This window comes from Dactylosporangium sp. NPDC006015, from assembly GCF_040614215.1.
GTDB classification, from domain to species: domain Bacteria; phylum Actinomycetota; class Actinomycetes; order Mycobacteriales; family Micromonosporaceae; genus Dactylosporangium; species Dactylosporangium maewongense.
In genome coordinates this window covers 1-54,931 of record NZ_JBEXUD010000034.1, presented here as the reverse complement: position 1 = coordinate 54,931, position 54,931 = coordinate 1, and the positions used below count along the sequence as shown (strand labels likewise).

Annotated in this window: 59 protein-coding genes and 2 pseudogenes; 36 read left to right on the top strand and 25 right to left on the bottom strand. The window is 71.8% G+C overall.

Going from position 1 to position 54,931, the window contains the following annotated elements; translation table 11 throughout:
- Positions 1-1,361: 1,361 nt before the first annotated feature.
- On the bottom strand, positions 1,362-3,347 hold the full coding sequence (locus tag ABZ321_RS41050) for an ATP-dependent DNA helicase (protein ID WP_344511624.1): 1,986 nt from the start codon (positions 3,345-3,347) through the stop codon (positions 1,362-1,364).
- Positions 3,348-3,478: 131 nt separating this feature from the next.
- Here ABZ321_RS41050 and ABZ321_RS41045 point away from each other — a divergent pair, with 131 nt between their 5' ends.
- Entirely contained in the window at positions 3,479-3,973 is a 495-nt protein-coding gene (locus ABZ321_RS41045) for a DUF402 domain-containing protein (protein WP_344511474.1), read from the top strand.
- Here the strand turns inward: ABZ321_RS41045 and sigJ are convergent.
- Positions 3,956-4,819: an RNA polymerase sigma factor SigJ gene (sigJ, locus tag ABZ321_RS41040; protein ID WP_354901083.1), complete on the bottom strand. Its 864-nt coding sequence runs from the start codon at positions 4,817-4,819 to the stop codon at positions 3,956-3,958. The two genes, ABZ321_RS41045 and sigJ, sit on opposite strands and share 18 nt — an antisense overlap.
- 65 nt (positions 4,820-4,884) lie before the next feature.
- On the opposite strand from sigJ, the gene ABZ321_RS41035 reads away from it, so the two are divergent.
- The 3 genes from ABZ321_RS41035 (at position 4,885) to ABZ321_RS41025 (ending at position 7,637) form a co-directional block, all read left to right on the top strand.
- Complete coding sequence (locus ABZ321_RS41035) at positions 4,885-5,880, top strand: hypothetical protein (RefSeq protein ID WP_354901082.1); 996 nt, start codon at positions 4,885-4,887, stop codon at positions 5,878-5,880.
- Between the two features lie 112 nt (positions 5,881-5,992).
- Entirely contained in the window at positions 5,993-6,619 is a 627-nt protein-coding gene (locus ABZ321_RS41030) for a DUF47 family protein (RefSeq protein WP_344511481.1), read from the top strand.
- A gap of 1 nt (position 6,620) precedes the next feature.
- The gene (locus ABZ321_RS41025) at positions 6,621-7,637 is read left to right on the top strand and encodes an inorganic phosphate transporter (protein WP_344511626.1); all 1,017 of its coding nucleotides are present in this window, start codon (positions 6,621-6,623) and stop codon (positions 7,635-7,637) included.
- A 13-nt stretch (positions 7,638-7,650) separates the two neighbouring features.
- Here ABZ321_RS41025 and ABZ321_RS41020 read toward each other — a convergent pair whose 3' ends face one another.
- From ABZ321_RS41020 to ABZ321_RS41010, 3 genes are read right to left on the bottom strand one after another with little or no spacing between them, the layout of a single operon-like run.
- Positions 7,651-9,648: a M91 family zinc metallopeptidase gene (locus ABZ321_RS41020; RefSeq protein ID WP_354901080.1), complete on the bottom strand. Its 1,998-nt coding sequence runs from the start codon at positions 9,646-9,648 to the stop codon at positions 7,651-7,653.
- Positions 9,645-9,971: a hypothetical protein gene (locus tag ABZ321_RS41015; protein WP_344511485.1), complete on the bottom strand. Its 327-nt coding sequence runs from the start codon at positions 9,969-9,971 to the stop codon at positions 9,645-9,647. Before ABZ321_RS41015 ends, ABZ321_RS41020 begins: the two co-directional genes overlap by 4 nt.
- 42 nt (positions 9,972-10,013) lie before the next feature.
- A complete protein-coding gene (locus ABZ321_RS41010; protein ID WP_354901078.1) occupies positions 10,014-10,991 on the bottom strand; it encodes a Gfo/Idh/MocA family oxidoreductase in 978 nt (325 codons plus the stop codon).
- A 38-nt stretch (positions 10,992-11,029) separates the two neighbouring features.
- Here ABZ321_RS41010 and ABZ321_RS41005 point away from each other — a divergent pair, with 38 nt between their 5' ends.
- Together ABZ321_RS41005 and ABZ321_RS41000 are read left to right on the top strand one after the other, a co-directional pair.
- Positions 11,030-11,461, top strand: coding sequence for a hypothetical protein (locus ABZ321_RS41005; RefSeq protein WP_344511489.1), 432 nt, complete (start codon positions 11,030-11,032; stop codon positions 11,459-11,461).
- The gene (locus tag ABZ321_RS41000) at positions 11,461-12,222 is read left to right on the top strand and encodes an NUDIX hydrolase (protein WP_354901076.1); all 762 of its coding nucleotides are present in this window, start codon (positions 11,461-11,463) and stop codon (positions 12,220-12,222) included. Before ABZ321_RS41005 ends, ABZ321_RS41000 begins: the two co-directional genes overlap by 1 nt.
- Before the next feature lie 9 nt (positions 12,223-12,231).
- On the opposite strand, the gene pstB is transcribed toward ABZ321_RS41000, so the two are convergent.
- The 6 genes from pstB to ABZ321_RS40970 form a co-directional block, all read right to left on the bottom strand.
- Complete coding sequence (gene pstB / locus ABZ321_RS40995) at positions 12,232-13,008, bottom strand: phosphate ABC transporter ATP-binding protein PstB (protein WP_354901074.1); 777 nt, start codon at positions 13,006-13,008, stop codon at positions 12,232-12,234.
- Between the two features lie 20 nt (positions 13,009-13,028).
- On the bottom strand, positions 13,029-14,114 hold the full coding sequence (gene pstA / locus ABZ321_RS40990) for a phosphate ABC transporter permease PstA (protein WP_344511495.1): 1,086 nt from the start codon (positions 14,112-14,114) through the stop codon (positions 13,029-13,031).
- Positions 14,114-15,016 (bottom strand): phosphate ABC transporter permease subunit PstC, encoded by a 903-nt coding sequence (pstC, locus tag ABZ321_RS40985; RefSeq protein WP_354901072.1) that lies wholly within the window; start codon positions 15,014-15,016, stop codon positions 14,114-14,116. Before pstC ends, pstA begins: the two co-directional genes overlap by 1 nt.
- 98 nt (positions 15,017-15,114) lie before the next feature.
- A complete protein-coding gene (pstS, locus tag ABZ321_RS40980; protein WP_344511499.1) occupies positions 15,115-16,233 on the bottom strand; it encodes a phosphate ABC transporter substrate-binding protein PstS in 1,119 nt (372 codons plus the stop codon).
- A gap of 193 nt (positions 16,234-16,426) precedes the next feature.
- Positions 16,427-17,380, bottom strand: coding sequence for a mycothiol synthase (gene mshD, locus ABZ321_RS40975; protein WP_354901070.1), 954 nt, complete (start codon positions 17,378-17,380; stop codon positions 16,427-16,429).
- Positions 17,381-17,462: 82 nt separating this feature from the next.
- Positions 17,463-18,164, bottom strand: coding sequence for a response regulator transcription factor (locus ABZ321_RS40970; protein WP_344511503.1), 702 nt, complete (start codon positions 18,162-18,164; stop codon positions 17,463-17,465).
- A 219-nt stretch (positions 18,165-18,383) separates the two neighbouring features.
- On the opposite strand from ABZ321_RS40970, the gene ABZ321_RS40965 reads away from it, so the two are divergent.
- The 6 genes from ABZ321_RS40965 to ABZ321_RS40940 all read left to right on the top strand — a co-directional run bounded on the left by ABZ321_RS40965 (position 18,384) and on the right by ABZ321_RS40940 (position 22,656).
- The gene (locus ABZ321_RS40965; RefSeq protein ID WP_344511505.1) at positions 18,384-19,334 is read left to right on the top strand and encodes a hypothetical protein; all 951 of its coding nucleotides are present in this window, start codon (positions 18,384-18,386) and stop codon (positions 19,332-19,334) included.
- 93 nt (positions 19,335-19,427) lie between these two features.
- Positions 19,428-20,195 carry a DUF2993 domain-containing protein gene (locus tag ABZ321_RS40960; RefSeq protein WP_354901068.1) on the top strand — a complete coding sequence of 256 codons (768 nt, stop codon included), beginning with the start codon at positions 19,428-19,430 and terminating at the stop codon, positions 20,193-20,195.
- A gap of 86 nt (positions 20,196-20,281) precedes the next feature.
- The gene (locus ABZ321_RS40955) at positions 20,282-20,389 is read left to right on the top strand and encodes an Ms5788A family Cys-rich leader peptide (protein WP_354901066.1); all 108 of its coding nucleotides are present in this window, start codon (positions 20,282-20,284) and stop codon (positions 20,387-20,389) included.
- 212 nt (positions 20,390-20,601) lie between these two features.
- Entirely contained in the window at positions 20,602-21,453 is an 852-nt protein-coding gene (locus ABZ321_RS40950; RefSeq protein ID WP_344511509.1) for a sulfurtransferase, read from the top strand.
- A gap of 13 nt (positions 21,454-21,466) precedes the next feature.
- Positions 21,467-21,778 carry a DUF1416 domain-containing protein gene (locus ABZ321_RS40945; RefSeq protein WP_344511511.1) on the top strand — a complete coding sequence of 104 codons (312 nt, stop codon included), beginning with the start codon at positions 21,467-21,469 and terminating at the stop codon, positions 21,776-21,778.
- Positions 21,779-21,870: 92 nt separating this feature from the next.
- The gene (locus ABZ321_RS40940) at positions 21,871-22,656 is read left to right on the top strand and encodes a hypothetical protein (protein ID WP_344511513.1); all 786 of its coding nucleotides are present in this window, start codon (positions 21,871-21,873) and stop codon (positions 22,654-22,656) included.
- Positions 22,657-22,659: 3 nt separating this feature from the next.
- On the opposite strand, the gene ABZ321_RS40935 is transcribed toward ABZ321_RS40940, so the two are convergent.
- A complete protein-coding gene (locus ABZ321_RS40935; protein ID WP_344511515.1) occupies positions 22,660-23,034 on the bottom strand; it encodes a DsrE family protein in 375 nt (124 codons plus the stop codon).
- Between the two features lie 12 nt (positions 23,035-23,046).
- Here ABZ321_RS40935 and mtfM point away from each other — a divergent pair, with 12 nt between their 5' ends.
- From mtfM to ABZ321_RS40880, 11 genes and pseudogenes are all read left to right on the top strand, one after another.
- A complete protein-coding gene (mtfM, locus tag ABZ321_RS40930; RefSeq protein ID WP_033363477.1) occupies positions 23,047-23,151 on the top strand; it encodes a small membrane protein MtfM in 105 nt (34 codons plus the stop codon).
- Entirely contained in the window at positions 23,148-23,732 is a 585-nt protein-coding gene (locus ABZ321_RS40925) for an FABP family protein (RefSeq protein ID WP_344511517.1), read from the top strand. Before mtfM ends, ABZ321_RS40925 begins: the two co-directional genes overlap by 4 nt.
- A gap of 22 nt (positions 23,733-23,754) precedes the next feature.
- Entirely contained in the window at positions 23,755-24,180 is a 426-nt protein-coding gene (locus tag ABZ321_RS40920) for a transcriptional repressor (protein ID WP_344511519.1), read from the top strand.
- Between the two features lie 4 nt (positions 24,181-24,184).
- Positions 24,185-25,246, top strand: coding sequence for a glycine cleavage T C-terminal barrel domain-containing protein (locus ABZ321_RS40915; protein ID WP_354901063.1), 1,062 nt, complete (start codon positions 24,185-24,187; stop codon positions 25,244-25,246).
- 8 nt (positions 25,247-25,254) lie between these two features.
- A complete protein-coding gene (locus ABZ321_RS40910) occupies positions 25,255-26,088 on the top strand; it encodes a 3-keto-5-aminohexanoate cleavage protein (RefSeq protein WP_344511523.1) in 834 nt (277 codons plus the stop codon).
- Positions 26,085-27,032, top strand: a complete 948-nt coding sequence (locus ABZ321_RS40905; RefSeq protein ID WP_354901061.1) for an asparaginase — start codon at positions 26,085-26,087, stop codon at positions 27,030-27,032. The genes ABZ321_RS40910 and ABZ321_RS40905 overlap by 4 nt, the downstream gene beginning before the upstream one ends.
- A gap of 69 nt (positions 27,033-27,101) precedes the next feature.
- Positions 27,102-27,455: pseudogene (locus ABZ321_RS40900) on the top strand (helix-turn-helix transcriptional regulator); the annotation flags it as partial.
- A gap of 56 nt (positions 27,456-27,511) precedes the next feature.
- Positions 27,512-28,000: a hypothetical protein gene (locus ABZ321_RS40895; protein WP_344511527.1), complete on the top strand. Its 489-nt coding sequence runs from the start codon at positions 27,512-27,514 to the stop codon at positions 27,998-28,000.
- Between the two features lie 68 nt (positions 28,001-28,068).
- Entirely contained in the window at positions 28,069-28,395 is a 327-nt protein-coding gene (locus tag ABZ321_RS40890; RefSeq protein WP_344511528.1) for a DUF2516 family protein, read from the top strand.
- Between the two features lie 277 nt (positions 28,396-28,672).
- A complete protein-coding gene (locus ABZ321_RS40885; protein ID WP_344511629.1) occupies positions 28,673-29,590 on the top strand; it encodes an alpha/beta hydrolase in 918 nt (305 codons plus the stop codon).
- 132 nt (positions 29,591-29,722) lie between these two features.
- Positions 29,723-30,460 carry an alanyl-tRNA editing protein gene (locus tag ABZ321_RS40880; protein ID WP_354901059.1) on the top strand — a complete coding sequence of 246 codons (738 nt, stop codon included), beginning with the start codon at positions 29,723-29,725 and terminating at the stop codon, positions 30,458-30,460.
- Positions 30,461-31,049: 589 nt separating this feature from the next.
- Here ABZ321_RS40880 and ABZ321_RS40875 read toward each other — a convergent pair.
- Complete coding sequence (locus tag ABZ321_RS40875) at positions 31,050-31,457, bottom strand: GntR family transcriptional regulator (RefSeq protein WP_344511532.1); 408 nt, start codon at positions 31,455-31,457, stop codon at positions 31,050-31,052.
- A 158-nt stretch (positions 31,458-31,615) separates the two neighbouring features.
- Between ABZ321_RS40875 and ABZ321_RS40870 the strand changes: the two genes are divergently transcribed.
- Positions 31,616-32,476: an EI24 domain-containing protein gene (locus ABZ321_RS40870; protein ID WP_354901057.1), complete on the top strand. Its 861-nt coding sequence runs from the start codon at positions 31,616-31,618 to the stop codon at positions 32,474-32,476.
- Between the two features lie 1,183 nt (positions 32,477-33,659).
- Here the strand turns inward: ABZ321_RS40870 and ABZ321_RS40865 are convergent.
- The gene (locus ABZ321_RS40865) at positions 33,660-34,418 is read right to left on the bottom strand and encodes a maleylpyruvate isomerase family mycothiol-dependent enzyme (protein ID WP_344511536.1); all 759 of its coding nucleotides are present in this window, start codon (positions 34,416-34,418) and stop codon (positions 33,660-33,662) included.
- A gap of 65 nt (positions 34,419-34,483) precedes the next feature.
- Here ABZ321_RS40865 and ABZ321_RS40860 point away from each other — a divergent pair, with 65 nt between their 5' ends.
- A complete protein-coding gene (locus ABZ321_RS40860; protein ID WP_354901055.1) occupies positions 34,484-35,524 on the top strand; it encodes a UDP-N-acetylmuramate dehydrogenase in 1,041 nt (346 codons plus the stop codon).
- Here the strand turns inward: ABZ321_RS40860 and ABZ321_RS40855 are convergent.
- Positions 35,508-36,284 carry a class I SAM-dependent methyltransferase gene (locus ABZ321_RS40855; protein WP_344511631.1) on the bottom strand — a complete coding sequence of 259 codons (777 nt, stop codon included), beginning with the start codon at positions 36,282-36,284 and terminating at the stop codon, positions 35,508-35,510. The genes ABZ321_RS40860 and ABZ321_RS40855 overlap by 17 nt on opposite strands.
- A complete protein-coding gene (locus ABZ321_RS40850; protein WP_354901053.1) occupies positions 36,284-37,039 on the bottom strand; it encodes an SDR family oxidoreductase in 756 nt (251 codons plus the stop codon). The genes ABZ321_RS40855 and ABZ321_RS40850 overlap by 1 nt, the downstream gene beginning before the upstream one ends.
- A 129-nt stretch (positions 37,040-37,168) precedes the next feature.
- Here ABZ321_RS40850 and mshA point away from each other — a divergent pair, with 129 nt between their 5' ends.
- The 4 genes from mshA (at position 37,169) to ABZ321_RS40830 (ending at position 41,837) form a co-directional block, all read left to right on the top strand.
- A complete protein-coding gene (gene mshA / locus ABZ321_RS40845) occupies positions 37,169-38,485 on the top strand; it encodes a D-inositol-3-phosphate glycosyltransferase (protein ID WP_354901052.1) in 1,317 nt (438 codons plus the stop codon).
- Positions 38,482-38,973, top strand: a complete 492-nt coding sequence (locus tag ABZ321_RS40840) for a YbjN domain-containing protein (RefSeq protein WP_354901050.1) — start codon at positions 38,482-38,484, stop codon at positions 38,971-38,973. The genes mshA and ABZ321_RS40840 overlap by 4 nt, the downstream gene beginning before the upstream one ends.
- 14 nt (positions 38,974-38,987) lie before the next feature.
- Positions 38,988-40,451 (top strand): glycosyltransferase family 39 protein, encoded by a 1,464-nt coding sequence (locus ABZ321_RS40835; RefSeq protein WP_354901048.1) that lies wholly within the window; start codon positions 38,988-38,990, stop codon positions 40,449-40,451.
- A 435-nt stretch (positions 40,452-40,886) separates the two neighbouring features.
- Complete coding sequence (locus ABZ321_RS40830) at positions 40,887-41,837, top strand: chlorophyllase (RefSeq protein ID WP_354901046.1); 951 nt, start codon at positions 40,887-40,889, stop codon at positions 41,835-41,837.
- Here the strand turns inward: ABZ321_RS40830 and ABZ321_RS40825 are convergent.
- The 3 genes from ABZ321_RS40825 to ABZ321_RS40815 form a co-directional block, all read right to left on the bottom strand.
- On the bottom strand, positions 41,834-42,142 hold the full coding sequence (locus ABZ321_RS40825; RefSeq protein WP_344511548.1) for an STAS domain-containing protein: 309 nt from the start codon (positions 42,140-42,142) through the stop codon (positions 41,834-41,836). The two genes, ABZ321_RS40830 and ABZ321_RS40825, sit on opposite strands and share 4 nt — an antisense overlap.
- A 39-nt stretch (positions 42,143-42,181) precedes the next feature.
- Positions 42,182-43,366 carry an MFS transporter gene (locus ABZ321_RS40820; RefSeq protein WP_354901146.1) on the bottom strand — a complete coding sequence of 395 codons (1,185 nt, stop codon included), beginning with the start codon at positions 43,364-43,366 and terminating at the stop codon, positions 42,182-42,184.
- Between the two features lie 74 nt (positions 43,367-43,440).
- A complete protein-coding gene (locus ABZ321_RS40815; protein WP_354901044.1) occupies positions 43,441-44,664 on the bottom strand; it encodes an MFS transporter in 1,224 nt (407 codons plus the stop codon).
- Positions 44,665-44,727: 63 nt separating this feature from the next.
- Between ABZ321_RS40815 and ABZ321_RS40810 the strand changes: the two genes are divergently transcribed.
- Positions 44,728-45,480, top strand: a complete 753-nt coding sequence (locus ABZ321_RS40810; RefSeq protein ID WP_344511552.1) for a phosphoglyceromutase — start codon at positions 44,728-44,730, stop codon at positions 45,478-45,480.
- 55 nt (positions 45,481-45,535) lie between these two features.
- Here ABZ321_RS40810 and phoU read toward each other — a convergent pair whose 3' ends face one another.
- Positions 45,536-46,192: a phosphate signaling complex protein PhoU gene (phoU, locus tag ABZ321_RS40805; protein ID WP_344511554.1), complete on the bottom strand. Its 657-nt coding sequence runs from the start codon at positions 46,190-46,192 to the stop codon at positions 45,536-45,538.
- Between the two features lie 217 nt (positions 46,193-46,409).
- Here phoU and ABZ321_RS40800 point away from each other — a divergent pair.
- Together ABZ321_RS40800 and ABZ321_RS40795 are read left to right on the top strand one after the other, a co-directional pair.
- Positions 46,410-47,456, top strand: a pseudogene (locus ABZ321_RS40800) (ATP-binding protein); the annotation flags it as partial.
- 77 nt (positions 47,457-47,533) lie between these two features.
- Positions 47,534-48,217: a response regulator transcription factor gene (locus ABZ321_RS40795; RefSeq protein WP_344511556.1), complete on the top strand. Its 684-nt coding sequence runs from the start codon at positions 47,534-47,536 to the stop codon at positions 48,215-48,217.
- A gap of 19 nt (positions 48,218-48,236) precedes the next feature.
- Here ABZ321_RS40795 and ABZ321_RS40790 read toward each other — a convergent pair whose 3' ends face one another.
- On the bottom strand, positions 48,237-48,866 hold the full coding sequence (locus ABZ321_RS40790) for a PilZ domain-containing protein (protein WP_344511558.1): 630 nt from the start codon (positions 48,864-48,866) through the stop codon (positions 48,237-48,239).
- Positions 48,867-48,911: 45 nt separating this feature from the next.
- Positions 48,912-49,559, bottom strand: coding sequence for an acyltransferase (locus tag ABZ321_RS40785; protein ID WP_344511560.1), 648 nt, complete (start codon positions 49,557-49,559; stop codon positions 48,912-48,914).
- A gap of 92 nt (positions 49,560-49,651) precedes the next feature.
- On the opposite strand from ABZ321_RS40785, the gene ABZ321_RS40780 reads away from it, so the two are divergent.
- On the top strand, positions 49,652-49,864 hold the full coding sequence (locus ABZ321_RS40780; protein ID WP_344511561.1) for a hypothetical protein: 213 nt from the start codon (positions 49,652-49,654) through the stop codon (positions 49,862-49,864).
- A gap of 28 nt (positions 49,865-49,892) precedes the next feature.
- On the opposite strand, the gene ABZ321_RS40775 is transcribed toward ABZ321_RS40780, so the two are convergent.
- Complete coding sequence (locus tag ABZ321_RS40775; protein ID WP_344511563.1) at positions 49,893-50,726, bottom strand: hypothetical protein; 834 nt, start codon at positions 50,724-50,726, stop codon at positions 49,893-49,895.
- A 43-nt stretch (positions 50,727-50,769) separates the two neighbouring features.
- Between ABZ321_RS40775 and ABZ321_RS40770 the strand changes: the two genes are divergently transcribed.
- Both ABZ321_RS40770 and ABZ321_RS40765 read left to right on the top strand, forming a co-directional pair.
- Positions 50,770-51,699, top strand: coding sequence for a Ppx/GppA phosphatase family protein (locus tag ABZ321_RS40770; protein WP_344511565.1), 930 nt, complete (start codon positions 50,770-50,772; stop codon positions 51,697-51,699).
- A gap of 40 nt (positions 51,700-51,739) precedes the next feature.
- Entirely contained in the window at positions 51,740-52,555 is an 816-nt protein-coding gene (locus tag ABZ321_RS40765; RefSeq protein WP_344511567.1) for a sugar phosphate isomerase/epimerase family protein, read from the top strand.
- Between the two features lie 184 nt (positions 52,556-52,739).
- Here ABZ321_RS40765 and ABZ321_RS40760 read toward each other — a convergent pair whose 3' ends face one another.
- Both ABZ321_RS40760 and ABZ321_RS40755 read right to left on the bottom strand, forming a co-directional pair.
- Positions 52,740-52,940, bottom strand: coding sequence for a cold-shock protein (locus ABZ321_RS40760; protein WP_344511569.1), 201 nt, complete (start codon positions 52,938-52,940; stop codon positions 52,740-52,742).
- Positions 52,941-53,143: 203 nt separating this feature from the next.
- Positions 53,144-53,731 carry a CGNR zinc finger domain-containing protein gene (locus ABZ321_RS40755; protein WP_344511571.1) on the bottom strand — a complete coding sequence of 196 codons (588 nt, stop codon included), beginning with the start codon at positions 53,729-53,731 and terminating at the stop codon, positions 53,144-53,146.
- Positions 53,732-53,809: 78 nt separating this feature from the next.
- Between ABZ321_RS40755 and ABZ321_RS40750 the strand changes: the two genes are divergently transcribed.
- A complete protein-coding gene (locus ABZ321_RS40750) occupies positions 53,810-54,730 on the top strand; it encodes a proline dehydrogenase family protein (protein ID WP_354901039.1) in 921 nt (306 codons plus the stop codon).
- Positions 54,731-54,931 lie beyond the last annotated feature (201 nt).

The window sequence follows — 54,931 nt, the reverse complement described above, 5'->3', positions numbered from 1 at the left end:
GTGGGGAGGGCGCCGTGCCGTCGGCTGGGGTTGCTGGGCATGGCTGGCTGTGGGCTGGCGGTGAGTGAAGTCGGTGCGGTCCGCGAGGAGGTCGGGGGCGGAGCAGACGGTCAGAAGGCGGACGGAGTTGTGGGGACTGGCGACCCACGAAGTCGGCGCGGTCCGAGTGGGGGTCAGGGCCGAAGCGGGCCGTCAGGCGGCGGATGGCGACCGTTCCGATCGGCGCTGTGTCGGTCGGCACGGCGCGGCGCCGGCCGGTGGCGGGCTGAGGTGCGGTGGGCGGTGTCGCTGGACCAGGCCAGCACGTCGACCGGGGCAGTGGTGTTGGCCAGTGGTGGGTGTCGTGCGGTGGGCTGGGTCTGTTGGGCGCGGCTGGTGTGTCGAGCGGCGTGGCGGCAGCGGCGATGGTGGGACGGCAGCCGGCGGCCACGTGGGCCGATCCAGGATGCGAGGCAGGTCCGGTGCGGCGTCGGTCGTGACTGTTGTCGGGAGTCTGGCGGTGGGACTGGTTGTGGGGCTGGCGGCCTACGACGGCGGTCCAGTCCCAGTGTTGGCCAGGCCCGGCGCGGTGGTCAGGCGGCGGAGGGCGGCCGTTTCGATCGGCGCTGTATCGGGTCGGCACGGCGGTGGTGGGTGTCGTGCGGTGGGCTCGGCTGGTGTGTCGAGCGGTGCGGCGGCAGCGGCGATGGTTGGACGGTAGCCGGCGGGGACGTGGGCCGATCCGGGATGCGAGGCAGGTCCGGCGGGTGGCGGACGTGACTGTTGTCGGGAGTCTGGCGGTGGGACTGGTTGTGGGGCTGGCGGTCTACGACGGCGGTCCAGTCCCAGTGTTGGTCAGGCCCGGCGCGGTGGTCAGGCGGCGGAGGGCGGCCGTTTCGATCGGCGCTGTATCGGGTCGGCACGGCGGTGGTGGGTGTCGTGCGGTGGGCTCGGCTGGTGTGTCGAGCGGTGCGGCGGCAGCGGCCACGGTTGGACGGTAGCCGGCGGGGACGCAGGCCGATCCGGGATGCGAGGCAGGTCCGGCGCGATGGCGGACGTGACTGCCGTCGGTGCGGCGTGGGCTGATCGTGGGCTGGCGACCGGCGAAGGCGGTGCGGTCCGCGTGGGGGGCAGGGGCGGAGTGGGCGGTCAGGTGGCGGTCGGGCGGCAGGGCAGGTCAGGTCCGGTGGTGGCCGATGTGACCGCCGTCGGGGTGGTGGGACTGGCGAAGGGCGCGGTCCGCGAGAGGGCGGGGGCGGAGTGGGCGGTCAGATGGTGGACGGGGCGGCAGGGCAGGTTCGGTGCGGTGGCGGACGTGACCGCTGTCAGCGCTGGGTGGGACTGGCGAGGGGGGCGCGGTCCACGAGGGGGGAGCGGGCGCGTCAGGTGGTGGACAGGCGGCGGAGGGCGGCGCGGACGACGTCGGGCTTTGTGGTGTACCAGAACGGGGGGAGGGAGGCGCGCAGGTAAGGGCCGTAGCCGCGGGCCGTCTCCAGGCGGGAGTCGAGGACGGCCACGACGCCCTTGTCGGTGCGGGCTCGGATCAGGCGGCCGACGCCCTGTGCCAGGCGGACCGCGGCGATCGGGACGCTGACGGCGGCGAAGCCCGAGCCGCCGGCGGAGTCGACGGCGGCGGAGCGGGCGGCGGCGAGGGGCTCGTCGGGGCGGGGGAAGGGGAGGCGGTCGATGATGACGAGCTGGCAGGCGTCGCCCGGCACGTCGACGCCCTGCCAGAGGGACATGACGCCGAGCAGGCAGCTGTTGCGGTCGGTGCGGAACTTGCGGACGAGGATCGGCAGTGCCTCCTCGCCCTGCAGGAGGATCGTGATGCCGGGGGCGCGGGCGCGGAGGACCTCGGCGGCGCGCTCGGCGGCCTTGCGGGAGGAGAAGAGGCCGAGGGCGCGGCCGCCCAGGGACTGGACGAGCTCGACCATCTCGTCGGCCGCCGGCTCGGACAGGCCGGAGGTCTGCGGGCGGGGCAGGTGGGCGGCGACATAGAGGATGCCCTGCTTGGCATAGTCGAACGGGGAGCCCACGTCGAGCGAGCTCCACGCCAGGTCGGCCTCGTCGCGGGCGGCGGAGGCGCGCATGACCGCGTCGCGAGCGGCGGCCCCCGGCGACGAAGGCTGAGCCGGGACCGGCGCCGGGGCCGTGACAGGCAGGCCGAGCGAGCGGGCCACGGTGTCGAACTGCCCGCCGAGCGCCAGGGTGGCCGAGGTCGCGACGACGGTGCGCTCGTGGAACAGGTGCGTGTTGAGCGTGCCGGCGACCGAGAGGGGGGCGACGACCACCGCACGGCGGCCGCGGTCGTCGCGCTCGATCCAGGTCACGTCGTGCTCGGCGTCGGAGAGGATGCGCTGGGCGATCTTGGTGAGGTCGGCGACCATGGTCTTGGCCTGCTGCTTGCGGACGGGGTCGGCGTCGTCGGCCTTGACCTCGCCGATCGCGTCGATCGCCTTGCGGCCGCCGCCGTCGAGGAGCGTGAGCGCCTCGCCGAGGGTGGTGGGCAGGCCGTCGGTGATGCGGCCCGCGGGGGCGTCGGCGAGCGCGACGGTGAGCGTGTCGCCGGCCTCCATGAGCCGGTCGGCGACGTCGTCGTCGACATAGGGGCGGCAGCGGCGGGCGGCGCGCTCCAGCAGCTCGGGGGTCAGCTCGGCCTGCGAGGCGGAGCTGACCCGGTCGGCGAGCTCGTGCGCCTCGTCGACGACGAGGAGCTTGTGCGGCGGGATGATCATGCGGCCGCTGAGCATGTCGACGGCGAGGAGGCTGTGGTTGGTGACGACGATGTCGGCCTCGCGGGCACGGGCGCGGGAGGCCTCGGCGAAGCACTCCGACCCATAGGGGCAGCGGGCCGCCCCGACGCACTCGCGGGCGGGCATCGAGACCAGCTTCCATGCGGAGTCGTCGACGCCCGGGTCGAGCTCGTCGCGGTCGCCGGTCTCGGTCTCCATCGCCCAGTCGCGGAGGCGCTCGATGTGCTTGCCGATCCGCCCCGCCTCGCCGAGCCAGCGGGTCGGCCGGGCCTCGCCGACGTCGAAGAGCGCGTCGTCGGGCTCGTCGGCGGAGGTGCCCTCCAGCCGCGCCAGGCAGACATAGTGGTGCCGGCCCTTGAGCACGGCGAAGGTCGGGCGCCTGCGCAGCAGCGGCTCCACCGCGTCGGCGAGCCGGGGCAGGTCGTGGTCGACGAGCTGCGACTGCAGCGCGAGGGTGGCGGTGGACACCACGACGGGGCCGTCGACCAGCAGGGACGGCACGAGATAGGCCAGGGACTTGCCGGTGCCGGTGCCGGCCTGGACGAGCAGGTGCTCCTCACTCGAGGCGGCCGCGGCGATCGCCTCGGCCATCTGCTGCTGCCCGGGCCGCTCCATGCCGCCGGGCACGGCACCGACGGCAGCGGAAAGCAGATCAGCGGTCGCAAGCGTGGCAGTCACGACCAAGAAGCTACCGCCTCGGTACGACAGAAACCCGCGGGCACCAACACGATCAGTACTGTGGGCGCATGCCAAAGGTGGTCTACCGCAAATTCGACGGTTCACTGCACTGGAACTACGAGACCAGGATCCTCGGCGAGGACGACCACGGCATCTGGGTCGGCGCCGACACCGGCACGATCGTGCACCGCGGACCGACGAGGACCGGCCCAGTCGAGGCGCCGCACGTGCTGCTCTTCCCGCGCCAGGCCTGGTGGACCGCGTGCTTCAACGCGGCACCGCACCGCACCGAGATCTACTGCGACATCACCACCGTCCCCCATTGGGTGGAGGAGACGGAGGTCACAATGATCGACCTGGACCTCGACGTCCGGCGCCGGCGCACGGGCGCGGTCGAGCTGCTCGACGAGGACGAGTTCGCCGCGCACCAGGTCAGGTACGCCTACCCGGCCGACGTGATCGCCGAGGCACAGGCCAGCGCCGATTGGCTCTTCGGCGCCGTCTCGCAGCGCATCGAGCCGTTCGGCGACAAGTACCGCGAATGGCTAGATCTCGTCCAGTGACAGCTTCGCGGGGTTGAGCTGGTTGTAGAGCCCGGTGATGAGCCCCGACTGGCTGATCCCGAAGCCGGCGACCGCGGCGGCCCCGCCGAAGTGCACCACCAACCCCAGGTCGCCGTTGACCAGCGCGACCTCGATCGACACATCGGCGGTGCGGCGGTACAGGCCCAGCACGAAGCGGGCCACATCGGACGCCCCGAGAATCGGCCGCCGGGCCGCGGACACGACGCCGCCGCCGTCGCCGAGGGCGACCACGTCCGGGGCGAGCAGCTTGAGCAGCGCCTCGATGTCCCCGCCGGCCGCCGCCGCGGTGAAGGCGGTCAGCACCGAAGCCTGCAGCGCCCGGTCCGTCGTGTGGCGGCGTTCGCCGTCGGTGACCGCACGGCGGGCGCGGGAGGCCAGCTGCCTTGCGTTCTCGGGTGTTGTACCGAGAGTCGCCGCCACCTCCGCGAACGGCACCGCGAACACGTCGTGCAGCACGAACGCCACCCGCTGCTCGGGGGTCAGGGCGTCGAGCACCAGCAGCAGCGCCATGCTCACGCTGTCCCGGAACGACACCCGCTCGCCCGGGTCCACCTGCGACGGGTCGGGGAGACGCTCCACCAGCGGTTCAGGCAGCCACGGCCCCACGTACGCCTCCCGGCGCACCTTCGCGGCCCGCAGCTGGTCGAGGCACAGCCGTCCGGTGACGGTGGTCAGCCAGGCCCGCAGGTCGGTGACCCCGGAGGTGTCCGCCCCGGCGTACCGCAGCCAGGCGTCCTGCACGACGTCCTCGGCATCGGCCCGGCTGCCGAGCATCCGGTACGCCACGCCGAAGAGATGGTCACGGTGCGCGCTGAACTGATCCACCACGACACCCATTCAAGCAGGGCGTTTCCGACCCGGGCGATATGCGTGTTACATACCATTTAGGGATGAGCAATGGTCTGGCCACGGTCGCCAGCGGCATGGTGGGCCTCGCGGCGATGGGCGCACTGGCCGCGGCGCGGGCGCGGCGCGGCCGGCCGTACCTCGCCGACGGCCTTCTCGTGGCGGTCGACGGCCCCGCCGACCCCGTCGCGGCCGCCGTCCGCGCCGGCTTCGCGGGCGTCGAGGTGGCCGTCCGGCTCGACACCGACACCGCGCCGCCGGTCCTGCGCCTGGACTGCGCCATGCCCGACGGCGAGCCGGCGCCGACCTTCGAGCAGGCCGTCCTGGAGCCCCTCGCGGCGCTGGTCGACGAGAGCCCGCTCGGCCGGGTCCACCCGCGCCGCGCTGAGCCGTTCCTGCTGCTCGTCCACGCCGACCCGGCGCCGGGCCCGCCGCCGCGCATGACGGCGCCGCAGCAGCGGGCCGCGCTGCTGCTGCAGGCCGCCCGCCCGGAGTACGAGGCCCTCGACCTCCTCCTGCGCCCGCGCGCCGAGCTGCTCACCACGTTCCTCGGCGGCCGCGTCGTGCCCGGCGCGATCACCGTCGTGCTCACCGGCCCGTACTGGTCCCGCGCCGACCTGCTCGGCGCCTACGAGCGGTTCGCGTTCCTGGAGGGCCGCTTCAGCGACCTGGAGCCCGGCGGCCTGCCCGTCACGGTCGCGCCGCTGGTCACCGAGGCGCTCGGCGCGCGGATCGGCTGGGACCCGCAGGAGGAGTGGCCCGAGTTCCCCGCGGAGGCGCGGCACATCCTGCGGTCGCTGGTCGGCGCCGCGCACGCCGGCGGCCGCCGGATCCGGTTCGTCGGCGTCCCCGAGGAGCCGCGGCACGTTCGCCTGGCGTTCTGGCAGGAACTGCGCGCCGCGGGCGCCGACCTCATCGCCAGCCGTCACAGGGCCCAACTCGCAAGATTTCTCCGCAAACCAGTCGATCGCGAGCGAAAGCATCGGGCCGAGCCTCGGCGGCCTGCCGTACAAGATGAACAAAAGCTGAACGGAAGATGAACTGCACAAGGTCACAGGACTGCGGTTCTGCCGAGGTCGGCGGCGGGATCTAGCATTCCCGCCGAGGACCAACCGGCCCTCGCGGATTTCGTTCACGTCTCGAGGTCAGGCTGTGCGTTTGAGGCTGCGTCCCAGCGACGATTCGTTCTACGACTTCTTCACCCGTGCGGCGGGGAACCTGGTGAAGGGCACGGAGCTGCTCTCCGAGCTCGCGCTTCCCGGCGTCGACGTGATGACGGTCAGCGAGCGGCTGGTCGAGGTCGAGCACGACAGCGACGCGATCACGCACGAGCTCTACAAGAAGATCAACTCCAGCTTCATCACGCCGTTCGACCGGGAGGACATCTACCGGCTCGGATCGCTGCTCGACGACGTGATGGACCACCTCGAGGCGGTCGGCAGCCTGCTGTACCTGTACGGCCTGACCAAGCTGCCGTCGCTGCCCCGCGAACTGCACGAGATCGTCAAGGTCCTCGACCAGCAGGCCCGGCTCACCGCCGAGGCCATGCCGCGGCTGAAGACCATGAAGAACCTCGAGGAGTACTGGGTCGAGTGCAACCGCCTGGAGAACGAGGGCGACAACGCCTACCGCATGCTGCTCGTGCGGCTCTTCTCCGGCGAGTACGACGCGCTCACCGTGCTCAAGATGAAGGAGGTCGTCGACGAGCTCGAGGCCGCGTGCGACGCCTTCGAGCACGTGGCCAACACCGTCGAGACCATCGTCGTCAAGGAGTCGTGACATCAGCGCGCAGCTCATCGCGGTGCTGGCGGTCATCCTCGTGGCACTGGTGTTCGACTACACCAACGGCTTCCACGACGCGGCCAACGCGATCGCGACCTCAGTCTCCACCCGCGCGCTCAGCCCGCGCACGGGTCTGATCATGGCCGCGCTCGGCAACTTCGCCGGCGCGCACCTCGGCGGCCAGGTCGCCAAGACCGTCGGCAGCGGCATCATCCACCCGCCGAGCGGGATGAGCGGCCTCGGCATCGTGTTCGCCGGCGTCGTCGGCGCCATCGTGTGGAACCTCATCACCTGGTACTTCGGGATCCCCTCCTCCTCGTCGCACGCCCTGGTCGGCGGCCTGGTCGGCGCCTCGCTCGGGGCGATGCTCTTCGGCGTCGACGACGCCACCGTCCTGTGGGGCGGCATCGTGGAGAAGGTCGTCATCCCGATGGTGGCCTCGCCGCTGGTCGGCTTCACGCTCGGCGGCGTCGCGATGATCGCCATCATGTGGATCTTCCGGAAGGGCAACCCGCGCAAGCTCAACAAGGGCTTCCGCTACGCGCAGACCGCCTCGGCCGCGGCGATGTCGGTCGGCCACGGCATGCAGGACGCCGCGAAGACCATGGGCATCGTGGTCCTCGCCCTGTACGCCGGCGGTTACCAGGACAACACCAGCCACATCCCCGAGTGGGTGTTCTGGACCTCTTCCACGATGCTGGCGCTCGGCACGTACTCCGGCGGCTGGCGGATCATCCGCACCCTGGGCCGCAAGGTCATCGACCTCGACCCACCGCAGGGCTTCGCCGCCGAGACGGTCGCCTCGGGTGTGCTCTTCACCACCTCGTGGCTGGGCGTGCCGATCTCGACGACCCACACGATCACCTCGGCGATCATGGGCGTCGGCGCGACGAAGCGGCTCTCCGCGGTCCGGTGGAGCGTGGCCGGCAACATCCTGGTCGCCTGGGTCCTCACCTTCCCGGCCGCGGGAGCCATCGCCGTCCTCGCCTACGCGATCTCGCGCTGGATGTTCTGAGCCTCCATAGGCCCTAGGGGCGGCCGTACGTGTCCCGGAGCGGCAGGCGCATCTCGGTGCGCAGGCCGTTCTCGGTGAGCTCGATCGGGTGCCGCGGGTCGAGGCGGTTGGCGGTCGCGGGGTCGCCGTCATGGTCGATGGGCAGCCCGGTCGCCTGCCGTTCGAGGTTGAGCACCGGGTTGCCCAGACCGTCCACATCGCGTCCGCTGGCGCCGTTGTACGGGTGCTCGTCGGCCGTCCCGTGCGTGAAGTCGTACACGTGCGCCAGCTCGTGGAACAGCGTCGACAGCGGCGGGCGGCCGTCCTGCAGGGCACCCCACGCCGGGTTGTAGCGGATCACCGGCCACGGCCCCGGCTCGGCGTAGCCGTTGTCGTCGCCCACCGGCCGGATGGTGATCGGCACCGCGGTCGCCTGCAGCGCGGCCAGCATCTGCCGGCCGGCGGGGGAGGCGGCGAGCAGGTCCAGGTCCGTCCGGACCCGCTCGGCGAACTCCGCGTCGCCGTCGATCCGGATGAACGCGTCCATGGATGTCGCGACCCCGGTCATGTGCTCGACCCCGGCGGCCCGGTCGTCGCCCTGGCCGTAGAGCAGGTCGTCGCCCTCACCACCGCGCACGGCGTCGGCGCCGGCACCGGAGTAGACGACGTCGTCGCCGGCCCCGCCGGTCAGCGTGTCCTCGCCCTGCCCGCCGGACAGCACGTCCCGGCCGTCGCCGCCGTCGAGGACGTCGTCGCCGGTGCCGCCCTCCAGGTAGTCGCCGCCGGCGCCGCCGGTCAGGATGTCCCGGCCGGAGAGCCCGTAGAGCACGTCCGCGCCCTCGCCGCCGTCGAGCCGGTCGTCGCCCGCCCCGCCGTCGAGGTGGTCGCCGGAGTCGCCGCCGAAGAGCGTGTCGTCGCCGCCGTTGCCGGCCAGCCGGTCCTCGCCGGCGCCGCCGTCGACGGTGTCCGCGCCGGCCCCGGCACTGATCACGTCGTCGCCGTCGCCGCCGAAGAGCAGGTCGTCGCCGTCGCCGCCGTCGACGCGGGCCACGCCGCCGCTACCCCAGAGCCGGTCGTCCCCGCCACCGAGCGCGGCCGTCTCGGCCTTCTGGTCGCCGCCCCGCCACGGTCCCAGGCTCACCAGGTCGTCGCCGTCGCCCGCGCGCACCGTGTCCGCTCCCGCGCCGGCGAGCAGCGTGTCGTCGCCGGCGCCGCCCTCCAGCGTGTCGTCGCCCGAGCCGCCGAGCACGGTGACCGCGCCGCCGCCCTCCACACGGACGGTGTCGTCGCCCGACCCGGCCCGCACGACCAGCCGCGCACCCGCCGGCACGCGCACCGGCACCCCGCCGACCAGCACGATCCTGCTGCCGTCGGCCTCGGTGCGCACCGTCACGAAGTCGTCGCCGGCGCCGGCGTCCACCACGACGCTGCCGGCCACGATCACGTCGACGGCGTGTGACGCCTCGGCCGCGGCCAGCCAGCCCTCGACGCGCCCCGCCGCGATCTCGCTCCAACCGGCCGCCACCGCCGCCCACCGCGGTCGTGCCGATCGAAGCGCGGCGTCGTGCACGACCAGCGCCTGCGCGATCTCCGACCGGATCGTCGCGGCCTCGGTGACGGCCCGCCCGACCGCGGCGGCCTGCACCGGGTCCGCCGGGCTGAACGTGACCCCGTCCAGCCCCCGCCGGTGCGGCACGGCGGCGATCGCCCGCCACGCGTCGTCGAGCAGGTCCTGGCCCCGCCGCAGCAGCGCCGCCATCGCCTCGTACCGGTAGGCGACCTCCGGCGCCAGCCCCGTCACGGCGTCCAGGTCCCGGCCGAGCCGGCCCCGGTGCGACTGGTAGCTGTCGGCCGCGTCGCCCGCCCAGACCAGCCGCCGGGCCGCCGTGTCGAGCGCCGTGCGCGCCGCGTCCGCGTCCCGCCCCACCTGCCGCCACACCACGGCCGCCGCGTCGAGCAGCGCGGGCCGCGCCTCGAGCCGCCACAGGTCGTCGACGGTGACCGCCTCCATGACCAGCCCCGCGTTCGTCATGCCGGCGCTCCGCGGGAACCGCCCATGCGCTGGTCGGCGAGGCGGTCGGCCTCGTGATACGCGAACGCGGTGCGCCACAGGCGCTCGGCGTCGCCCTCCAGGACCGCCACCAGCCCGCTGATCACGGACTGGGCGTCCCGCAGGACCATGGTGCAGGTGCCGTGCAGGGCGGCGCCGCCGCCGAGGTTGCCGAACGCCGTCGCCGGGACCGGCAGGTCGCGGTAGCCGCCGCGGAAGTGGTCGCCCAGGTGCGCGGCCGCGGCCAGGCTCGCGTCGGCCAGGTCGCTCAGCGCGCCGGGATCGGCCCGGATCTCCTTCGCCATATCGCGCACGGTAATGGTGACACGACGAACGGATGGCCCCGTTCAGCTCGAGTAGTCAAGACCGACCTTTACCCGTACAACATCCAAAACCGTCAAAATGTCCAGCGTCTCCGACAGCGGGACCAGCGGGCTCTCGGTGCGGCCCTCCCGGATGCAGCGGTGCACCTCGGCGGCCTCGAAGTGGTAGCCGGCACCCTCGAACGGCAGGTCGACCGTCTCGGCCTCGCCGCCGCGCCAGATCGTGAAGCCGGACGGGTGGAAGAACTCGCGGGCCACCTCGATGCGGCCGGTCGTGCCGGTGACGGTCGCCCGGCGGGCGCTGTCGCCGACCAGCGAGCAGGTCAGCGCGGCGAGCGCGCCGGAGTCGTAACCGAGCAGGATGCCGGTGTTCTCGTCGACGCCGCCCGCGCTCATCCGCGCCCACGCCTGCACGCTGGCCGGCGCGCCGAGGAACAGGTGCGCGAACGTCACCGGGTAGATCCCGACGTCGAACAGCGCCCCTCCGCCGAGCGCCCGGGACAGCAGCCGGTGCGACTCGTCCCACGGGCCGGCCATGCCGAAGTCGGCGTGCACGGCGGTCGGGTCGCCGATCGCGCCGGCCGCGACGAGCTCGACCATCCGCCGGATGGCGGGGATGCAGCGCATCCACATCGCCTCCATGAGGAACACGCCGCGCTCGCGGGCGGTCGCCACGAGGGCCTCCGACGACGCGACGTCGAGCGTGAGGGGCTTCTCCGTCAGCGTCGCCTTGCCCGCCGCGAGCGACAGCATCGTCGCGTCGTAGTGCGCGGTGTGCGGCGTCGCCACGTAGATCGCGTCGACCTCCGGGTCGTCGACCAGCGCCTGCCAGGAGCCGTGCGCCCGGGGGATCCCGTGCTTGGCCGCGAACCGCTCGGCGCTCTGCGCGGTGCGCGAGCCGACCGCGGCGACCTCCGCGTCGGGCAGCAGGTGCAGGTCTTCGACGAACGTGCTCGCGATGCTGCCGGTGGACAGGATGCCCCAGCGAATGCGGTCGGCCATGGCGTTCAATCTAGTGCTCGGCGGGGTACCGGACCGTCGTGGGACCAGATGAGCAGCACCGCAGGCCAGACGGTGTCTCCGACGCCACCGTCGAGGCGCTGGGCAAGTTGAGCGAGGCCCTGGAGTGCGTCGAGCGGGCCCGTGGGCGCCTCTACGACCTGCACCAGCTGATCGGCCACGCGGACCTGATGCTGGACGAGGCCGTCAGGCTCTTCCGCGAGGCCGGCCACCCGAAGCTCGCCGAGCGAATCCAGACCGACCTGGTGGGCCGCAACGTCATCGCGGGCCACTGGACGTTCCAGATCGTCGAGGACTTCGACGACGACTACTACGCCACCTTCAAGGACCTCGACCGGACCGCCCGCGACGAGCTCGTCCAGGGCCGCCGGCACCTCTACGAGGCCGAGATGAAGGAGCGGCGCCGCACCCACGGCCGCCCCGGGCACGAGCAAGGCCCTAGTGTGGCCTGATGGTTGAGTTCCGTCTGCCGCCCGCCCTCGCCGAGCAGGCCCGTCAGTTCGCGGCGTCGGGTGCTGTACCGGTGGAGCCCCGCCTCGCCAGCACCGTGGTGCTCATGCGGGCGCCGTTCGAGGTGTACCTGCTGCGCCGGGTCCCCACGATGGCCTTCGCCGCGTCGATGTACGTGTTCCCCGGCGGCGGCGTCGACCCGCGGGACGCGACGGTGCAGCCCGGCTGGGCCGGCCCGTCGCCGGCGGAGTGGGCGGCGCGGCTGCGGCTGCCGGAGTCCGTGGCGCGCTCGGTGGTCTGCGCGGCGGTCCGGGAGGTGTTCGAGGAGTCCGGCGTGCTGCTGGCGGGCGCGGACGTGGACACCGTGGTCGGGGACGTGAGCGGACCCGACTGGGAGCGGGCCAGGATCGCGCTGATCCAGCGGGAGCTGGGCTTCGCCGAGTTCCTCACGGACAACGGTCTCGTGCTGCGCTCCGACCTGCTGGCGCCCTGGTCGCGCTGGATCACGCCGGAGTTCGAGCCGCGGCGCTTCGACACGTACTTCTTCCTCGCCGCCCTGCCGGAGGGTCAGGTCACGAGGGACGTCGGCGGCGAGGCCGACGACACGGTGTGGTGCTCGCCGGCCGAGGCCGCCGACGGCCGCTTCACGATGCTGCCGCCCACCATGCACACGCTCGTCGAGCTGGCCGGGGTGGGCGGCATCGAGGCGGCCCTGGCGGCGGCGTCGGACCGTGACCCGGCCGACGCCATCCGCCCGATCTGACCCACGCGCTTAACCGAACCGGCCGGTGATGTAGTCCTCGGTCTTCTTCACCGACGGGTTGGTGAAGATCTTCGCGGTGTCGTCGTACTCGATGAGGCGGCCGGGGTCGCCGGTCTTGTCGATCGAGAAGAAGCCGGTGCGGTCCGAGACGCGCGCCGCCTGCTGCATGTTGTGCGTGACGATCACGATCGTGTACTGGTTCTTCAGCTCGGTGATCAGGTCCTCGATCGCGAGCGTGGAGATCGGGTCGAGCGCCGAGCAGGGCTCGTCCATCAGCACGACCTGCGGCTCGACCGCGATGGCGCGGGCGATGCACAGGCGCTGCTGCTGACCGCCGGACAGGCCGGCGCCGGGGCGGCTGAGCCGGTCCTTGACCTCGTTCCACAGGTTGGCGCTGCGGAGCGCCTTCTCGGCGACCTCCTCGAGCACCGACTTCTTGCGCACGCCGTTGAGCCGCAGGCCGGCCACGACGTTGTCGAAGATCGACATGGTCGGGAACGGGTTGGGCCGCTGGAAGACCATGCCGATCATCCGGCGGACGGCGGTGACGTCGACGTCCTTGTCGTAGATGTTCTGCCCGTCGATGAGGAGCTGCCCCTCGATCCTGGCGTTGGGCAGGACCTCGTGCATCCGGTTGATCGACCGCAGGAACGTCGACTTGCCGCAGCCGGACGGCCCGATGAGAGCGGTGACCGACTTCGGCTCGATCGTCATCGAGACGCCGTCGATGGCCTTGAAGGATCCGTAGTACGAGGTGACACCGTGGGCTTCGATGCGCTTTGCCATGTGGGGCGCTCCAGAAAGGGTCATCGGGCGAGCTTGTTTCGGCGGGCCAGAAGCTTCGCCGCGACGGTGAGGACCAGGACGAGGACGACCAGCGTGAGGGCCGCCGTCCAGGCGCGGCCGGGCGCGAACTCCGAGGCGACCCCGGCCTGCTCGAAGACGAACAGGGAGAGGGACGACTGGTTGCCGCTGAACACGTTGAAGTTGATCGAGTTGAGGCCGCCGGCGACCAGCAGGACCGGTGCGGTCTCACCCGCGGCCCGGGCCACCGCCAGCATGACGCCGGTGACGATGCCCGGCAGCGCCGTCGGCAGCACGATGCTGACGATCGTCTTCCAGCGGGCCACGCCGAGCGCGTAGGCGCCCTCGCGCAGCGCGCTGGGCACGAGCCGCAGCATCTCCTCGGTGGAGCGGACGATGGTCGGCAGCATCAGCACGCTCAGCGAGAGCGCGGCCGCGAAGCCCGAGTAGGCGGCCCGGCCGTCGTTGAACAGCGGCGTGACCGTGAAGACCCAGAACGACAGGATGAACAGGCCCGACACGATCGACGGGATGCCCGTCATGACGTCGACGAAGAAGCGGATCGCGTTGGCCAGGAAGCCGCGGCCGTACTCCACGATGTAGATCGCGCCGAGGATGCCCAGCGGCACCGTGATCAGCGTGGCGAGACCGGCCTGCTCGAGCGTGCCGATGATCGCGTGGTAGGCGCCGCCCTTCTCGTCGAACGCGCCGATGTTGTTCATCGACGTGCCGAAGAAGTTGCCGTCGAGGCGGGTGGTGCCCTTGCTGACCAGGGTCCAGGCCACCGACAGCAGCGGGGCCAGGGCCAGGATGAACGCGCCGTAGATCAGCGTGGTGGCGATCCGGTTGCGGGCCGCGCGGCCGCCCTCGACGATCGAGGCGGCGATCGCGAAGAACGCCACGAACAGCACGGCCGCGACGACCCCGGTGAGGACCAGACCGCCGGCCGAGGTCAGGTAGATCAGGACGAACGCCACGGCGATCGCGGCGGCGGCCGCCGCCCAGGCCGACCACGACGGCAGGGACTTGCTGCGCAGCTGCTGGCCGCTGCTCAGCCCGACGACGCGCTCAGGGGTTTCGACGCTCATCATGCGCTCCCGACGAATTCGCGGCGCCGGTAGATGATCGCGCGCGCGGCCATGTTGACGACCAGCGTGATGGCGAACAGCACCAGACCGGAGGCGATGAGGGCACCGCGACCGGTGTCGTTGGCCTCACCGAACCGGTTGGCGATGTTGGAGGCGATGGTGACACCGCCGGGGCCGAGGAAGTCCCACTTGATGTCGTAGACGCCGCCGAGGGTCAGCGCGAGGGCGATCGTCTCGCCGAGCGCGCGGCCCAGGCCCAGCATGACCGAGGCGATGATGCCCGCCTTGCCGTAGGGGAGCACGGCGGTGCGGATCATCTCCCACTTGGTGGAGCCGAGCGCGAGCGCGGCCTCCTGGTTCTCCGGCGGGGTCTGCATGAAGACCTCGCGGGAGAGCGAGGTGACGATCGGCAGGACCATGATCGCCAGGACGATCGAGCCGAGCAGGATCGACTTGCCGTAGGGGCCTTCGCTCCCGAAGATCGGCAGCCAGCCGAGCGTGTCGTGCAGCCACTTCGAGAAGTTGGTGATCGGCTCGTAGAAGTAGTCGCGACCCCAGAGACCGAACACGACGCTGGGGACGGCGGCGAGCAGGTCGATCACGAAGCCGAGGCTGGTGGCCACCCGGCGGTGCGCGTAGTGCGACAGGCACAGCGCGATGCCGAGGGCCACCGGGACCGCCAGCAGCAGCGCGAGCGCGCCGGTGAGCACCGTGCCGAAGACCGTCGCCGCGACACCGAACTGCGGGGTGTCGCCGTCGGTGAACCACGACTTGTAGGTGAAGAAGTTCTCGGTGTCCTTGTTGATCGCCGGGATGGCCTTGACGATCAGGAAGACGGCGATGGCGGCGATGATGACGAGCACCATCGAGCCGGCAGCTGTCGCGGTGCCACGGAAGATCATGTCAGCGCCGAGACGGCGCTTCCTCGGAAGACCGCCACCTCCGCCGGGCGAACCGGCGGAGGTGGCAGGCAGAGTCTGCTGGCTCAAGGAGAGTCCTGTCAGGCCAGGTTCTTGACGGAGGCAGCGACCTTGGTCTGGACCGACTCGGGCAGCGGGGCGTAGCCCAGCTTCTCGAGCTGAGCCTGGCCGGCGGCGCTCACGGTGTAGCCGAGGAAGCCCTTGACCAGGTCGAGCTTGTCGGCCGGGGTGCCCTTGCTGCAGACGATCTCGTAGGTCACCAGGATGATCGGGTAGGCCCCGGCCTCCTTGGTGGCGTAGTCGATCGAGAGCTTCAGGTCGTCGCCGGTACCGGTGATCTTGGCGCCCGCGACGGTCTTGCCGGCCGCGGCACCGGTCAGCGCGGTGTACTCACCGGCGCCGTTGAAGATCTTGGCGGTCGAGAGCGAGTTGACCTTGGCGAAGGACCACTCGACGTAGCCGATCGCGCCGGGCGCCTTCTTGATCGCGCCCGCGACGCCGTCGGAGCCCTTCTCGGCCTGGCCGCCGGTGGCCTTCCAGACCTTGTCCTTGCCGAAGGTCCAGGTGCCGGCCGCGGCCTTGTCCAGGTAGCCCGTGAAGTTCTCGGTGGTGCCCGAGGACTCCTGGCGGTGGATGGCGTTGATCGGGGTCGACGGGAGCGTCGCGCTCGGGTTGTCGGCCTTGATGGCGGCGTCGTCCCACTTGGTGATCGAGCCACCGAAGATCTTGGCGAGGGTCTCCGGCTTGAGCTGGAGGTCCTTCACGCCATCGAGGTTGTAGGCGATGGCGATCGGGCCCGTGACCATCGGCAGGTTGAGCGCCGGGTTGCCGCCGCAGCGCGCGGTGGCCTTGGTGGTCTCGTCACCGTCCTTGAGGGCCGAGTCGGAGCCCGCGAAGTCGGCCGTGCCACCCGAGAAGGCGGTGATACCGGCACCGGAACCGGTGCCCTGGTAGTCGATCTTGGCGTCGGTGCACTTCTGCTGGTACGCCTTGATCCACTCGTCCATCGCGTTCTTCTGCGCGGACGAGCCCTGGGCCGTCAGCGAGCCCTTGGCGCAGGTGATGTCGGAAGCCGCGGTGCTGCCACCGCCGGTGCCCGGCGTGCTGGGGGTCTCGTTGTTATCCGAGCCGCACGCGGTGAGCGCCAGCGTCGCGGTGAGCGCGATGCCGGCCATGATGCCGTGCCGCTTGAAGTTCACTGCGGTCCCTTCGTCGGGGTACTGCCGACGGGGGTCGTCGACTGAAAGCGACGCTAAGAGCGCTAGGTAACCGGTCCTCCGGAGGCGGGTGAACGCACGGTGAACAGGTGCTTCGGGGAAGGTGACGCCTGGTCGGAGGCCAGTTTGCCAATGGGTGAACTGCCCAGTGGAGATAGCCGGTGCCCGTTTTGCGTCAGCGCGTCGCGGCGCCGTCCCGGGGCCCGGACCGCTGGAAGCTCACGTCCATCGCCCAGCGCACGAACCCCAGCCGCTGGTAGAGCGACACGGCCCGCCGGTTCTCCTCGTCGACGTAGAGCATGACCTGCGAAAGCCCGCGGGAGCGCAGGTGCCATAGGCCGGCCAGGGTCAGCGCGCGGCCCAGCCCGCCGCCGTGCGCGCCGGGCGCGACGCCCAGCACGTAGACCTCGCCGATCGGGTCGTGCGAGCGATCCTCGGGATCGCCGTGGATCTTGGTCCAGTGGAAGCCGACGAGCTCTTCCGGCGGATCCTGGCGGAACGCCAAGAGGAAGCCGGCCGGGTCGAACCAGGGCTCCTGAATCCGCACGCGCAGGTCGTCGAGGGTCCACTTGCCCTGCTCGGGGTGGTCGGCGAAGGCGGCCGCGTTGACCGCGAGCCAGGCGGCGTCGTCCTCGCCCGGGCGGAACCCGCGCAGGGTCACCCCGTCGGGGAGCGCCACCTCGTCCAGCGGCGCGAACAGCGACCGCCGCAGCTGCAGCAGCACCCGGGCCCGGTCGAAGCCGAGCCGGATCGCGAGGGCGGAGGCCGACGGGTGGTCGCCGTGCGCCCACAGTCGCAGCCGGCCGCCGGAGCGCTCGTCGGCGACCGCGATCGCCGCCTCGGCGAGCGCCCGCCCGATCCCGCGCCGCCGGTGCTGTGGGTGCACCGCCAGCTCGGCCGAGGCGCCCGCGACCGCGTCGGTCGTGTCGACGTGCGCATACCCCGTGACGGTGCCGTCGGCGTCGCGCGCCAGCAGGTGCACCGCCTGCGTCTCGCCCCCGTGTCGCAGGTGCAGCACCACATGCTCCGACAGCGGCAGCGCCCCGTCGGTGTCGCCGGCGGCCTGGCTCAGCGCGAGCACCTGGTCGACCTGCGCGGTGGAGAGGCGGTCCAGCTGCTCGACGGTCACGGGCCAAGCCTAGAGCAGACCCTTACCGGGATCGCCCCGTGCGGCGGCCTGTGTGTCGGACTGTGTCGGCCCTGTGCGGCGGTCAGACCCGCACCGGCTCGGACTCGTGCAGCGGGCGGGCCGGCGGGACCACGAACTTGTAGCCGACCTGGCGCACCGTGCCGATCATCGACTCGTACTCCGAGCCGAGCTTCGCGCGCAGCCGCCGCACGTGCACGTCGACCGTGCGGGTGCCACCGAAGTAGTCATAGCCCCAGACCTCGCGCAGCAGCTGGTCGCGGGTGAAGACCCGGCCGGGGTGCTGGGCGAGGAACTTGAGCAGCTCGAACTCCTTGTAGGTGAGGTCGAGCGGGCGGCCCTTGAGCTTCGCCGCGTAGGTGTCGGGGTCGATCGTCAGCTCGCCGGCCTTGATCATGCCCCCGCTCGCGGCCGCGGCCGAGTTGAGCCGGCCGACGCCCAGCCGCAGCCGGGCCTCGATCTCGGCGGGGCCGGCGCTGGCCAGGACGACGTCGTCGAGGCCCCAGTCGGCGTGCAGCGCGACGAGGCCCGCCTCGGTCACCACCGCCAGCAGGGGCACGCCCAGGCCGGTCGCGTGCAGCATCCGGCAGGTCGCGCGGGCGTCGGCAAGCTCCGTGCGGGCGTCGACGATCACAGCGTCGGGGCTAGGACCGTTCACCAGTGTGCGGACATCGCGCGGGGCGGTGCGCACCGTGTGGGGCAGCAGGTCGAGGCCGGGCAAGACCACCTGGCCCGCGGGAGCCGCGGTCAGCAGCAAGATCTCCACGAGTCACCTCCGCGGCTCTGTTTCGTCCCGGCCACACTGACGGGAGGTTGTGGGGGTATCTCAGCCCAAGAATATCGGAGTATTCATCGTTTGCGACCAGCGGCAATCCAGATCGGGACAGTCGGCTGAGCCACACTCCACCGTTCCCCGTCGCGTGCTATGCGCGATTTCGTCATCCCGGTGGGGGTTGGGTGAGGGGAGTTCTGGCACCATCGGGGCGTGCCCGCTACCCCGCCCTCCGCCGAGAACCACGCCGAGGACCACGGCGCCTGGCCTTCGGCCGCCGACGAGGCGCCCCGGCGTCGGCGCCGGGAGCAGGCCGACGTCCCGGACAATCCCGAAACGCCGGGACAAATCCCCCCGGTGCGGCGCATGGTCTCCCTCGGCATCGCCGGGTTCGCGGCCCTGATGACCGTCGGGCTCGTCGTCGGCGCGCAGACCAGGCACGAGTCCTACGCCGTGGTGATCTTCGGCGTGCAGGTCCTGTTCGTCGGCGTGTGGATCATCGCCAGCCGGCCGCCGGCCCCACGCGTCGTCGCCGCCGTCGGTATAGCGGTCGCCGTCGGCACCGACGTCGCCGCGGTCCTCACCCGCCCGGCGTCCCTCGCCCCGCTGGCGTATGTCACCGCGGCCGGGTTCATCGTCGGCGTCGTCGGCCAGCTCACCCGCCCCGCGGGGCGGCAGCGGGTCACCGAGTCGCTCGGCTCCTCGCTCGTGGTCACCCTCGGCGTCGTGGCCTTCGCCAGCCTGATCGTCCTCGGCAGGATCCCGCGCGGCACCCAGGCGATCGTCGCCTGCCTCGCCGCCGCCGGCATCGCCATCGTGATCGCCCGGCTCACCGACGCGATCGTCGCGCTGCCCCGCATCGCGCCGCAGGTCCCGCGCGGCGGCGCCGGCGTCGTGCTCGGCGCGATGGCCGGCACCGCCGCCGCCGGCGCGATCGGCAACCTGCTCGACGGGATAACGCCGCTGTGGAGCGCCCTCGCCGGCCTGGCCACCGCCATCGTCGCCGTCATGGTGGACCTGTCCGTCGGGTATGCCGAGGCCAGCCGCGTCATCGACGGTGACGAGCCCGCCATGTACCTCGCCCGCCACATCCAGGGGCCGATGGGGGCCTTCGCCTTCGCCGCGCCCGCCGCCTACGTCGCCAGCACGCTGTTACTGCTCTAGTACTGCTGTAGGGCCCCGCGGTTGCGAGGGTAGGAAATCCTGGTGGCTGGGTACGTCCCGGTTACACCCACCCCGGGGCGCGGAAGGAGAGCTGTGGCGAGCAGAGGTGCCAAGGTCAGCATCGTGCTGGTCGTGCTGGCGGTCATCCTGGTCGGAGTGCTCTTCGTCGCGGACCGGATCGCGGCCAGCACCGCCCGGGACCGCATCACCGACGAGACCCGCAAGCAGCTCGCGGCCAACTCCGTCACCTACGAGGGCGACCCCTCGGTGAAGATCGCCGGCTTCCCGTTCCTCACCCAGGTGCTCGCGGGGGAGTACGAGAAGATCAGCATCGCCCTGAGCAAGCCGCAGATCGACAACGTGAAGCTCGAGACGCTCAACGTCGACGCCAAGGCGGTCAAGGCCGACGCGCGCGACCTGATGAACGGCCGGGGCGAGGTGGTGGCCGGCGAGGTCACCGGCCAGGCCACCATGACCTGGGACAACGTCCGGAAGCTGCTGGAGTTCACCAACCTGCCGCAGGGTGTGGACCCCTCCGCCATCGACGTGAAGGTGGTCAACAACAAGATCGTGATGCGGATCCCGTTCATGTACCAGGGGTTCAAGGTCACGATCATCGCCAACGGCAGCATGGTCGTCGAGTCGGGCAAGGTCCGGCTCAAGCTCGACTCGGTCACCACCGACCAGGGCAACCTGCCGAAGCTCGTCAACGACTTCATCCAGGCCAACAAGAGCCGGCTCCAGGTCACCGTCAAGCTGCCGGGCCTGCCGTACAACCTGGTGATCAACTCCGCGGAGACGACCGACTCGGGCCTGCGCGTCACCGCCTCCGCGAAGGACGTTCCCCTGTCCGAGCAGTGATCAGGTCCCCTTCCGGGCGGTGATCGTGCCCCCTTCCGGGCAGTGATCAGGTCCAACAGGCGGACAGTGACCAAGCGGACCCTGGGATGACACCTCCAGCGGTGCTAGGCTGCCTGACCATGAGCATGCTGCTCACCAGACGGCGCGCGGTCGACCTGTGCCGCGTGGCCACCTGCCTGTGTTGCCGCCCCTAGTGGTGCGGCCCTGCAGCGTGCTCGACTAACGGCTCGAGGCAGCGGCGCCCCAGACCGATGGGTCTGGCGGGCGATTCCCAGTCCGCGGCAGTTCTCAGACCCATCGCCGAAACCGTGATCCGTCCCCTCGGGTCGCGCGCGGCGTGGTGCCCACCCCGACCCGTGTGCCGACTCGACCCACCCCAAAATCGTCCCTGGGAGAGAAAACACTCATGAGTCGCGAGAGCGCACTGGTCACGGCCGACTGGGCCGAGCAGAACATCGGTGCCGACAACGTGGTCTTCGTCGAGGTCGACGAGGACACCGCCGCCTACGACGGCGGCCACATCGCCGGTGCGGTCAAGATCAACTGGAAGACCGAGCTGCAGGACCAGGTCCGCCGGGACTTCGTCAACAAGGAGCAGTTCGAGGCCCTGCTGTCCAGCAAGGGCATCGGCAACGACGACAAGGTCGTCCTCTACGGCGGCAACAACAACTGGTTCGCCGCGTACGCGTACTGGTACTTCAAGCTCTACGGCCACGGCGACGTCAAGCTGCTCGACGGCGGCCGCAAGAAGTGGGAGCTCGACGGGCGCCCGCTGACCAAGGACGAGGTCAGCCGCCCCGCCACGAGCTACGTCGCGGTGCACGACCAGGACCTGTCGATCCGCGCGTTCCGCGACGACGCGGTCAAGGCGATCGGCGTGCAGAACCTCGTCGACGTCCGCTCGCCCGACGAGTTCGCGGGCCGCCTCCTCGCCCCCGCCCACCTCCCGCAGGAGCAGGCGCAGCGCCCGGGCCACATCCCGACCGCCGTGTCCGTGCCGTGGAGCAAGGCGGCCAACGAGGACGGCACCTTCAAGTCCGACGACGACCTGCGCGAGATCTACGCCGCCGCCGGCCTCGACGACAGCAAGGCGACCATCGCCTACTGCCGCATCGGCGAGCGCTCCTCGCACACCTGGTTCGTCCTCAAGGAGATCCTCGGGCACAGCGACGTGCGCAACTACGACGGTTCCTGGACCGAGTACGGCTCCCTTGTCGGTGTCCCCGTCGCCGTCGGCGACGAGCCCGGCAACGCGTGAAAGGCAGAGCATCATGAGTGTTGCTGACAGCTGCGGCGCCCCCGAGCAGAGCGCGCCGATCCCCGCTTCCGTCGACGTCGAGAAGGAAACCGTCATCACGGGCGTCGTGAGCTCCGGCGACGGCCCCGTCGGCGGTGCCTACGTGCGCCTGCTCGACGCGACCGGCGAGTTCACCGCCGAGGTCGTCACCTCGCCGGCCGGGCAGTTCCGGTTCTTCGCCGCGCCCGGCAACTGGACGCTGCGCGCCCTGTCCCGCCAGGGCAACGGCGACGCGAGCCTCGCCGCCGCCCGCGGCATCAACGAGGTCGCGGTCGCGGTCGCCTGACCTTCGCACGCACCGTGCCGCCGCCCTCCGGGCCCAACCCCGGGGGGCGGCGGCATTTGGCGGCACTGTGCTGGACTGCGAGGATTGCCGCCGTGAAACGTCGCTGGATCATCGCCGCAACGGTGGCCTGGGCCCTCGTGGTGGCCGGATTCGCCTACTACTCCTCGCGCCACGGCACGCCGACCTCCCGCGACCAGACCACCATCGCGCAGGGCCTGCCCATCGCCGACCAGGCCCTCGGCCGCATCGCCGCCGCGGTCGACCCGGCCACCTCGGTCCCGGTGCTCGGCGGCTACACGCGCGTCGACCGCAGCTGCCGGGTCACCTCCGCCCGCGAGGGCACCCGCTTCGAGCGGGTGTTGCTGGTGTACGTGAAGAAGGGCACCGAGCCGGACGTCCTCGACCGGATCAAGGCGGCCCTGCCCGCGTCGTACGACGTCCACCTCGTGAGCGGCCCGAGCAGCCACTCGATGACCGCCGACGCCGGTGGGTTCGTCGCGGTGCGCGGCAGCGTCATCCAGCCGGGTCAGCTGCGCTTCACCGCCGACACCGGCTGCCGGGTGCAGGACGCCCCGGTCGAGGAGGCGACCCCGCAGTCACAGACCGCCAACCGCGCGCCCGTCCAGGCCGTCCTCGACACCCTCAAGCAGAGCGCGTCGCAGTGGCGGACCCATCGGGTCACCTGCCCCGGCGGCGGCACCCTGTGGACCGTCGAGGCCGTCACCACCGGCGACGGCGCCGCGTCCCGCACCACGGTCCCGGCCTCCGCGGTCGTCCTCGACGAGCCGAAGCTCTTCGCCTTCCGCGCGGGCGAGGCGGGTGTCGCCCTGCGCGTCGACGGCAGCGAGCTGCACATCACCTCGACGGCGGGCTGTTAGCCCTCAGTACACGAGCGCTTGCGCACCCTCCTCGAGGGCCTCCTCGACGAAGACGGCCGCGCCCGCGATGCGGATGCCGGGGATGACGTCGTCGGGTCCGATGCCGCGCCGGGCGGCGCACTGGGTGCACAGCGTGACCGTGCCGCCCGCCAGCACCGCGTCCAGCAGGTCGGCCAGCGGCGCCGCGTGCGGCAGCTCGAACTGCGCCGCCCGGCCCGGCAGCGCGAACCACGCGGACTCCCCGGTCAGCCAGAGCGAGGTGGCGACGCCGCCGGCGAGGGCGGTCGCGGCCACCGTGAAGGCCTGCGAACAGCGTTCCGGGGCGTCCGAGCCGGCGGTTGTCTTGATGACCAGAGAGCGTGCCATGCCTCGCAGCATAGGATTCGGGGGATGGTTACCGAGATCGGGTTCGTCAGCTTGCTGGTCGCCGGGATGGGCGCCCTCGCAGGCGGGCTGATCTATCTCGCGGTGAGGGTGTCGAGGGGGCGTTGGTGACAGACGAACAGCCGCCATGGGCCGGGTTGGCCCAGGTCGGGGAGTACCCGTACGAGGAGACGCACGACCTGCGGGTCGGCCCGGACCTCCATCCCGCGCTGCTGGGGCTGCTGCCGCTGGTCGGGGTGTGGCGCGGGCGCGGCCAGGGCGACTACCCGACGATCGAGGGCTTCCACTACGCGCAGGAGATCCGCTTCAGCCACGACGGGCGGCCGTTCCTGTTCTACGAGTCGCGTGCCTGGGTGATCGACGTCGACGGCAACCCGATCAAGCCCAGCAACCGGGAGACCGGCTGGTGGCGGCCGGTGCTCGCGGACGGCAAGGCGACCGACGAGGTCGAGGTGCTGCTCAGCCAGCCGACCGGGATCATGGAGCTCTACATCGGCCAGGCCAAGGGCACCACGCAGTGGGACATGGCCACCGACGCGGTGGTCCGCACGTCGACCGCCAAGGAGGTCCGCGGCGCCAAGCGGCTCTACGGGATCGTCGAGGGGGCGCTGCTCTATGCGTTCGACCTCGCCGCCGTCGGCCAGCCGCTCCAGCCGCACCTGTCCGCCCGCCTGGAGCGCGTCGCGGGCTGAGTCGCGCGTTAATCTGAACGTCGTGGGTTTCGATGATCTGGCCGCAGTGCTCCGGTCGCGGGGCCTGCGGCTGACCGCGCCCCGGCAGCTCGTGCTCGAGTCGGTCTACCGGTTGCGCCACGCGACGCCGGACCAGATCCACGCCGACGTCAGCGAGCGCGCCGCCGGGGTCAACATCACCACCGTCTACCGCACGCTGGAGCTGCTCGAGGAGCTCCAGCTGGTGACGCACGCGCACCTGTCGCACGGTGCGCCCACCTACCACCCGCTCGGCGAGCACCAGCACGCCCACCTCGTGTGCCGGGGCTGCGGCGACGTGCAGGAGCTGCCGCCACCCATGCTCGAGGGCCTCGCCGAGGACCTGCGCACCACCCGCGGCTTCCGCCTCGACATCGGCCACGTGGCCCTGTTCGGCGTGTGCGGCAGCTGCGGCTCCAAAGAGGAGTAGCTCCGTGAAGCCAGTTACCGTGGCGTCCATCGATCCCTCATCCGCCGACGGTGCCGCGGTCGCGCACTACGGCGACCCTGCCCGCGAGCAGAAGATCCTCGACACCGGGGCCGGGCTGGTCGACCGCTCGCACCGCGACGTCCTGGCCGTGCCCGGCGCCGACCGGCTGACCTGGCTGCACAGCCTCACCACCCAGCACCTGACCGGCCTGGACCCCATGAGCGGCTCGGAGCTGCTCGTGCTGTCGCCGCACGGGCACGTGGAGCACCACGCGATGCTCGTCGACGACGGCACGGCCACGTGGCTGGACCTGGAGCCGGGGGCCGGTGCGGGCCTGCTGACGTTCCTGTCCCGGATGATCTTCATGATGCGGGTCGAGCCCGCCGACGTGACCGCCGACCGGGCGGTGCTGTCGATCGTCGGCCCGCACACCGACGAGGCCCTGCGGGCGCTCGGCGTCACGCTCGCCGCGCCCGACGTGGTGCCCGTGCCGCCGGCGAAGTTCGCGACCGGGGTGGTGCCGCCCCGGCCGACCGCACGCTACGCGGCGGCCGCGCTGCCGGCGTTCGACGGGCTGGTCCGCCGGGTGGAGGGCGGCGCGGACCTGATCGTGCCGCGGTCCGCGGTGCCCGACCTGGTCGCCGCCGCGCAGCTCCCGCCGGCCGGGATCTGGGCGTACGAGGCGCTGCGGGTCGCGGCGCGGCGCCCCCGGTTCGGCTTCGAGACCGACCACAAGACCCTGCCCGCGGAGGTCGGCTGGACGGCGCACGCCGTGCACCTGGAGAAGGGCTGCTACCGGGGGCAGGAGACGGTCTCCCGGGTGCACCACCTCGGCCGGCCGCCGCGCAAGCTGGTGCTGCTGCACCTGGACGGCATCGCCACCGACGAGCTCCCCGCGCCGCACACCGAGGTCGTCCGGGACGGCCGGGCGGTCGGGTTCGTCGGCACCGCCGCCCGCCACTACGAGCTCGGCCAGATCGCGCTCGCCGTCGTCCGGCAGAACGTCAACGAAGACGGGGGTCAATTGCTGGTGGGCCCGTCCACGGCCGCGATCGACCCGCTGTAGAAAGAGCCATGACAACAACGACGTTGATCACGGTGGCGCCCACCGGCGCCGAATCGAGCAAGGCCGACGTGCCAGCGCTGCCGGTGACCCTGGACGAGCTGGTCACGACCGGCAAGGAGTGCCAGGCGGTGGGCGCCTCGATCATCCACGTGCACCTGCGCGACGACGACGCCCGGCCGACTCTCGACCTCGGCCGGCTGAAGGACGCCGTCGCCGCGCTGCGGGCCGAGACCGACCTCATCGTCCAGCTCTCCAGCGGCGGCGCGGTCACCGACCCGGAGTCCGACCGGCTCCGCGTCCTCGACGCCGGGCCCGACATGGCCTCCTGCACGATGGGCACGGTCAACTTCGGCGACGACGTGTTCCTCAACCGGTGGTCGTTCATCGTCGAGCTGCACACCCGCATGCGTGACCGGGGGATCGTCCCCGAGTACGAGATCTTCGACCTCGGCCAGCTCACCACGCTGCGCCGCCTGCTCGACAAGCACGGGCTGCCCGCCGGCGGGCACGTGCACCTCGACCTGGTCATGGGCGTGCCCGGCGGGATGCCCGCCACCGCCGAGGCCCTGGTCGCCTGCGTGCAGGCGATGCGCGACCTGCCGTCCGGCACCACGTTCTCCGCCACCGGCATCGGCCGCGGCACGCTGCCGGTCCTGCTCGCGTCGCTGTCGGCGGGCGGGCACCTGCGGGTCGGCATGGAGGACACCGTCACCTACGCCAAGGGCGCGCCGGTGGAGAGCAACGCGCAGCTCGTCGCGCGGGCCTCCGCCTTCGCCCGGCTCGCCCAGCGCCCGCCGATGACCCCGTCCGACGCCCGCGCGCTGCTGGGGATCCCGGCATGAGCGATCTGTACCTCGGCGGGGAGCTGCTCGCGGAGGTCGAGCGCAACGGGTTCGTGGAGAGCCGGCACAGCGGGTCCGTCGTCGTCCTGGACGCCGGCGGCGAGGTCACGGCGTGGGCCGGTGACGTGCTCGGCCCGGTCTTCCCGCGCTCGTCCAACAAGCCCATGCAGGCGGTGGGGATGCTGGCGGCCGGCCTCACCGCGACACCGGCGGAGCTGGCGATCATCTCGGCGAGCCATCGTGGACAGCCCGCGCATGTGGCGTCGGTACGAGGTGTGCTCGCCGACCTCCCCGCCTCGGCGCTCGGCTGCCCGCCGGACTACCCGCTGTCCGACGACGCCCGCGACGCCGTGGTCCGGGCGGGCGGGGAGCGGTCGCCGCTGTACATGAACTGCTCCGGCAAGCACGCGGGGATGCTGCGCACCTGCGCCGCCAACGGCTGGCCCCTCGCCGGCTACCTGGACCCGGCGCACCCCGTGCAGGTGGCGATCCGAACCGGCGTCGAGTCCCTCGCCGGTGAGCCGGCCGCGGCGGTCGGCGTCGACGGGTGCGGCGCGCCGCTGCTCGCGGTGTCGCTGCGCGGGCTGGCCGCGGCGTTCCTGCGGCTGGTGTCGGCCCCGTCCGGCTCGCACCCGCGCCTGGTCGCGGACGCCATGCGCGCCCACCCCGACCTGGTCTCCGGCACCGACGCCGACGGGCACGACACGCAGCTCATGCGGGCGTTCCCCACGCTGCTGTCGAAGATCGGGGCCGAGGGCGTGATGGCCGCGGCGGTCCCGGGCGTCGGCGCGGTGGCCCTGAAGATCGACGACGGCGCCGCGCGGCCGCGACTGCCCGTGCTGAGCGCGGGGTTCACGCGTCTCGGCTTCTCCCTGGGTGACTTTTCGGACATGCCGGTCATGGGCGGCGGCGTGCGGGTAGGTTCGGTCCGGACAGTCTGGTGAGCGGCTTCACGCTAGCTGGAGTTAGCAGTTTGCTTGCAACAGTTAGCACGGCGAGCTACGGTCGGTGATGTGACTGAAGAGCCGCGCGACCTGGGTGGGTTCATCCGTGACCTGCGCCGCAACGCGCGCATCTCGCTCCGCCAGCTTGCTGAGCAAGCCGGCGTCAGCAACCCGTACCTCAGTCAGATCGAGCGTGGCCTGCGTAAGCCGAGCGCCGAGGTGCTCGCGCAGCTCGCGAGTGCACTGCGGGTGTCGACCCCGCTGATGTACCTGCGAGCCGGCCTGCTCGAGCGCGAGGGGCACGACGTGCTGGCCGCGATCGCTGCGGACAGTGATCTCACGACGGCCCAGAAACAGTCGCTCACGCAGATCTACGAAACGTTCCGGCGCGAGAACTCGCGCAGCGATGCCGACAGCGCCGCCTCGGGGGCGGGGCGCGACGCCGACCCGGCACCACCGACGAAGTCAGAGGAGTCATCATGACCACCAGCACCACCACCCGGAAGATCCCGACCCCGCTCTATGCCGCCGCAGGCGCCGGTGACCTGGCCTATGAGCAGCTGCGCAAGCTGCCCGCGCAGGTCGCCCAGCTGCGCGCCCGGGTCGAGGAGCTGCGCCCGGCGGTCGCCGAGACCAACCTCCGCGCCGACCTGACCGTGGCCGCCGACCGCCTGCGCAACGCGGCCCGCCGCAACACCACGTCGCTGCTCGCCGGCGCCCAGGTCGCGCAGGACCGCGCGGTCGCCGTGTACACCGAGCTCGTGAACCGCGGCGAGAAGGTCGTCGCCGGCGGCCGGACCGCCGAGGCGAAGATCGAGATCGCGCCGGCCACGAAGACCGTGACCACCGAGGTCGCCGTCACCCCCACCCCGGCCGACATCGCGCCGGCCGTGACGCCCGTCGAGACCGACACGCCGGCCCCCGCGAAGAAGGTCGCGGCGAAGAAGACCGCCGCCGCCAAGAAGTAACGGGAGTTTGTCGGGAGCCCTCCGGACCGTCTCGCACGGTTCGGAGGGCTTCGGAATAAGCTCGGGGGATGGTGACTGCAGTGCCGGTGTTCTACGACAGGGTTGAGCTGTACATCAACCTGGCGGTGTGGGTCTTCTGCCTGGTGCTCGGCGCCGCGGCGTTGCTGCACTGTCTCGTCCAGCGAGCCGACGCGTTCCCGGCCATCGGCACGATGTCCAAGACGGTCTGGCTGGCCATGAACGGTGGCGGCCTGCTGCTCACGGCCCTGGCGCCGCAGCTGCGCATGGGCTACCTCAGCATCTTCCTGCTCATCTCCGCGGGCATCTTCGCCATCTACCTGCTCGACATCAGACCCGCGCTGCGAGACGCGGTCGACGGCCACGGCTCCTGGTGATGGCGGCCGGAATGACGGCTGCCCCGGCGATCGCGCCACTGCCCTGCTCGGCGGTCGCTCCGACGTCCGGCCTGGCGGTTGCGCCGGTATCTGGCTCGGCGGCCTCTCCGACGGCTGTGACGGTGGCTGGGCCGGCGGTTGTGCCGACGCCTGCGGCGGCTGTTGCGCCGGCGGCTGGGCTGGCGGTTGTGACGGCGGCTGCTCCGGCCCGTGCGATGGCGGTCGCAACGGCGCCTGGCTTGGTGGCTTCTCCGACGGCGGTTGTGACGGCGGTCCGCTGATGGACTTCCGCTGGCCGCCGCCGCCCGACGGCAGGCCCGACCGGTTCCGCCCGCCCGTGACGCGCGGGCCGCAGACCGGCCGGCCCACGCTCCCCGCGCCGCCGACCGAGCAGATCGCCACCCCGCACGGCGTCGAGCTGGAGTGGCTCCTCACCGGCGAGGGTGACCCCGTCACGGTCTTCGCGCACGGGCTCGGCAGCGGCATCGCCGAGACCCGCCCCCTGGGCAGCGCCGTCGCCGGCCGCAAGGTCTTCTTCCAGTTCCGCGGCCACGGCCACTCCGCCGCGCCCGGCGGCGTCTGGACCTATGCCGACCTCGCCCGGGACCTGCGCGCCGTCGCCGACCTCTCCGGCGCCACCCGCGCCCTGGGCGTCAGCCTCGGCGCCGGCGCCCTCTGCCGCCTCCTGGCCGACAACCCTGGCCGCTTCGAGCGCGCCGTCTTCTTCCTCCCCGCCGTCCTCGACACGGCACGCCCGGCCGCCGCGCAGGAGCGCCTCACCGCCCTGATCGAGGCGATCGACGCCGGCGACGCCGCCGCCGTGGCCGACGTGCTCTCCATGGAGGTCCCCGCCCAGGTCCGCAACTCGCCACCGGTCTGGGCGTTCCTGCGTCAGCGGCTCGACCAGCTGATGCGCGACGGGCTCGCCGGGGGCCTGGCCAGCCTGCCCGCCCAGGTCGCCGTGCAGGACCGCGCCGACCTCGCCGCGGTCACCGCGAAGTGCCTCGTCATCGGCTCCAGGGGCGACGAGCTGCACCCGGTCACCGTGGCCGAGCAGCTCGCCGAGGCGCTCCCCGACGCAGAGCTGCACGTGTACGACCGCCCCGGCGTCGTCTGGACCCAGCGCGCCGACCTGCGCGCCCGGATCTCCACGTTCCTGAACCTCGGCCCCGACCGAAACTGTCCGAACGGCTGACCCCCGGCACGTATCAGAGTGGCACCCCGGAGCGTCTGTCCTATGGATGACAACTTCGCCACTACTGACCTGAGGGGGATCGGACCATGACTGCGCTGCGCCGCTGGGCCGGACCGACATAGAGTTTCGGACATGGGTGTCACGCAACACGGCAGGACCTCCCGCCTCGACCTCGCCGACCCGACGCTGCGCGAGTGGACGTGCGTCGTCCTGCACTCCGATGCCACCGACGGCATCGTGCTCGACCGCTCAGCCTTCTACCCCGGCGGTGGCGGCCAGCCTCCGGACCACGGCGTGCTGCTGTGGCAGGGGGTACAGACGCGAATCACCGGGACCCGCAAAGGCGACGACCTCTACCTCCAGCCCGCCGAGGGAGACCCGCTCCCGCCCGCCGGCACCGAGGTGATCGGCGCCATCGAGGACGACCGCCGCACCAAGCTCATGCGCACCCACTCCGGCCTGCACGTCCTGGGCGGCGTGGTGTTCCGCGACTTCGGCGCCCTCGTCACCGGCGGCTCCATGGAGCCCGCCGAGGCCCGCATGGACTTCAACCTCCCCGAGGTCCCACCCGACTTCAAGGCCCGGCTCGAGGAGCTCATCAACGCCGAGGTCGCCGCCGACCGCAAGGTCGTCACCAAGGTCCTCGCCCGCGACGAGGCCCTCGCCCTGCCCGACATCATCCGCACCCAGTCCAACCTGATCCCGCCCGACGAGCAGGAGATCCGCATCGTCGACATCGTCGGCCTCGACGCCCAGGCCGACGGCGGCACCCACGTCGCCTCGACCGCCCAGATCGGCCGCCTCCAGGTCGTCAAGGTCGAGAGCAAAGGCAAGGCCAACCGCCGAGTCCGCGTCCGCCTGACCGACTGACGCCCGCTCCCACCACAGCACCCGCCCGCCGCCCTCGTACGCGCCGGCTCGCCTGCTCCGCGCTGACCCGCTTCAGGGTCCGACCCGCGGCAGGTTGGCGCCTGTGGACACGACCTGCTCGCCCCGTGCGTGCTTGCTCCGGCCGCTACTGCTTGCTCGGGGTCTGACCCGCAGCAGCTCGGCGTCCAGGGGTAGGACCGCTCGCCCTGCACTCACTCGCTCGGGGCACGCTCGCCCAAGGCCTGCCAATTGGCCCCGCTTGCCTGGTCCGCGCTCGCCCGCTGCAGGGTCCGACCTGCGCAGGTTGGCTCTCGCGGACAGGACCTGCTCGCCCTGCGCCCGCTCGCTCACGGCCTGCTCGCCGTGGGCCTCCTGATCGGCTCCGGGTCTGCTCGGCTCCTGCGTCCGCTCGTTCGCGGCTGCTTACCTCAGGGGCGGCTCGCAGCAGGTCGGCTCCCGCAGGCAGGACCTGCTCGCCCTGCGCCCGCTCGCCGTGGCCTCCTGCTCGGCTCCGGGCCTGCTCGGCTCCGGGCCTGCTCGGCTCCGGGCCTGCTCGGCTCCTGCGTCCGCTTGTTCGCGGCTGCTTACCTCAGGGGGCGGCTCGCAGCAGGTTGGCTCCCGCGGGCAGGATCAGCTTCTCGCCGCCGGCCCTGGTCACCTCGAGAATCGGCTCGCCCGGATCGATGCCCAGGTCGCGTCGCTCCGGATCGGTCGGCATCCGCCCGATCACCTCGTCGCCGGCTCGCAGCTCCACGACCTCCCGCTGCAGCGCGGGCCGCACCATGGTCCGCGCGCCCCGGGCCGACACGACGAGCCCCTCCTGCCGCAGCACCGCCACCGCGTTGCGAACGGCGGGCCGGCCCAGCTCGTACTCCTGCATCAGGCTGCTCTCCGACGGCACGAACGCCCCCGGCGCCAGCTCTCCCGCCCGAATCTGCTCACGCAGCAGGTCCGCCAGCTGCTGGTACAACGGCCGATCCGAACTCCGGTCGATCATGCCCCAACGGTAGATAACCCCATGATCTTGTCCGCTTGCCGTCCTATGCGTACATGGCCCCACCATCATCCCACCGCAACGCACGAGTCGGCAAACTGGCCTCCTCCGTATCTGGGGCTTGCTGTCGGGGCGGTCCCTGGGTCGTGAAAGATGACGGAGTGGCGCAGCTGAAGACGATGTGGGACGAGTTCGCCGAGGGGGCGAGACTGCTTGGGCGGGGGTTCTCGCTGTACAGCCGAAGCCCCCGCCTCCTGCTCCTCGGGCTGATCCCGGCAGTCATCTCCTTCCTGTTGCTGGCGACCGCCTGGTTCTTCCTGCTCTGGTTCATCCGCGACCTGGCCGCGACCGTCACCTGGTTCGCCGACGACTGGGGGTCGCCGTGGCGGGGCGTGATCAGGTTCGGCGCCGGCGCGGGCATCGTCATCGTGTCCGCCCTGGTGTCGGTCCTCACGTACACGGCGCTGACCCTGCTCATCGGCGACCCGTTCTACGAGGTCATCTCCGAACGCGTCGAGGACCACCACGGCGGCGCGCCGGGGCTGCCCGACCTGCCGTGGCACCGCACGTTCTTCAAGAACGCCGCCGACTCCATCAGGCTCATCCTGCTGGGCATCGTCGTCTCGGTCCCGCTGTTCCTGCTCGGCTTCGTCCCGGTCCTGGGCCAGACGGTCATCCCGGTCCTCGACGTCGTGGTCGGCGGCTGGCTGCTCGCCGTGGAGCTGACCGGCGTCCCGTTCAACCGCCGCGGCCTGCGCCTGAAGGACCGCCGCGCCATGCTCCGCGCCAACCGCCCGCTCGCGCTCGGCTTCGGCATGCCGGTCTTCGTGATGCTGCTGATCCCCTTCGCCGCGGTCCTGGTCGTCCCCGCCGCCGTTGCCGGCAGCACCCTGCTGACCCGCAGGCTCTTCGGCCTTCCGACCGACAAGCCGTCCGCCGCCCTCGGCAAGCCCCCGCTCGTCCGAGCCCCGGAAACTGTCGTACCTGGCGGGCATGATGTGGGAGTAGCCGGCCGGTTGTGACCTGACCCGCTTCCGACCGGGGGGAGTGAGGATGCATGACGGTTTGTGACTATCAAGCGGCATTCGGCGCGGTCTGCGCCGCCGTCTGACCTGAACGCCGACGGTTGGCAGGCAACCGTGTCTGTCAGGTCTTCGGAGGTTCGCCCGCGTTCGGGTCCTGAGATACGGCGTGGCCAGGCGCCCGGCGCGACAGGGGAGGCGCCCGGTTCCGCGGTCGCTGCTGCGGCGGGAAGCGTCGGGGTTCGTGCGGCAGAGCTTGGGCGAGCCAGAAACCGTCCACCGGCTCCGCCGCCACGTCAACGATGGCGCCAACGCGACCGGCCAACGCGACGGGTCACCCGCCTTGGCTCGCGAAGGCAGGCTTGAGCGTTGCGCCCGGCACGGAGGACAGGCCACCGCACCGCTGGGTGACGGCCGGGCGGGCAGCGGCGAGCCCCGCCACGCGGTGAGCTCGGCATGCGGTGAGCTCGGCATGCGGTGAGCTCGGCATGCGGTGAGCTCGGCATGCGGTGACCTCGGCATGCGGTGACCTCGGCATGCGGTGACCTCGGCGACCATCACCGCCACCATGGCCACGCTCGCCGTCACGCGGCGACCGGTCACGGCGACCGGTCGCACGTGTCCGGGCGTGCCGCCGACCAAGGCTGCCATCGGGTCGGGCGGCCCATGTCACCGGGCGGGGTGTGCCATCGGGTCGGGTGTGCCACCGAGCGGCGGCGGTGACCTGGGGGCGGCTGGCCGGGAGTCTGGTCCGGTGTTGGTGAGTGCTGCTGCTGGTTGGGCGTGCCGCCAAGGCGGGCCTGTCGCTGAGGGGGCGTGCCATAGGTCCGTGTGGGCGCATTACCGGACGGGCAGGACACGGCGACGACCATGCTGCCGGCAGGCGATCCGGCTCCCAGCGAGCGTCCACATCGCGGGTTTCCGGCGCGGACCCCACCGCAGGTCCTTGAGGGGAGCTCGTGTGTGGAGCACTCGGTGCGGACTTCCGGCGTGGACCCTCATTGCGGGGCGTTTGAAGCGGACTTCCGGGCGAACCCGGCCGACGCGGAACCCCCCCCATCGCAGGTTTCCGGCGGGAACCTGCGCCGCGAAACCCGCTGCTGACCCCGGCTTGACGCCGCTCGGTGTGGAGCCAGTGACGCAGACCTTCGGTGCGGACTGGTCCCTGGCTCGGTAACGGGGGTCAGCCGGTGCGGAGGCCTTCCAGGAGGGTGGTGTCGCCGCTGACGAGGAGGGTGTCGAAGGCTACGCGGCCGAAGAGGGCCAGGACCAGGTCGCTGGCGGGGCCGCTGGCGGTGGCGCGTTCGTGGTGGTCGTCGGTGTCGAGGAGGGTGTCGGTGTCGAGGAGGGCGACGCCCGCGCCGCGGAGGCGGACGTACCAGACCTGGTCGACGTCGGTGGCGTGGAGGGCGATCATGCCGGCGCGGTTGGTGGGGCCGGAGCGGCGGCCGGCGGGGAGCCAGGTGTCGAGGACCTCGGTGACGCCGTCGCTGGCGAGGCGGGGCTCGATGGGCTCGCTGAGGCCCGCGGCCATCTGGGCGTCCCAGCGGTGGATGGCGGTCTCGTGCGCCATGCGGCGGTGCCAGAAGCCGGCCTTCTTCGCCTGCGGGGCCCAGTTGTAGGCGGGCAGGTCGGGTTCCAGGGCGTCGAGGGTGGCGAGGAGCTCGGTGAAGGCGTCGGTCCACGCGACCGCCGGGTCGACGTCCGCCGGGAGCGGGGTGTCGGGGCGCGGGTCGGGGCGGTCGGTGACGCCGCGGGGGGCGATGGCGTTGACCCACACATAGATCTGGGTGAGGTGCCAGGCCAGGTCGCGCAGCTGCCAGCCGGGGCAGGTGGGGACGGCGGCGTCGAGGGGGACGGTGCCGAGCGCGGCGCGGAAGGCGTCGCCTTCGGCGCGCAGCGCGGTGAGCCAGAACTCCTTGGTGAGCTGAGGCTTGCTCATCGGCGATCCCTCTCCCGGTCCGGACGCTGCAGCTCCAACATTAGGGCACGCCTTACTCTGGTGCGGTGCCCGAAGCAGCCGCGTCCGCGCCCAGCCTCGCCGACCTGACCACTCTGCGCCTCGGTGGCCCCGCCGGGGAACTGGTGGAGGTGACCTCGGAGGAGGAGGCGGTCACCGCGGTACGAACCGGAAAACCGGTGCTCGTCCTCGCCGGAGGCAGCAACGTCGTGATCGCTGACGAGGGGTTTCCGGGCACCGTGGTGCTTTTGCGGCAGCGCGGGATCCACGTGCAGGAAGAGGGCGGGAGCGTCCGGCTGACCGTCCAGGCGGGGCAGCCGTGGGACGAGGTCGCGGCGGCGGCGGTCGCCAACGGCTGGGCGGGGATCGAGTCGCTGTCGGGCATCCCGGGGTCGGCGGGCGCCACCCCGATCCAGAACGTCGGGGCGTACGGGCAGGAGGTCGCCGAGACGATCACCGCCGTCCGGGCGTACGACCGAACCCGCGACGAGATCGTCACGCTGCCGAGGGACGCGTGCGGCTTCGCGTACAGGACGAGCGTCTTCAAGCACAACGAGCGGTTCGTGGTCCTGTCGGTGACGTTCGAGCTGGCGGTGTCGCCGCTGTCGACGCCGATCCGGTATGCGGAGCTGGCCAGGACGCTCGGCGTGCAGGCAGGGGAGTCGGCGCCGCTCGCCGACGTGCGCGAGACGGTGCTGAAGCTGCGCGCCGGCAAAGGGATGGTCCTGGACCCGTCGGACCGTGACACGTTCTCGGTGGGCTCGTTCTTCACGAACCCGGTGGTGGCGGCGGACGCGGTGGAGCACGTGCGCCGGGCCGCCGGCGAGCCGCCCGCCTGGCCGGCGCCCGACGGGATGGTCAAGCTCAGCGCGGCGTGGCTCATCGAGCGGGCCGGGTTCGGCAAGGGCTACGGCGACCCGGCCAGCGGCGTGGCGCTGTCGGGCAAGCACACCCTCGCCCTGACGAACCGGGGCACCGGCACGACCGCCGCGCTGCTCGGGCTGGCGCGCGCGATCCAGCACGGGGTCCAGGAGAAGTTCGGCGTGCGGCTGCACCCCGAGCCGGTCCTCGTCAACTGCTCTCTGTAGCGAGGCAACTGTAGGGGACCGTCATCTCGCCCAGGCGCCAGCGGGCGGGGCGGTCCAGGACGGGCCAGCCGGCGTCCCGGGTGGCCTCGACCGCGCGCCGCCAGCGCTGGCGCGGCCCGAAGGCCGACAGCGGCGCCGCCGCGCGCCAGGCGGTGTCCAGTGTGGACAGCAGCGCGTGGATCGGCTGCCCGGGCACGTTGTGGTGGATGAGGCACTTCGGCAGCCGCTCGGCCAGGGTCGCCGGGGTGTCCAACGTGGACAGGCGGCTGGCGAGGGTCAGGGTCCGCGGCACGCCGCCGGTGACGGTCACCCAGGACGCCAGCCGGCCGAGCTCGTCGCAGGTGCCCTCCACCAGGACCGCCCCGGTCGCGGTCATCGCGGCCCACGCGGCGGGGACGGCCTCCAGGTCGTACTGGCGCAGCACGTTGAACGCCCGGACCACGGTCGGCGCGAGCCCCGCCAGCTCGAAGCCGCCCCGGCGGAACTCCAGGAACGGCGGGTCGGCGAACGGCTGCGCGACCGCGACCCGCTCCGGGTCGATCTCCAGGCCGACCACCCGGACCGGCGGGCCCGGCAGGTCGAGCAGGCGGCGGCGCAGCTCCAGGGTGGTGACGGGCGAGGCGCCGTACCCGAGGTCGACGACGAGCGGCGCGTCGGCGCGGGCCAGCACCGGGCCGAGCGTCACCGCGATCCAGTTGTCGACCCGCCGCAGCCGGTTGGGATTGGTGGTCCCGCGCGTGATCGCGCCGAGGACACGCATCACGTCACCCGGTGCACCTTGTGCTGGGCGGCCTGGGCGAGCGGGCGGACCACGAGCCGGTCGATGTTGACGTGGTGCGGCCGGGTCGCGGTCCACGCGACGCAGTCGGCGATGTCCTCGGCGACCAGCGGGTCCGCCACGCCCTTGTAGACGGCGGCGGCCTTCTCCGAATCGCCCTCGAACCGCTTGAGGGCGAACTCGTCGGTCTTCACCATGCCGGGATCGATCTCCACGACGCGGATCGGGCGGCCGTTCAGCTCCAGCCGCAGGGTCTCCGCGACCGCCGTCTGGGCGTGCTTCGCCGCCGTGTAGCCGCCGCCGCCCTCGTACACGATGAGACCAGCCGTGGAGGAGATCACGACGATCGTCGCCCGGCCCGAGGCGGACAGCAGCGGCAGGAGCGCCTTGGTGACCCGGACCGTGCCCAGCACGTTGACCTCGAACATCCACTGCCAGTCGCTGAGGTCGGCCTCCTCGACGGTCTCCGCGCCGATGGCCCCGCCGGCGTTGTTGACCAGCAGCTCCACGGGCGCGCCCAACGCGGCGACTGTGTCGACAAGTCGTGAAATGTCTGCATCCGACGTGATGTCGGCCACAACCACGGTTGCCGACGGCAGCGAGTCCACCAACGCGGAGAGCAGCTCGGCGCGCCGGGCAACGGCCACCACGTGAAAGCCCTCGGCGGCCAGACGGCGGGCGGTAGCTGCGCCGATACCGCTGGAAGCGCCGGTCACAACGGCAACAGGAGAAGACATGCCGACCATCCTTCCGCATGCACCGCGAACCGCAGTGATGAACGCAACGGTGGGTAGACGGCCGCCCGCGAGGGAACATGGACGGTTGGGAAGATGTAACCGTCCGGCAACAGATGAAGGAGCACCGACGTGGCGCGGGTCGACTCGCTGCACAGGCACACCCCGCAGTCCCGTCGCTCTCTCCCGCGGAGGGTCGCGACGCTGTCCGTGCACACGTCCCCGCTCGACCAGCCGGGCACCGGCGACGCCGGCGGCATGAACGTGTACATCGTCGAGGTCGCCGAGCGCCTGGCCCGGGCCGGCGTCGAGGTCGAGGTCTTCACCAGGGCGACGTGCAGCGAGCTGCCGCCGGTGGTGGAGATGGCGCCGGGCGTGCTCGTGCGGCACGTCATCGCCGGCCCGTTCGAGGGCCTGGCCAAGGAGGACCTGCCGGCGCAGCTGTGCGCGTTCACCAACGGGGTCCTGCGCGCCGAGGCGTCGCAGGCGCCCGGTTGGTACGACCTCGTCCACTCCCACTACTGGCTGTCCGGTCAGGTCGGCTGGCTGGCGAAGGACCGGTGGGGCGTCCCGCTGGTGCACACCGCCCACACGCTCGCCAAGGTGAAGAACCAGCTGCTCGCCGACGGCGACAAGCCCGAGCCGATGGCCCGCGTCATCGGCGAGGAGCAGGTCGTCGCCGCGGCCGACGGCCTGGTGGCCAACACCCCGGCCGAGGCCGCCGACCTGATCGAGCTGTACGCCGCCGACCCCCGCCGGGTCAGCGTGGTGCCGCCCGGCGTGGACCTGGAGACGTTCACCCCCGGCGACGGCAGGAACAGGCAGAAGTTCGGCCTCCCCGAGGACGCCCTGGTGGTCGCGTTCGTCGGGCGGATCCAGCCGCTGAAGGCGCCCGACGTGCTGCTGCGCGCCGCCGCCGAGCTGCGCGCCCGCGACCCGGAGCTGGGCGCGAAGCTGGTCGTCGCCGTCTGCGGCGGCCCCAGCGGCTCGGGCCTGGACCGGCCGACCGCGCTCATGGACCTCGCCGCCGAGCTGGGCATCGCCGACTGCGTGCGGTTCCTCGCCCCGCAGCCGCGCGAGGACCTCGCCGAGCTGTTCCGCGCCGTCGACCTGGTCGCCGTGCCGAGCTACAACGAGTCGTTCGGTCTGGTCGCGATCGAGGCGCAGGCATGTGGCACACCGGTCGTCGCGGCGGCCGTCGGCGGGCTGGTGACCGCCGTCCGTGACGGGGTCTCCGGGGTGCTGGTCGACACGCACCGCCCGGAGGACTGGGCCGCCGTCCTCGGCGACCTGCTGGCCCACCCGGCGAGGCGCCGGGAGCTCTCGGAAGGCGCCGTCCGGCACGCCCACGAGTTCTCGTGGAGCCACACCGCGAGCGGCCTGCTCGCCGCGTACCGCGACGCCCTCACCACGCACCGCGACACCGAGCTGCTGGCGGCGATGTCATGAGAGAGACGGTGAGCCAGCTGATCGAGCGGGTCTGCGACGAGCGCGAGATCGCCTGGGAGAAGACCGGCGACAACGCCTACGTGGCGGTCCTACCCGGCACCCACAAGCAGAAGACCAACTGCAACCTCATCGTCGGCGAGCACACGCTGCGCGTCGAGGCGTTCGTGATGCGCCACCCGGACGAGAACCGCGAGGAGCTGTGGCAGTGGCTCCTGCAGCGCAATTCGCGCATGTACGGCGTCGCGTTCAGCGTCGACACGGTCGGTGACGTGTACCTGATGGGCCGGCTGCCGCTGCACGCGGTGACCGAGGAGGAGCTCGACCGGCTGCTCGGCGCGGTGCTGACCTACGCCGACGAGAGCTTCGACCCGATGCTGGAGATCGGCTTCGGCTCCGCGATCCGCCGCGAGTGGGAGTGGCGCGTCAAGCGCGGCGAGCCCCTCGACAATCTCAAGGCATTCACGGCCTTCGTGGAGCGTACGAGCTAGCTTACTCTGAGCCGGTGATCGAACGGGCGCCGCTCGCTTGGAGACCTGTCGGTGCGGTGGCGGCCACGGCCGCCGTCGCGCTCCTGCTGACGATCAACCGCTATGACTACCACCGTGACGAGCTGTACTTCCGCATGCTCGGCGACCGTCCGAGCTGGGGCTACGTCGACCAGCCGCCGTTCACGCCGCTGCTGATCCGGCTGTGCGCCGAGGTCTTCGGCGACTCGGCGTGGGCGATCCGGCTACCCGGCGTGCTGTTCCTGCCCGCCGCCGTCTTCCTGCTCGCCCTCATCGCCCGCGAGGCCGGCGGCGGCGCGGTCGCGCAGACCCTCGCCGGGACCGGCGCGCTGACCACGTTCGCCCTGGTGTCCACGCACCTGACCCTGACCACCGGGCCGGACCTGCTGGTCTGGCTCGGGGTCGTCCTGTGCGTCATGCGGGCGTCGTTGCGGGAGCTGCCACGGTACTGGCTGGCCGCCGGGCTGGTCACCGGGCTCGCGCTGTACAACAAACACCTGGTCATCCTGCTGCTGCTCACGTTCGCGGCGGGGCTGCTGGTCGCCGGGCCGCGCAAGGTCCTGCTGTCGCCGTGGCTGTGGGCCGGCGCCGGCATCGCGCTCGTCGTCGGGCTGCCCAACCTGCTGTACCAGATCGCCAACGGCTTCCCGCAGCTCGACATGGCCGCGGCCCTGGCCGAGAACAAGGGCGACGAGGCCAGGATCACCCTGATCCCGCTGCAGCTGGCGTGGCTGGGCCCGTTCTTCGTGCCGGTGTGGGTCGCCGGCATCGTGACGCTCCTGCGAAACCCGGCGCTGCGCCCGATCCGGGCGCTCGGGGTGGCGTACCCGCTGATGCTGGTGCTCCTGTTCGTGATCGCCGGCCAGCCGTACTACACGGTCGGACTGCTGTCGGCGCTGTTCGCGATCGGCGCCGTGCCCGTCGCGCGGCGCGTGACCCGCCGCTGGATCCTGGTCGCCGGCGCCGCGGTCAACGTGGGCTTCGCGATCCTGATGTCGCTGCCGGTGCTGCCGGTCGGCGTCGTGGGCGGGACGCCGATCCCCGCGATCAACCAGGGCATCTCCGACCAGGTCGGCTGGCGCCGGTACGTGCGGCAGGTCGCCGACGTGTACGAGGCCCTCCCGGCGCAGGACAAGCCGCACACGGTGCTCGTGACCGGCAACTACGGCGAGGCCGGCGCCCTGGACCGCTACGGCAGGGCCCTCGGCCTGCCGGATGTCTACAGTGGACAGAATGAGCTGCACCGGCTCGGCCCGCCGCCGGAGTCCGCGACCGTCGTCGTGCTCGTGACACAGGGTGACCCGAGCCGCTCGCCGGCGTTCGTATCATGCGAGTTCAAGGCGAATCTGGACAATGGTTACGGCGTGGAGAACGAAGAGCAAACAGCTCGCGTCTTCGTGTGCCGGGGGCTGAGGGGCACCTGGGCCGACCTGTGGCCGGGCTTCCAGCACTTCGATTGATTTCAATTATTTCAAGTGTGTGAGGGAGCCGACAGTCCCGTTACTTGTCGCTGCAATTCCTCGCCGCGTACCGTCAATCACGGATACCGGCGATTCCTGAAGTTGGGGAGCGACGGGGGTGTTTCTGGGCCTTCACGGGCCCACTCGCAGTGGTCTGTCCGGGCGGGGCGACCACTGCAACCGGCGGCACCGCGCGGTCGAAAGACCGCAGCAGAGCGGGTGGTCGTGGACTGGGGGTGCACGCCACCCGCTGCCGCCGGTACGAGTTTTCAGGACTGGGCATCGGCCCCAAACTTAAGTCCGGCGTAAAGACGCACAAAGTCGCAGAGCCGTAGTTTCTCTCGCATGCGGATGCGCGGTGCTCTCGCCGGTCTCTTGCTCGTCGTCACGTTGGCCGGCTGCGGCGCGAAGACCGACGCATCGGCGAATCCGGAAATGTCCGTATCCGCGGACGCGAACGCGGGCGAGGATGCCGCGAGCGGGGACGCCGTCGCCGCCCTGGCCGCCGCCGGGGCCGCGCCCTCCGGGTCCGCGTCGGCCGCCGCCTCGAAGAGCGCCGCGCCGCCCGCCGTGAAGGCGCCCACCCAGACGTTCGCCGTCGGGGTCAGCCAGTTCACGTTCAGCCGCGCCGGCCGCACGCTGCGCACCCTGGTCTTCTACCCGGCGATCGGGGCGGCCGGCGGCTCGCCGAAGAGCAACGCGGGTGTCGCCGCGGGCAGGTTCCCCCTGGTCCTGTGGAGCCACGGCCTGCACGGCTCGCCGGAGGGCTACCAGGGCGTCACCGCGAAGATCGCCGCCGCCGGGTTCGTCGTCGCGGCGCCGGCCTACCCGTTCACCAACTCCGCGGCGAACCCGTTCAACCAGAACGACATGGGCAACCAGCCCGCCGACGCGTCCGCCGTGATCACCGAGGTGCTCAAGCTCGACACGAAGGCCGGCGCCGCGCTCGCCGGTCACATCGAGACCGGCCGGGTCGCCGCGGGCGGCCACTCGGCGGGCGGCTACACGACCGCCGGCATGCTGTCCGGCTCGGGCCGCGACGCCCGGCTCAAGGGCGGCATCATCGTCTCCGGCGGCGGCATGGGCGGGAAGTTCAGCGGCGCCGCCACGCCGGTGCTGTTCATCCACGGCGACGCCGACGGCACCGTCCCCTACAGCAGCGGCCGCGGCCTGTACGACGGCTGCAGCTGGCCCAAGGCGTTCCTGACGCTGCTGGGCGGCGACCACGGCGGCGGGCTGTTCGGCTCGGCACCGGCCAACCAGGCCGTGTCCAGGACGATGCTCGACTTCCTGCGGTACACCCTCTACAGCGACGGCGCCGCGAAGGGCCGGCTCCGCGCCGATGCCACCGTCAGCGGCGCCGCCAGGTACGACGGGACGCTCTAGCTGAGCGCGAAGACGGGCAGCAGGCCGGTCAGCCGCAGCTGCGCGTAGGCGAGGGGGCGCGGGTTGCGCAGGCTCAGCGTGCAGCCGGTCTCCTTGGCGAGCTTCCAGCAGCCGACCAGCGCGCCGATCCCGGCGGAGTCGAGCACCGTCACGCCGGCCAGGTCCACCACCAGCGCCCCCGGCCGGAAGACGGGCAGCACCGCCCGCACCGCTTCGGAAAGGTGGTCGCGGGTGGCGAGGTCGAGCTCCCCGTCGAGCCGGATGACGACCGTGCCGGGGTCCGGCGCCTCGAGCTTCGCCGTCAAACCGTCCACTTCGCCCCCTGTCACGTCGAAGGGCGGCGTCTACCCCGCTACCGGCACCGCTAAACGCTCCTTCTCGGCCTGAGCGACCCGGCGCTCCCGGGCCGGCTGGATCAGCAGGTGACCGGCGGCGGCGAGCGCGCCGAGCCCGCCGCAGATCACCCAGTGCCAGTCGCCGAGGAACTCCAGGCTCACGCCGCCGGCCGCGGGCGCGATGAAGCTCGCCGCCGGGAAGATCAGGTAGAAGACGCTCTGGTACCGCCCGCGCAGTGCCTCCGGCGACAGCTCCGCGATGACGGCCGCGTTCGGTGGCGCGGCGAGCATCGAGCCGATCGTCCAGACGGTCGCCGCGACCAGGTAGCCGGGCACACCGGAGGCGAGCGCGACGCAGCTGAAGCCGAGCCCGAGGAACACGTTGGCGACGGCGAGCGTGGTGCCCTTGCGCCAGCGGTCGATGAGCTTCGGCACGAAGAGCTGCCCGGCGACGATGAGCAGGCCGGCGTAGGCGACGACCGAGCCGTACACGGTCGGCCGCAGCCCGTCGGCGTTGATCGCGAGGGGCAGGATCGTCGAGCTCTGCATGGTGACGACGGCCAGCAGCAGGCTCAGCCCGACGAACGCCAGGTACGCCCGGTCGGTCAGCGCCGTGTGCAGCCCGCCCTTGGCCGGCCCGCCCATCGTCCGCGTCGCGGGCCTGGTCTCGTGGACCTTCCACAGCAGCAGCACGGCGGTGACCAGCGTGCCGGCGGCGTCGACGGCGAACAGCAGCGGGAAGCTCACCTCGGCGAGCGCGCCGGCGATGACGGACGCCGCGGCCATGCCCAGGTTCATCGCCCAGAACTGCAGGTTGAACCCGCGGTTGCGGTCGGCGGCGGGGACCACGTCGACGATCGCCGCGACGAACGCGGGGCCCGGCATGGAGTGCATGAGCCCGAGCAGCGCGGCCAGGGCGGCGATCGCGGGGATGTCCCGGGTCAGGGCCAGCCCGCCGACGAACGCCGCCGCGCCGAAGTGAGCCAGCAGGAGCGTCGGCCGGCGCCCCCACCGGTCGGCGAGCACGCCGCCGAGCAGGACGCCGGCGATCCCGCCGATGCCGTAGAGGCCGACGACCAGCCCCGCGGCGCCGGGCTTCATGCCGCGGTCGGCGGTGAGGTACAGCGAGAGCACCAGCGCGACGAACCCGCCGACGCGGTTGATGAGCATGCCGGTCCAGAGGTACCAGTACATCCTCGGCAGACCACCGATCGTGGACCGGTACCACACGCGCACGTTTGCTCCAGAATTGTTAATGCTCTTTACAGTTAGATCTTAGCCAACTCGACCGGCGCCTCCGCGGCGGCGGTGACCTCGGTCACCCGGCGCTCCCGGGCGGGCGCGGCGAGCAGGCTCCACGCCCCGGCGGCCAGGCCCAGCCCGAGGCAGCCCAGCCACAGCGCGGTGTTGCCGGCGAGCTCGCGGACCGCGCCGCCGAGCGTCGGCGCCAGGAACGACGCCGCCTGCCACGACAGCCCGTAAGCGCCCTGGTAGCGGCCCCGCATGTCGACCGGTGACAGCCCGGCCAGCAGCGCGGCGTTGGACGGGGCGTTGAGCATCTCGCCGACCGTCCAGAGCAGCACGGTCGCGCCGTACCAGGCGGGGGTGTGCGCGAGCGCGGTGAGGCCGAAGCCGACCCCCATGACCACGGCGGCGACCGGCGCGACGAGCGCCTCGCGGCGGGTGGCGAGCAGGCGGGTGACGAGCGGCTGGCCGAGCACGATGAGGACGCCGTTGAGCGCGATCACCACGCCGAACGTGCGCGGGCTCAGCCCGTCGTCGATCATGGCGATCGGCAGCATCGCCATGTGCTGGAGCAGCAGGAGCGCGATGAGCAGGTTGCACACGACGAACCCGAGGAACACCCGGTCGCGGCCGAGCGTGCCCAGGCCGGACCGCTGCTCGGTCCTCGCCGTCGTCGCGGGCCTCGTCTCGCGGATCCGCACCGCGATGAGGACCGCCGCGGCGCCGGTCGTCGCGGCGTCGGCGAGGAACAGCGTCAGGTAGCCGCTGCCGGCGGCGAACCCGGCGAGGATCGCCGCGGTCGCGAAGCCGAGGTTGATCGCCCAGAAGTACACGGAGAAGGCCCGGCCGCGGTCGGACGCCGGCACCAGGTCGGCGATCATCGCGCCGAGCGGCGGGCGGGCGCCCTCGGCGGCGATCCCCAGCGCGAGCGCGCCGGCCATGATCGCGGGCCGGCTGTGCGCCAGCCCCAGGACCACCATGAGCACCGACGCGGAGCCCATCGCCAGCAGGACCGTCGGCCGCCGCCCCCACCTGTCGGTCAGGTGGCCGGCGCCGGTGACGCCGATCGCGCCGCCGAGCCCGTAGAGCCCGAGGACGAACCCGGCCGTGGACTCGCTGAACCCGCGCTCCGTCGTCAGGTAGATCGTCAGGAAGATGCCGACGAACCCGCCGGCACGGTTGATCAGGGTGGCGGTCCAGACGACCCAGAACTGGGACGGTAACCGTTTTTGTAAGCTGCGCGGCACGCCCGCATCCTTACATTGGAGGTCCGGTGCTGTCGAAGTGATTCAGTGCGGGAAGATTGCGGCATGAGTGAAGTCGGGACACTGGTGCTCTTGCGGCACGGTGAGAGCGAGTGGAACGCGAAGAACCTGTTCACCGGCTGGGTCGACGTGGACCTCAGCGCCCAAGGAGAGGCCGAGGCCCGCAGGGGCGGCGAGCTGCTCCGTGAGTCCGGTCTGCTGCCGGATGTGGTGCACACGTCAGTGCTGCGCCGTGCCATCCGCACCAGCGAGATCGCCCTGCACGCCGCCGACCGGCACTGGATCCCGGTCCAGCGCAGCTGGCGGCTCAACGAGCGGCACTACGGTGCCCTGCAGGGCAAGAACAAGAAGCAGACGCTCGAGGAGTTCGGCGAGGAGCAGTTCATGCTCTGGCGCCGCTCCTACGACGTGCCGCCGCCGCCGATCGCCGACGACGACGAATGGTCGCAGGCCTCCGACCCGCGCTACGCGAACCTGACGCCGGACATCCGTCCGAGCACCGAGTGCCTCAAGGACGTCGTGCAGCGCATGCTGCCGTACTGGTACGACCAGATCGTGCCGCAGCTGCTCGCCGGCCGCACCGTGCTGGTCGCGGCGCACGGCAACTCGCTGCGCGCCCTGGTGAAGCACCTCGACGGCATCTCCGACGAGGCCATCGCCAAGCTCAACATCCCGACCGGCATCCCGCTGCGCTACGACCTCGACGCGGCGCTGCGGCCGGTCACGGCCGGCGGCACCTACCTGGACCCGGAGGCGGCCAAGGAGGCCGCGGCCGCGGTCGCCAACCAGGGCCGGTAACTGCTCACATACAGAAAGAGGGGGCCGCGGAAGCGGCCCCCTCTTCTCGTGGGTCTCAGGCTTGCGTGGAGTCGAACGACTCGCCCGTGACGAGGAACACGACGTGACGGCCGGCGTTGACGGCGTGGTCGGCGTAGCGCTCGTAGAAGCGGCCCAGCAGCGCGGTGTCGACCGCGGCCTGCGTGCTCTCGGTCCACTTCGGGCCGAACATCGTCTCGAACAGGCTGGTGTGCAGCCGGTCCATCTCGTCGTCGTCGCGGTCCAGCTGGCCGGCGGCGACCACGTCGAGGTTGGAGATCGCGCGGGAGATCTTGCCGGCGATCCGGTCGGCGACCGTGCCCATCTCCTCGAACGTCGCGATCAGCGGCTCCGGCACCGCCACCTCGGGCAGCCGGCGCAGCGCCGTCTTCGCGACGTGGTCGGCGAGGTCGCCCATGCGCTCGAGGTCCGCCGCGAGGTGCAGCGCGGTCAGCACGACCCGCAGGTCGGAGGCGACCGGCGCCTGGCGGGCGCAGAGGTCGTAGACCTTGTCCTCGACGAGCCGGTAGAGGGCGTTGACCTCCGCGTCGCGGGCCACGACCTCCTCGGCGTCGGTCTGGTCGGCGGTGAGCAGCGCCTTCGTGGCACGGATCATCGCGCTGCGGACGGCGTCCGCCATCGAAACCAGTAGACGGTTGACCTGCAGCAGGTCGGCACGGTATTCGTCGCGCATGGTTCTCCTATCGTGGTGTCCCTCACGGTAGGTCCCGCACCGGCGCATCCGGTGAACTTCATCCCGCGCGAGAGTGAACACTGGGTGATGTGAGCCCGTTTCGTGCCCTGGACCACCGTCCGTCGGGTAAGCGACCTCCTACCATCAGGTCGTGGATTGGAAGTTCCGGCAGTCGAAGGCCGACAGCGCGGCGATGGGCTCGGCCATGACCGAGATCCTCGACGCCCTCCTGGTCGGTGTCGTCGTGCTCGACGACACCGACCAGCCTGTGCTGGTCAACGCGGCTGCCCGCGAGATGGGCCTGGTCCGGCAGCGCCAGGGCGCGGCGGAGGAGGCGCACACCATCGTGCGCAGCCTCGCCACCCAGGTCCGGCGCAACGGGGTGACCCGCGTCGTCGAGCTCGACCTGCCCCGACTCACCCACGGCGACCCGCTCGGCGTCAACGTGCGGGCGGTGGCGCTGGACGGCGGCCGGGTCGCGATCGAGGCGACCGATGTCACCGAGGCGCACCGGGTCGCCCGGGTCCGGCGCGACTTCGTCGCCAACGTCAGCCACGAGCTCAAGACCCCGGTCGGCGCCCTGCAGCTGCTCGCCGAGGCGCTGCTGGACGCCACCGACAAGGACCCGGCGGCCGCGATCCGGTTCGCGGAGCGGATCAAGCACGAGTCGGCCCGGCTCGGCCGGCTCGTCTCCGAGCTGCTGGAGCTGTCGCGCCTGCAGGGCGCCGAGCCCCTGCCGGAGCCGGAGCCCGTCGAGGTCGACAAGATCGTCGCCGAGGTGCTGGACCGGACGAAGACGCCCGGCTCCGCGAAGCACATCGAGGTCGCGTCGAGCGGCACCCGCGGGCTGACCGTCTACGGCAACGAGAACCAGCTCGTCACCGCCGTGGTGAACCTGGTGGAGAACGCGATCGCCTACTCCCCGGAGAACACCACGGTCAGCCTGTCGACCCGGGTCCTGACGGACGCCGACGCCAGCTACGTCGAGATCGCGGTCGAGGACCAGGGCATCGGCATCGAGCCGCGTGACATCGACCGGATCTTCGAGCGCTTCTTCCGGGCCGACCGGGCCCGGTCCCGCGCGACCGGTGGCACCGGCCTCGGCCTGGCGATCGTCAAGCACATCGCGACCAACCACGGCGGCCGGGTTGACGTGGTCAGCACGGTCGGAGTTGGCTCGACGTTCACCTTGCGGCTCCCCGCGCGTCCGACAGATGCCGCGCTGGCGCTACCGCCGTCCGTTGAGATCGGAGGCACCCCATGATTGTGACCCAATCGCAACATCAGACCCGCGGTTCGCAGCGCAGTGCGGCTCCCCGGCAACTACGAAAGGACAGCACGTTGGCGCGCGTACTCGTGGTCGAGGACGAAGAGTCCATTTCGGACCCGTTGTCGTACATGCTCCGCAGGGAAGGTTTCGAGGTCTCCATCGCGGCGACCGGCACCGAGGCCCTCACGGAGTTCGACCGCACGGGGGCGGACATCGTCCTGCTCGACCTGATGCTGCCGGAGATGTCGGGCACCGAGGTCTGCCGCCAGATGCGGACCAAGTCCAACGTGCCGATCATCATGATCACGGCCCGGGACAGTGAGATCGACAAGGTCGTCGGCCTGGAGATCGGCGCCGACGACTACGTCACGAAGCCGTACTCGCCCCGCGAGCTGGTCGCCCGCATCCGCGCCGTGCTGCGCCGGCAGGTCGACACGGTCGGCGAGCTGGCCCCGCCGACGCTGTCCGCGGGCCCGGTCCGCATGGACGTCGACCGGCACGTCGTCACCGTCGCCGGCGACGCGGTCCAGCTGCCGCTGAAGGAGTTCGAGCTGCTCGAGCTGCTGCTGCGCAACGCAGGCCGGGTCCTCACCCGCGGCCAGCTGATCGACCGGGTCTGGGGCGCCGACTACGTCGGCGACACGAAGACGCTCGACGTGCACGTCAAGCGGCTGCGCTCGAAGATCGAGCCGGAGCCGTCGGCGCCGCGCTTCATCGTCACCGTGCGCGGCCTCGGCTACAAGTTCGAGCCGTAGGAAGCTGCCGGGCCCCGGCTCACCCGGCGTTCGCGACGGACTCGCGGGCCCGGCGGCGCTCCTCCATCTCGCGGCGCAGGACGTAGCCGCGGATCGCCCGTCCCATGTTCTCGGACGTCTCGTACGTGATGATGACGTCGAACGCGTCGTTCTCCGGGTCGCGGCGGACGAAGAGCACCGTGCCGCGGATCGCGATCGTCTCGTCGTCGAGCGCGATCCGCAGGTCGACCCGGTCGTCGCGCTCGAAGCGGTCCTCGTGCAGGCGGCACCGCACGCCGCCCTCGGACAGGTCGATGACCCGCCCGCGGAACACGGTGCCGTCCTTGCCGACCTCGACGTTCTCGCCGCCCCCGCCGCGCACGTAGTTGCGCCGGGTCTGCAGCCGCACCGAGCTGACGGCCTCCAGGCTCCAGCGCGGCGGGTGCTCCTTGCTCAGCTCGACCAGCCGGACGTCGACGGCCTGCCGCCGGTCGCCCGCCACCCACGCCAGCTCGACGGAGGTGCCGAGCTTCGGCATGTCGGCGCCGTTGACGCCGAACGGCGCGGCGACGGTCAGCCGCTTGCCGGTCACGTCCTCGACGCGGGACTGATAGGCCTCGCCGTCCATCAGCACCACGTCGACCAGAGCGTTGATCGCGGGCAGGGTCACGATTACACGTTCGGCCGATCGGCCGCCGACTTGAGTGCCGGGGTGCTACGAGTCCAGTGCCTCGCGCCACTCGTACGGCTTCGCGAAGTGGCCGGGGGCGCAGACCAGCTCCGACGTCTTGCGCTTCTCGCGCGCCGGGCTGCCCGCGACCACGGTGTCCGGGGCCACGTCCCGGGTCACCACCGACCCGGCGCCGACCAGCGCCCGGGCCCCGATCCGGACACCGGGCAGGATCGTCGCGTTGCCGCCGATCGAGGCGTCGTCCTCGACCGTGGCCCCGCCGACGCACTCGTCGTAGCGCGGGCACGGCGGGTGCGGGTCGTCGGTGAAGACCACGCCCGGGCCGAGGAACACCCGGCGGCCGAGCGTCACGTTCTCCAGGAAGCAGTGCGAGTGGACCCGGCTGCCGTCGCCGATCCGGTTGCCCGGCTCCAGCACCGCGTTGGTGCCCACCGAACAGCCGTCGCCGATGACGTTGTTCTCCCGGATCATCGCGCCGTGCCCGGACTGGAACCGGGCCCCGATCCGCGCCCCGGCGTAGATCACCGTCCCGGACCTGATCCGGCTCCCCGGCCCGATGATCGTCGGCAGTTCGCCGGGTGCCGCGCCGCGCGGCGGCACCCCGATCCGCGCACCTGGCTCCACCACGGTGCCCTCACCCAGCTCAACCCCGGGGAAGATCTCTTCGGTCACCGGATGAACCTATTGCACCGCGGGCCGGTTCGACCGCCGGGTTCGGGCGTTGTCACACACCGGACACCCCGCGACCCGTAGCGTTTCCTGGGGTGCGCAGCTTCAACTCCGGCCCCGCCGGGACGCTCATGATGCTGGTCGGCGTGATCCTCGCGATCAGCTCGACCTGGACCGCCATCGCCCGCACGGGCTGGGCCGCGGCCGTCCCCAGCATCCTCATCGGGCTGTCCATGACCGCCGTGGGCTACTCCCTCTTCGCGAGGTCCCGCCGCACCCGCTCGGAGTCCAGCTCCGACGACGACTGAGCCCCGGCCGCTGGTCCTGTGGCTGAGGTCAGGACTTGCGGGTCGGCAGGAGGGTCAGGGCGACCGTCGTCGCCGGGTGGGGAGCGACCATGCCCTGCCGGGCGCGCTCCGCACACAGCTCGGCGAGCTTCGCGTAGGCGGCACGGCCGATGAGGGCGACGAGCTCCGCCTCGTACTCCTGGTAGAGCCGCTTCGCGCCGACGTGCGCCTCGGGGGAGGACGTGCACCACCAGTGCAGGTCGTGGCCGCCCTCGCCCCAGCCGCGGCGGTCGAACTCGCCGAGGGTGGAGACGAGGACCTTGGTGCCGTCGGGGCGCTTGCGCCAGTCCTGGTCCCGCCGCACGGGCAGCTGCCAGCACACGTCGGGCTTGTACTCCAGCGGGTGCACGCCGTCGCGGAGAGCCTGGCCGTGCAGGGCGCAGCCGCCACCGCCGGCGAAGTCGGTGTCGTTCTGGAAGACGCAGCCGGCGCCGGGGCGGGTCGCGGTGCGCAGGGCCTTCGACTCGCCGTCGATGGTGTCCCACTCGGTGTAGTTCTTGAAGCCGCGGCGGTAGTGCTGCCAGTGCTCCGGGGTGAGGCGCTTCGCGGCGGCGCGGACCCGCTTCTCGTCGTCGTCGTCGGTGAAGAACGCGCCGTGCGAGCAGCAGCCCTCCTCGGCCTTGCCCTCGATGATGCCGTGGCAGCCCTGCCCGTAGACACAGGTCCAGTTCGACAGCAGCCAGGTGAGGTCGGCGCGCACGAGGTGGTCGGCGTCCGCGGGGTCGGTGAACTCCAGGAACTCCCGCGGGAAGTCGAGATCGACCTCGAGGTCGCGCGGCGTCTCTGGCTCGCCGGTGCCGTCGACCGCGACGTGAATCTCCATTTGGTGAAGCGTACGCGTCCCGTCACGGCATTACGGTGAAGGGATGCGGCTCGGTGTGCTGGATGTCGGCTCGAACACGGTCCACCTGCTGGTGGTCGACGCGCACCATGGCGCCCATCCGTGGCCCGCACACTCGCAGAAGGCGGAGCTGCGGCTCGCCGAGAAGATCGGGACCAACGGGGAGCTGACCAAGGCCGGCGCCGACAGCCTGGTGGCGGCGTGCGCCGAGGCCCGCGACGCGGCGTCCGCCCTGGAGACCGACGACCTTCTGGCGTTCGCGACGTCGGCGGTTCGGGACGCGAAGAACTCCGCGCGGGTCCTGCGGCGGGTCCGCGAGGAGACGGGCGTCGACCTGCAGGTCCTGTCCGGCGAGGCCGAGGCGATCATGACCTTCCTGGCGGTGCGCCGCTGGTTCGGCTGGTCGGCGGGGCGGCTGCTGGTCATGGACATCGGCGGCGGCTCGCTGGAGCTGGCGACCGGCATCGACGAGGAGCCTGACGTGGCGCTGTCCGTGCCGCTCGGCGCGGGACGGCTGACCCGCGAGCGACTCGACGGCGACCCGCCGGCCAGGGCCTCCGTCGAGGCGCTGTGCGAATACGCCGAGGCCGAGATCGCCAGGCCGGCGAAGCGGCTGATGGAGGCCGGCTGGGACCGGCCGGTGGCGACCTCGAAGACGTTCCGGACCCTGGCCCGCCTGGCCGGCGCCGCGCCGTCGTCCGCGGGGCCGCGGGCGCCGCGGAAGCTGACCAGGGTGGGGCTGCACCAGGTGCTGTCGTTCATCCGCAGGATGCCGTCGGCGGCCCTGGCCGAGATCGACGGGGTCAGCCCGGGCCGCGCCCACCAGATCCTCGCCGGCGCGGTCGTCGCCGAGGTCACGATGCGCACCCTCGGGATCGACGAGGTCGAGATCTGTCCCTGGGCGCTGCGCGAAGGGGTGATTCTTCGCCGGCTGGAAGTGCTGGAGTCGAGTTGATCGACAGGAGACGCTACCCGGCTGGGGCTAGCCTGGGGGAGTGAGTCATCGAGTGCCGGTGCTGCTGTCCACGTCGTCAGTCTTCCCCGAGCCGACCGCGGCCGGGTTCGAGATGGCGGCCGCCGTCGGGTATGACGGCGTCGAGGTGATGGTCTGGTCCGATGCGGTGAGCCAGGACGCGGGCGCGCTCGCGGGCCTGTCGAAGCACTACGGCGTGCCGGTCGGCTCGGTGCACGCGCCGTGCCTGATGGTGACCCAGCGGGTGTGGAGCCCCGACCCGTGGGAGCGGCTGCGGCGGGCCGCGGTGCTCGCCGACACGCTCGGCGCGCCGGTCGTGGTGGTGCACCCGCCGTTCGCCTGGCAGCGCGACTACGCGCGGACCTTCAGCAGCGGCCTGGCCAAGCTCGGCAAGGCGTTCCCGGGCATCCGGTTCGCGGTGGAGAACATGTTCCCGCTGCGGGGCGTCGGGCGGGAGTTCGTCCCGTACGCGCCGGGCTGGGACCCGACGATCACCGGCTTCGACGCGTACACCCTCGACCTCTCGCACTGCGCGGCCTCCCGGACCGACGCGATCGGGCTCGCCGACACGATGGGCGCGGGGCTGGCCCACGTGCACCTCGGCGACGGCACCGGCAAGGGCCGCGACGAGCACCTGGTGCCCGGCCGGGGCACCCAGCCGTGCGCGCAGCTGCTGGGGTCGCTGGAGCGGCGTGGGTTCACCGGGTCGGTCGCGGTCGAGGTCGGCACCCGCAAGGCGAGCAGCCGCGCCGACCGCGAGGCGGACCTGGCGGAGTCCCTGCACTTCGCCCGCCGGCACCTGGCCACCACCCCCACCGTCGAACCGAGCAAGGTGTAACAAGGCCGACCGCCCTCGCCCCGTTCCCCCGGATAAGTCCGGCGCGAGCGCCAGACTTATCCGATTTTTCGTATTTGTCGGGTGGGAGCCGGCAATCGCCGGCTGAGGGGGGTTGGGCAGGGCCGAGTCGACAGGCAGGAAAAAGCCCGGCACGCCAATGCGCGCCGGGCCGTGAAGTCGCCGGTCAGAGCTTGCGGACGGATTCGGCCTGAGGGCCTTTCGGACCCTGCTTGATCTCGAACTCGACGCGCTGGTTCTCGTCGAGGCTACGGTAGCCGTCCTCGGCGATGGCGGAGAAGTGGACGAAGACGTCGTTGCCGCCGTCGACACTGATGAAGCCGAAGCCCTTTTCAGCGTTGAACCACTTCACGGTTCCCTGTGCCATGGTGCTGTTTCTCCTTCGTAGGGCGTCGTGATCCGGTGCGGGACCCCGGTGTCGAGCGCCGCGAACTGGTGCCACGACCCAACATCGCCCTACCCGCATGTCCGACTTTACCCGTTAAATCGGATTGGTCGGGCACGCGGTGAAGCGAACCACAACACGCAAGATATGCCGAAGTTGGCGGCGTGTGTGGCCGTTTCGCGCAGTTACGCGGTCACGACCGCCCGATCGGCCTCGCCCACCCCTACCTGCGACGGTGCGAGTGTGGCGCCCGTTTCGGCGGCACGCTTGCGGGCCCGGTGTGCCGCGACGTGCGACCTGGTCGCACACCGCTCCGAGCAGAACCGTCGGCAGCAGTTGGACGACGTGTCCAGGTAGACGTTGCCGCAGCGCTCGTCCGCACAGACGCCGAACCTGGAGCTGCCGTGCTCGCACAGCCACACCGCCAGGCCCCACGCCGCGCCGGCGAGCAGCTCCGAGCTGACCGAGGACCCGCGACCGGTGACGTGCATGTGCCAGTCGTGGGTGTCGTGACCGGAGATGCGCGGCTGCATGGGATAAACCTCCAGCAGCGCGTTGAGCTCGGCGACCGCCGCGACGTCCCGGCCGGACGAGCCGTGCTCGAACACCTCCCGCAGCCGCTTCCGGGCACGCCGGAACGCGATCAGATCGCGCTCCGTCGCCTCGGCGGTCTGCCAACTGTCCTCGCCGAACAGGGCGGCGAGATCCTGCATGCTTTCGAGCGGCGCGTTGACGATGTCGACGGCGGTCCGCGCATACGCGTCGAAGTCCACCCGACCAAGGTAGTCAAGAAATGCCACACTGGCGACCAGGCGTCACCGGAGTCGGGCGGTTCTGTCTACGCTCGGCACATGCTCAGATCGGTCATCCTCGCCGCCGCCCGCTCACATCGGGTCGAGCGGATCGTTGAAACCGCCCCGGTCAGCCGCAGCATCGTGCGCCGGTTCATCGCCGGAGAGCATGTGGAGGACGCGTTACAACGCACCCGCGAGCTCGTCGCCGCCGGACTTGCCGTCACCATCGACCACCTGGGGGAGGACACCACCAATCCCCAGCAGGCCGAGGCGACCCGGGAGGAATACCTGAAGCTGCTCGACGCCCTGCACGCCGCCGAGCTGACCCCCGCCGCCGAGGTGAGCCTGAAGCTGTCCGCCCTCGGCCAGGTCTTCGACGAGAAGGTCGCCTACGAGCACGCCCGCGCGATCTGCGCCAAGGCGAGCGAGGCCGGGACCACCGTCACCCTCGACGCCGAGGACCACACCACCACCGACTCGACCCTGGAGGTCCTCGGCCGGCTGCGCGCCGAGTTCCCCACCACCGGGGCCGTCGTCCAGTCGTACCTGCGCCGCACCGAGGCCGACTGCCGCGAGCTCGCCGTCACCGGCTCTCGGGTCCGGCTCTGCAAGGGCGCCTACAAGGAGCCCGAGTCGGTCGCCTACCAGTCCCGGCTGGAGGTCGACAAGTCGTACGTGCGCTGCCTCAACGTCCTGATGTCCGGCACCGGCTACCCGATGATCGCCACGCACGACCCGCGACTGGTCGCCATCGGCGAGGACCGGGCCAAGTGGTTCGACCGCAACCCCGACGAGTTCGAGATCCAGATGTTGTACGGCGTGCGCCCCGACGAGCAGCTGCGCCTCGCCCAACTCGGGTACACCGTGCGGGTCTACCTTCCGTACGGCACGCAGTGGTATGCGTACATGATGCGGCGCCTCGCCGAACGCCCCGCCAACCTCGGCTTCCTCGCCCGGGCGGTCAGTTCGCGCGGCTAGTCCGACATCTTGGGAGGTTACGGGCTTACTCAGCATCTCGTCCGTACGGGCGACGCGGCGCCTTGACCGGGTCGCGTACGTTCCGGCAGTGATGCAGGGGGATGAAGCCGACGCGCCGCACCGCACGGGACCGGGGACCACACCGGAGCCCGCGCCGTCCGACGCGCCGGCCCGCCCGCCGCTGCCCCGCCCGCGACCGGC

Bases quoted from the DNA above. Each gene is read 5' to 3' on its own strand.
- ABZ321_RS41050 (WP_344511624.1), bottom strand. From the start codon at position 3,347: ATGGAGCGGCCCGGGCAGCAGCAGATGGCCGAGGCGATCGCCGCGGCC.
- ABZ321_RS41045 (WP_344511474.1), top strand. From the start codon at position 3,479: ATGCCAAAGGTGGTCTACCGCAAATTCGACGGTTCACTGCACTGGAAC.
- ABZ321_RS41035 (WP_354901082.1), top strand. From the start codon at position 4,885: ATGAGCAATGGTCTGGCCACGGTCGCCAGCGGCATGGTGGGCCTCGCG.
- ABZ321_RS41020 (WP_354901080.1), bottom strand. From the start codon at position 9,648: ATGACGAACGCGGGGCTGGTCATGGAGGCGGTCACCGTCGACGACCTG.
- ABZ321_RS41015 (WP_344511485.1), bottom strand. From the start codon at position 9,971: ATGGCGAAGGAGATCCGGGCCGATCCCGGCGCGCTGAGCGACCTGGCC.
- ABZ321_RS41010 (WP_354901078.1), bottom strand. From the start codon at position 10,991: ATGGCCGACCGCATTCGCTGGGGCATCCTGTCCACCGGCAGCATCGCG.
- ABZ321_RS41000 (WP_354901076.1), top strand. From the start codon at position 11,461: ATGGTTGAGTTCCGTCTGCCGCCCGCCCTCGCCGAGCAGGCCCGTCAG.
- pstB (WP_354901074.1), bottom strand. From the start codon at position 13,008: ATGGCAAAGCGCATCGAAGCCCACGGTGTCACCTCGTACTACGGATCC.
- pstA (WP_344511495.1), bottom strand. From the start codon at position 14,114: ATGAGCGTCGAAACCCCTGAGCGCGTCGTCGGGCTGAGCAGCGGCCAG.
- pstC (WP_354901072.1), bottom strand. From the start codon at position 15,016: ATGATCTTCCGTGGCACCGCGACAGCTGCCGGCTCGATGGTGCTCGTC.
- ABZ321_RS40955 (WP_354901066.1), top strand. From the start codon at position 20,282: ATGACACCTCCAGCGGTGCTAGGCTGCCTGACCATGAGCATGCTGCTC.
- ABZ321_RS40950 (WP_344511509.1), top strand. From the start codon at position 20,602: ATGAGTCGCGAGAGCGCACTGGTCACGGCCGACTGGGCCGAGCAGAAC.
- ABZ321_RS40945 (WP_344511511.1), top strand. From the start codon at position 21,467: ATGAGTGTTGCTGACAGCTGCGGCGCCCCCGAGCAGAGCGCGCCGATC.
- ABZ321_RS40935 (WP_344511515.1), bottom strand. From the start codon at position 23,034: ATGCTGCGAGGCATGGCACGCTCTCTGGTCATCAAGACAACCGCCGGC.
- mtfM (WP_033363477.1), top strand. From the start codon at position 23,047: ATGGTTACCGAGATCGGGTTCGTCAGCTTGCTGGTCGCCGGGATGGGC.
- ABZ321_RS40910 (WP_344511523.1), top strand. From the start codon at position 25,255: ATGACAACAACGACGTTGATCACGGTGGCGCCCACCGGCGCCGAATCG.
- ABZ321_RS40905 (WP_354901061.1), top strand. From the start codon at position 26,085: ATGAGCGATCTGTACCTCGGCGGGGAGCTGCTCGCGGAGGTCGAGCGC.
- ABZ321_RS40895 (WP_344511527.1), top strand. From the start codon at position 27,512: ATGACCACCAGCACCACCACCCGGAAGATCCCGACCCCGCTCTATGCC.
- ABZ321_RS40890 (WP_344511528.1), top strand. From the start codon at position 28,069: ATGGTGACTGCAGTGCCGGTGTTCTACGACAGGGTTGAGCTGTACATC.
- ABZ321_RS40880 (WP_354901059.1), top strand. From the start codon at position 29,723: ATGGGTGTCACGCAACACGGCAGGACCTCCCGCCTCGACCTCGCCGAC.
- ABZ321_RS40875 (WP_344511532.1), bottom strand. From the start codon at position 31,457: ATGATCGACCGGAGTTCGGATCGGCCGTTGTACCAGCAGCTGGCGGAC.
- ABZ321_RS40865 (WP_344511536.1), bottom strand. From the start codon at position 34,418: ATGAGCAAGCCTCAGCTCACCAAGGAGTTCTGGCTCACCGCGCTGCGC.
- ABZ321_RS40855 (WP_344511631.1), bottom strand. From the start codon at position 36,284: ATGCGTGTCCTCGGCGCGATCACGCGCGGGACCACCAATCCCAACCGG.
- ABZ321_RS40850 (WP_354901053.1), bottom strand. From the start codon at position 37,039: ATGTCTTCTCCTGTTGCCGTTGTGACCGGCGCTTCCAGCGGTATCGGC.
- ABZ321_RS40840 (WP_354901050.1), top strand. From the start codon at position 38,482: ATGAGAGAGACGGTGAGCCAGCTGATCGAGCGGGTCTGCGACGAGCGC.
- ABZ321_RS40830 (WP_354901046.1), top strand. From the start codon at position 40,887: ATGTCCGTATCCGCGGACGCGAACGCGGGCGAGGATGCCGCGAGCGGG.
- ABZ321_RS40820 (WP_354901146.1), bottom strand. From the start codon at position 43,366: ATGTACTGGTACCTCTGGACCGGCATGCTCATCAACCGCGTCGGCGGG.
- ABZ321_RS40810 (WP_344511552.1), top strand. From the start codon at position 44,728: ATGAGTGAAGTCGGGACACTGGTGCTCTTGCGGCACGGTGAGAGCGAG.
- phoU (WP_344511554.1), bottom strand. From the start codon at position 46,192: ATGCGCGACGAATACCGTGCCGACCTGCTGCAGGTCAACCGTCTACTG.
- ABZ321_RS40775 (WP_344511563.1), bottom strand. From the start codon at position 50,726: ATGGAGATTCACGTCGCGGTCGACGGCACCGGCGAGCCAGAGACGCCG.
- ABZ321_RS40770 (WP_344511565.1), top strand. From the start codon at position 50,770: ATGCGGCTCGGTGTGCTGGATGTCGGCTCGAACACGGTCCACCTGCTG.
- ABZ321_RS40760 (WP_344511569.1), bottom strand. From the start codon at position 52,940: ATGGCACAGGGAACCGTGAAGTGGTTCAACGCTGAAAAGGGCTTCGGC.
- ABZ321_RS40750 (WP_354901039.1), top strand. From the start codon at position 53,810: ATGCTCAGATCGGTCATCCTCGCCGCCGCCCGCTCACATCGGGTCGAG.